This window comes from Kitasatospora sp. NPDC043949 (genome assembly GCF_056435365.1).
Genome location: NZ_JBWKEQ010000019.1, coordinates 1 through 57,671 on the forward strand (window position 1 = coordinate 1; position 57,671 = coordinate 57,671).

A 57,671-nucleotide genomic window follows, 5' to 3' on the forward strand; every position below is an offset into this window, starting at 1 on the left:
CCATCCGCATATCGCATGCGAGACGGTCTACGCCGACAGGTGACCGTCCGTCAGTAAAACGGCAGATCCATCACCCCAAAGAGCAAATGTCAGTAAGCCCGGAACACGGCACCGGCCAGGACGACCCACGGCCGAACACCGGATGCCGGATGCCGGATGCCGACGGAACACGCGGCCCGGGAACCCCAGGTTCCCGGGCCGCACCACCACCCGCGACGAACACCGGACCACGCCGCCACAGCCACCCCGCACCACCCCTGTCAGGGCGCAGCGGCTCCCGGAGCGGCCTGCTCCAGCACGTGGGCCACCGCCGCGGACAGTGCGCTACGCACGGCCTGGGGCGCGGTGAAACGGCTGCGGTTCGTCGCGCCGTGGTGCAGGATCATCAGCGTGGCGGCCCCGAGGTGCGTGTCGGGGTGGCCGGCGGTGGCCGGCAGGCTGCGCGACCTCTCAGCTTCAACGCCCAGGGGATCAAGGCCGAATGGAGCAGTTCGGCGGGCAGCTGTGTCTGGCCGAGTCCTAGCGTGAGACTCCAGGAAGCATGCACAGAGATGGAGATCACTATGGGATCGCTGAAGACTGCCACCGGTTTGATGGCTGGCGCCCTCGCTTTCGCGGGACTCTGCGCTCCCACGGCTCAGGCCGCGGCCGCGACCCCGTTCCCGGTCACCATCGATATCTTTCCCCTCGTCACTTATGTGGGGAACGCTGCCGGCGTGGGGTTCACCTACAACTGCTCGGTGTCGGTGGGGAAGCTGCGCATCGTGGCCTCGTTGACGCAGCCGAGCGGCGCAACTGGTTCCAACTTCGCCACCAAGTACACCTGCACCGGTCAGCCGAAGACGGTGGTCATCTCCGTGAACCCGAACGGGGGCACCGGTAGCTGGGTGGTCGGGGCGGGAACCGCCTCAGTCAAGATCCAGGGAGCCGGTTACACCCCCACCACGGTCACCAGCCCTGTTGAGCTCCTCTGACGAGACCGGCTCGATCACGCGTCGTCAGCAGGGGTCTTTCGACCGCACGACCCGGGAACGGCACTGCCGCGGCCAGGGCACCGTGCACGCACAACCCGCGTCAAGCCGTAGTGGCCTCGCAGGTCACGCTGCCGACGGACGTGGATACCACCCCCGTGAGTGTCGTCCCGTACCGCTCGCCACCAGGGTGTCCCAGAGCGGGTCGGGCTGGCCGGGCACCGTCCTGTCCATCGCCCGCCACGCGGCGGCCAGCTCCGCGTAGATCGGTTCGCAGGACGGGGCCAGGGCCGTTTCGGCCGCAGGCTGTGCGCCGGCGGTGATCGACTTCCCGGTCGCGTCGTACCGGCCGGGTGCCGGCGCGGGGCGGTGACGGCCCGCTGGCGGCAGTGCTGTGCTCACCTGCGTTTCAACGAGCCGGCCGGGGCGCGGGTACGCGCCCCCGGCCATACAGGGGACGCGGGTCATGGGGTTTGGGCCGTTGGTGGCACGAGCGGATGCCTGCCGTCCCGGTGCGCCTGCCCCCACGCTCTGCGGCGTGGCCGAGTTCGTGAGTGAGCGACAGCGCGGGCTGGCGGACGCGTCCTCGGGAGCGGGTTGTGCGCGAAAGGTTCCGTGTGCGGGCCGAGGGTTGCTGAATTGAAAGACATCTCCCGCCCGGGGGCCTGGTGCGCGGGTGGGGGGGGGGGGGGGGGGGGGGGGGGGGGGGGGGGGGGAGGGGGGGGGTGGGGGGGGGGGGGGGGATCCCCGCAGCTTTGTGGGTGGTGGTCCTGCGGCGGCCCCCCCCCCCCCCCCCCCCCCCCCCCCCCCCCCCCCACCCCGGGGTGCCGGAACCGGGTCCGCATCGCGGCGCGATCGTCGCGGTGCGGGACCGGTGGGCCTGTCGCGGTCCTAGCTCAGGATCGCGGTGATCCTGACGAAGCCGTTGCCGCCCGCCGCGCCTGCCACGCCCGCACCGGCGGCCGCGGCGGCGCCACCCTTTGTGGGGTCGATGCCGGAGGTTCCACCGGCACCTGCTGATCCACCGGTGGTGCCGGTCCCGCCGGTGCCGCCGTTACCGCCGATACCGACTCCCGGTACCGGAGCGGCGGGGCCGGTCGGCACCCCGCCGGCCGTGCTGCCCGGCCCGCCCGCGCCGGTTGTCACCCTGTTGTTTCCGCCCGTGCCGTCCGTGCCGCCGCCACCGGCGGTGCCGCCGAAGAACGTCGTCGCGGAACCCTCGGGGCACACTGCTCCCGGCCGGGTGGCGGGTGCTCCGCCCGTCCCGCCCGTCCCACCGTTGCCGTTGGCGCCGCTCGCGCCGGGTGTGCCGTTCGAACTGGTCAGGATGCTGCCTCCACCGCCGCCGCCGCCCGCGCCGCCGGGCCGCCCTCCGGTGCCCTGGTGGCCGCCGCCGCCAGGGCCGGCGAACGCCAGTTCCAGGGTGTGAGGCGGAACACCTCCCCGGAAGAACACGCGTGACTCGCCGCCGTCCCCGCCGAAGACGCCTTGCGTGCCGCCGGCGCCGGTAGTGCCGTTGCCGCCGTTGACGCCGAGGTTGTTGGTTCCCTCTGTCCCCCCGGTGCCTCCCGTCCCACCGGGGCCGCCGGCGCCGTCACGTGCGGCGACCCGCCCGGATCCGACGTGCACCGTCACGGTGAGGGGCTGGGTCTCGTCCAGCGGGAACACGCACTTGGTGTAGGCGCCGCCCCCGCCGGCCCCACCCCCGCCGCCGCCCCCGGCATTGCCGCCGCGGCCCCCGTCGCCGCCGTCGGTGCGGGTGGTGATGGACAGGCCGGTACCACCCCCGCCTCCTCCTCCGCCGCCACCGGCCCCGCCGCCGCCGCCCGCGCCGCCGCCACCCGCGCCCCATGCCTCGATCTGCAGGGAGGTGACGTTCGGCGTGATCACGTACGAGCTGTCACCCGGCGTCGAGAAGTCGGTGACCTGCTGGTTCTGCCGGGGTGTCGCCTGGGCGGGCGTCGGCGCGATCGCCCCGGCGGTCAGCACGCCGCCCAGCGACAGCGCGGCACCGACCCGCACCCACCCCCGCTGTCCGTTCTTCGACAGCCCGCCTGCGGGGCAGACGGCGGGTGCCTGCGGCAGCGCGATCATGCCACCGGTCCGTTCCTTGCGCTTCCTGATCATCTGTGGCCAGCACTCCGTTCATGGTTCTTCGAACCGCTGCCACCCGGCAGCGCAGACCATCCCTACCTCCAGGGAGCCCGCGCCGCGGCACACCGAGATCCGAACACCGCCCGCCGTCCACCCGGATGACGCAGCGGCATCGACCGAACGCCCATTCCCCTGCTGCGTCCGGGTCTTCGGGCGGCCGTCCAACCGTGAGGCCGACGTGCCTGGGCCGGTGAGGGACGGGTGTTGGCAGGTGAGCGGTGACAGGGGCCGGGCGAAGCGGAAGGGGGTCGCGGCCGAATCGCTGGAGGTCGTCGCGGAGCCTGCCGGGGTAGGTGATGTCCTCGATCGCTTTCCAGTGGACGCTCATCGGCGACACGTTGAAGACGGTGAACCTCCGGGCCGCCACGTCCTTCCCCGCGACATCGACGCTGACGAAGATCAGATAACCCTCTGCTGCGCAGGACAGCGCGGTCGGCGAATTCCCGGGAGGGGACCTTGTCGGAGGGGGCGCTGTCGAAGGGAGCGTTTCCGGAAGAACCACCCAGCGCAGGGAATCGACGGCGTCACCGGGTGATCGGGGTGGGACGACAAGCGTGTGACACTCGCGGACAGCGGGCTGGTTTGAAGATCGGCAACATCGGCGACATCGGCGACATTGGCAACATCGGCGGCAACCCGGCCCGGCCTGGCGATGCACCGGCCCGGCGGCCAGGGGCTTGTATTCGACGTCGACGCGGTGGGGACCATCCACCAGCAGGTTCCCGGAACCCGTGGTCTCGCGTGAACAAGTATGGTTCGCAGCAGCAGAGTTGAATCGATCGCCGAGAGCGGGACCGCCTCCCTCGGCTCTTACCCTGCGGAGGGGGCAAAAATGATCGAAAATCCCGGTACGGACGCGCCACCGCCGACCGCCCAGGCCCAGGTGGGCTGGCTTGTGGACGCCTCGGCCCGGGTGCCGATGACGGACACCGAGATCCACGACCACATAGCTGCGCCACTCCTGGCTGCCAGCGGCGGTCCGAACGCTTTCAACGCAGTGCTGCACCAACTGGGTCCGCTCACCCTGAACAAGATCGTCGAGTCGGGTCGGGATCACGTGCAGGCGGCGGTCAGCGGCCGTGACGGCGACTACCTTCTACGGGTGTGTGTGGCTCCCTCGGGCCTGGTGAATGATGTGAGCCTCACTCCCGACGAGGCGCCGCTCTCGTCGTGGACCCAAGTCGACGACATGCTGGCCGAGTTGGGAGCCCGCGTGTCGTTCGCCGCATCGCGGATCGGCCCGGATGGGCGCTGCGAGCTGGTGCACGGTGTACGCGCCGACACCCAGCGGCCGATCGGCTCGGCGTTCAAACTGTATGTGCTGGGCGCGCTCGCGCAGGCCGTCAGCGAACAGCGAGCGTCCTGGGACGAATCGCTGGTCATCCGCGATGACCACAAGAGCCTGCCCTCGGGCCGACTGCAGGACTACCCGGCCGGCACCGCGGTCACGATGGCCGAGTCCGCCGACTGCATGATCTCCCTCAGCGACAACACCGCGACCGACCACCTCATCCACCGGCTCGGCCATGACGCGGTGGCGCACCAAATGGACCTGTTCGGCCACCAGCAGCCCCGAGCGAACATTCCGTGCCTGACCACCAAGGCGTTCTTCCAACTCAAGGCCAACCAGTACCCGGCCCGCGCGGACGAGTACCTGGCACTGCCCGAACACCACCGCTCCGCCGCGCTGCGGGAGCTTGAACGACTCCCCCTGCCCGACGTTCGCGAGACCTGGCCCCAGCCGAGGAAGATCGACCAGATCGAATGGTTCGCCTCACCGATCGACATCTGCAACGCCTACGCGGCGCTGTGGCGGTTCGACCAGCCCGAGATCGAGCACGCACTCACCCTTAACGACGACGGACTGAATCTGGCCCCGTCCCGATTCCCGACCGTCTGGTACAAAGGCGGCAGCGAACCCGGCGTCATCACGCTGAACTACCTGGCACACACGAGCGACGACCGCACTCTGGTCACCAGCCTGATGGTCTCGGACGCCGGTACAGCCCCTGACAAGGTCGCCATGGCGCTGAAAGGCCAGGCCATCATCCGAGGCGCATTCGACTTGCTGACCTCACAGGATTGAACCCTGTCTGTCCCGGGCCTTGATGCCTTGTGTGAGCCACGGTCGCTGCGGCACCGCCGAACCGCCACCCGGCTCCTGCTGAGGGCCTCACTTGGGGCACGCCTGCCGACCTGGACATCCGCCGTACCGCCGCGTACGGGACTGTGGGGCGCCACGCTCGAACCGCCGTATCCACTGCCGTTGGAGATTGACGATTGCTCTGTCGACTTCACCGCGGGCCGGACCTCGCCCAGGACCTCACGGCTCAGCGATGGGTCGATCCGCATGCGGCAGCGGACGAGTCACAGGTCGTCGGACCATGAAGAGGCCGGTCGAGCCGACATGACGTCGGATCGACCGGCCTCTTCGCTGTCCGGAGGCCCCGGGGGGCCTCCTCGTGGTTTCGAGGGGCCCTCGGGGATGGCGCTGCCCCGGCGGGGCCGGCTCCCGGCGGCTGAGGGTCAGCCCTTGGTTCCTCCCCGCAGGCCGTCCAGCACAATGTCCGTCAAGCGCTCCGGCAGATCCGGCTCGATCGGGCGGTGGCCGAGCAGGCAGCGGGTCTGGAGCGGGGCGCAGAGCAGTTCCAGTGCCAGGGCCGTGTCGGTGTCCGTCGGGAGTTCCCCGCGTTCGACGGCTCGGCTGACGATGACGCCGGCCTGGTCGAGGCGGGACTGCCAGAAGGTCTGCCAGGCCTCGGCGAGGTCGGGGTCGTCGGAGCTGAGTGCGGCCGCCCGGGCGACGGACCGGCCGGTCGGGGTGGCGAGGTATCCGGCCAGCGCGCGGGCGAAGGCGGCCAGGTCGGTGCGGACGGTTCCGGTGTCGGGGACGGGGATGCCTTCGTTGCTGCCGGTGAGCAGGGCGTCCAGCACGAGCTTCTCCCGACTGCCCCAACGCCGGTACACCGTGGTCTCGTTGACCCCTGCGCGGGCCGCGACCCCGGCGATGCTGAGCCGGTCGATGCCCTCCTCGGCCAGCACCTCCGTGGCGGCGGCCAGGACGGCCTGGCGGACGCGCGCGGCACGGCCGCCCGGGCGTCGGCGGATCGTATCCGGCGTCGGCTCCGGCTCCGACGTCGGCTCCGGCCCTTCTTCGGTCATGTGTTGATCACCTCGGCCACCACATTAACGCAAGAGTGCTTGCATTAGGTGCCGCCCGGGCGCATAGTCGTTAATGCAAGCGTCCCGGCTTTAAGCGCAGCAGGAGGCACCACTATGTCCTTCACCTGGCCCCTGGACCCGCAGGACCTTTTCGTCGAGCGCTACCCGCAGATGACCCTCGGCCTCCCCGCCGACGAGGTGGACGCGGTCCGCGCCGCCGTCACCGAGATGTGGCCCGACCGGCCCGGCGGCTGGGTGTACGAGTGGTCCGCCCTCGCCGCCCGGCACGCCGAGGCCGGGCGCCACCGCCTGGCCGCGCAGGCGTACGGCTGGGCCAAGTTCCCCTCGCTCGCCGACGAGCCGAAGCGCACCGCGCTCGCCCGCCAGGTCGAGCAGTACGTCCTCGCCGCCCCCGGCTTCCCGGTGGAGTTCGAGCGCCGCACGCTCACCGTCCCGTACCGCGGCGGCGACGCCACCCTGCCGATCCACCTGATGGCCGCCCCCGGCCTGCCCGCCGACGCGCCGGTCGTGCTGGCCAGCGGCGGCGTGGACTCCTGGAAGACCGACCTGCACGGCATGTGGGAGCAGCTCGCGTTCACCCTGCCGGCGCGGCTGCTGCTGTTCGACCTCCCCGGCACCGGCGAGACCGCCCACCTGCCGATGACCCCGGACGGCGGGGCCGAGGTGATCGCCGGACTGGTCTCCTTCGCCCGCACGGCCGGCAACGGGAAGGTCGGCCACTTCGGCATCTCGATGGGCGGCTACTACTCCGCCCGGACCGGACTGACGGGATCGGTGGACGCCTCCGTGGTGCTCGGCGGCCCGGTGGAGCGCTCCTTCGCTCCCGGTCGCGGCTTCGCCTTCGGCATGGACGGCATCGTCGGCAACGCCCTGGGCTTCGACGCCGCGCCGAGCAGGGCCGAGCTCGACGCGGCCTTCGCGGCCTTCGACCTGCGCCCGCTGCTGGACCAGGACGCCAACGGGCCGATGCTGGTGGTCAACGGCAGCGAGGACGTCCACGTCCCCCTGGACGACACCCTGGTGTTCCAGGGCCGCCGGGACACCCGGGTCGAACTGATCCCGGACACCGGCCACTGCGCCATCTCGCGCTTCGGCGAGGCGATGGCCGTGATCGCCCCCTGGCTGAAGGACGCCCTGGGCGGCTGATCCGGCGCGGGGGTGGATCGCTGCTGGCCCAGGGCTCGGGTAGATCGCTGCTGGCCTGGCGCTCGGGTGGATCGCTGCTGGTCAAAGGATTGTGCCGATTCGCCGCACCAGAACGGTCGGTCGACTCGACAGCCGACCGGCCGTTCTGGTTCCACAGTGGCGACTGGGTGTCGATCGCGCCGACACCCGGAGCCGACCGCCGATCAGGCGGGGATGGGGCGGCAGTTCTGGCCGTTCACCCACAGGGAGCCCTCGGCCCAGCCGGTCTGACACTGGTACGCCGCGCGCGTCGTCCGGTCCATGACGACGAAGTCGCTCAGCGGGCCCCAGGTGGTGCTGTCGCAGGAGCGGCCGAACACGTTCGGCGGCTCGCTGCTCACCTCATCGCACCGGATCACTCCACCGACCCGCTTGCCCGGGGCGCCGTGCACGCCCCCGTCGGCCCCGTCGGCCGCGCCGGCGGCGCCGACACCGGTCAGGCTCAGGACGGCGGTGGCCATGCCGGCGGCGAGGAGCAGTCGTTTCATGAGGGGACCTCCTGGGTGGGGGGCGGGACTCCGCAGACAGTTCCCGTGCGGTCCACCTGCGTATCGGCCCATTCGCATGAACACGTCATGCTGTCGCCGCCCCGGTGACGACGGGAGCGAACCGAGGAGGCCGGTCGACCCGACATCACGTCGGGTCGACCGGCCTCGTTGCGTGTCCGGAAGGGTCAGTCGATTTTCACGCTCGCGCCGAATTCGAACGTCCCGCTCTCGCCCGGCGGTACTACGGCGATGACGGACCCCGCGCAGCCCGGCTGGTCGTAGACCTGGGCGGGCTTGTCGGTGCGGTTCTCGACGATGAGGGGCCAGATGTCGCTGCCGTAGCAACCCGAGGGGTTGTTGTAGGACTTGAAGCCGACCCGGAGCTGACCGGTGGCCGCCTGGGCCGAGCCGGGCACCGCCACTGCCACCATCGCGGCCAGGGCCACCGCGCCGAGCGCCTTGCTGATCCGTCGCATGTCGTCACTCCAGAGTGTCCGGGAAGCCGCCGCGGATGGCGGCTGCGCCGGAGGACTGCCCCGATTCGCCGCAGGTCACGGCCCTGCGGCGGCCGAATCACCTGATCGGGTGCCCCGGCCCGCTGCGCGGTTTGCGGCCCACCCGCCACCCGCCACCCGCCATTTGCCACCCGCCATTTGCCACTCGCTAATCGCCACTTGCTACTTGGCGAAGCGAACCTCCGGGAAGGCCGTCGAGGGCCCGTCCAGCAGTCGGCTCGGGCGGTTGAGCAGGTGCCGGTCGAAGAACGCGCCGAGGTACGCCCGGGTGGCGGCGAGCGCGCGGTCGCCCTTGATGGTGCCGTACTGCTCCGGGGTGGTGTCGGGCGGCAGCTGGTCACGGACGCCGAGGGAGTCCACCAGCCAGTGCATGTCGCAGAACGACAGGTGGCCGGCCTCCGGCAGGTCCAGCCAGCGCTTCCAGCCGGTCAGGCGCTGCCAGGTCTCGTCCCAGTTGGCCGTCGCGGGCCTGCCGGCGTGCCGCTGGGCGCCGAGCAGCAGCACCGGGCGGGCGAGGCCGTCGGCCGGCAGCGGCGCGAAGAAGTCGCCGTCCAGGTTGGCGGCGGCGCGGATCCGCCGGTCCTCGCTCATCGCCTCGATGGCGCTCGCGCCGCCGATCGAATGGCCGGCCGCGCCGATCCGGGAGCGGTCGACCTGCAACCCGCGGACCAGCCCCGGCCCGGGCGCGGTCAGCTGGTCGATCAGGAAACTGATGTCCTTCGCCCGACTGCGGGTGACCTCGGCCGCCCGCTGGTCGTCCACCTGATCGCAGATCAGGCAGGTCTCCACCCGCCCGTCGGGGAACTGCACGACCGTCTCGTACGTGTGGTCCAGCGCGGCCACCACGTAGCCCCGGGCCGCGAGGTCCTCGGCGAGGGCGGTGAGCGAGGTGCGGCTGTAGCCGTAACCGGGGGAGAGCACCACCACGGGGTGCCGCCCGGGCGCGGGCACCGTACGGGCCTTCACCCCCGTACCGACCTCGCTGAGAGCCGGGGTGCCGAACAGACCGGTCGACACCTCTGGCGAGATGTACGGCAGTTGCTCCCCGTGCTCCCCGCGCGCGGACTGCGCCGGGTACCAGAGGGTGGCCATCAGCTCGCGGCTGGCGGCGTCCGCCCGCCAGGGGTCGTGCCGGGCCTTGTCCACCAAGTGGACGGACGTGGCACCGATCGCCCGTCGCGTCGTCGGCGCGGGCACCTGCGGTACCTCCGCAGCCGCACTCAACGAGAGCGTTCCGGCCGTCGGGGAAGCCGCCAGCGCGGCCTGCGGACCGGCCAGCGAAAGCAGGACGGCAATGGGCACGGCGAGCAGCACAGCAGTCCGCCACCGAGAAGTTGTCGACATACCGCCACGCTAGGCCCGCCCCCACCCCCACCGCGTCCTGCCCGCGACGTAACCCCCTCCACCCCAGGTCGCATCCGCCACACCGCCCACGCCCCCCACCCGGACGACCCCACCTCCACCTGCCCGCCCTTGCGTAAATCGCCCATCTTTGCGCAGAGTTGGACGCCCCACCGGCCCCACCCGTCCTGCGGCGCATCGGAGCTCGCATCGGCCGCGCCTCCGACCCCGGGCGCCTGCTGGCGGTCCCCTCGACGCTGTAGACACACGAACCCTGAACCTCGCCCGGGCTCAGCGACCCTCGGGTTTCGATGGCGGCTACCGCACTTCCTGGATCGCCTTACGTTGGCGCTGTCTACCCGGGTAACGGTTCCAGCGCGGCCAGGGCGGCTCATTCCCGTGTTGGTAGGGAGGGCGTGGTCAATCCGCCACCTTGTGCGGCATTCGTCTGCTGACGTTGCCGTTTGCTCCAAGGATTGTCCCGGCGCGGGCGCTCTGCGACGGTTGGGGCTGCGCGTAGCGGGGGTTGTGTGTGTGGGGGGGTGAAACTCCGTTGTCCGGGGGTGGGGCTCGCGGCGATGATTTCGGGTGTGGCTGACACCAGGTTCGAAGGCTCCGCGTTGCGGCCGTACCCCAAGATCTCGGCGAGGGGGCGGCTCTCCGCGTCCGGGAACCGGGAGTGGGTTGCCGTGGAGAAGGTGCACGGGGCGCACTTCGCGGTGGTCTGTGAGGGGGGTGCGGTTCGTCCGGCCAAGCGGCGGGAGCTCCTGGGGGAGGACGCGCTGGACGGCTTCTTCGGCGTCAGCCGGGTCTGGCCGGCGCTGGCGGTGGCGGCCGCCCGGTTCGCCTCGGCGGTGCGCGAGGCGGCGGGCGGGGGCGCGGGCGGGGGCGCAGGTGGGGGCGCTGTGGTGACTGTTTACGGTGAACTGGCCGGCGGGTGCTACCCGCACCCCGATGTGCCCGCCGTCGCCGGAGTCGAGCCCGTACAGACCGGCGTCTGGTACGCGCCGGGGTTGGAGTGGCTGCTCTTCGACGCCACCGTCGACACCGCCGAGGGTCGGTCCTGGATCTCCGACCGTGCTCTGCGTGACGCCGCGGGCACCGCCGGCCTCGCCTGCGCCCCCTCGATCGGGCGCGGTGCGCTCACCGTGCTCCAGGAACTGCCGGCCGCCTTTCCCACCCTGGTCCCCGCGCTCCTCGGGCTCCCCGAACTCGCCGACAACCTCGCCGAGGGCTACGTCCTCAAACCCGCCGGCACCTGGCGGGAGACGGGTCCCGAGGGGGCCGGCGCGCGTCCGGTGGTGAAGGTGAAGCAGCAGGCCTTCGCCGAGGACGAGCGCTACGACGGTGCCCGCCCGTACCTGCCGCCGCCGCAGGGCGCGGCCGGGGTCCCCGCCTGGCTCCTGGTCCAGGCCGCGGCACTCCTCACCCCCGCCCGCGCCGCCGCCGCCGTCAGCAAGCTCGGTCCGCGTGCGCCCGAGGACGTCGTGGCGGCGGAGCTGACCCGGGACGTGGCGGAGGAACTCGCCGAGGCGGTGGGGGGATTGGACGGTGACGTCCTGCGCGCGCTGGAAGCCGCCCTCGGGCCCGGAGCGCGCTCCCTGGCGGCGTTCGACGCCGAGGACCGGCGCTCGCCGACGAGCCGGGCCGGGCTGACGGGCTGACGGGCTGAGGGGCTGAGGGGCCGAGGGGCTGACAGGCTGAGCGGTCGGGCTGGTCAGGCCGGTCGGGCGCGGAAGGATTCCTGAAGAACGTCGCCCGCCCATGCGGAGGGCCCGTCGCCGGCTCCGACCGAAGGGTGACAGCGCAAGGGTGGGTGGGGCGTGGAAGTGGGAGGGGTGTTCGGGAAGAATATGTCGGTCGGTCTACTGATTCCTTGCCGCCGCCCGGGTGGTGCGCGCAGGAAGTCGGCCTGGTCGACTTCCTGCGCGGATGGAGGCGGTGGAAGTAACGGCGATGGAGAAACTGTAGACCGGTCTACATATTTCTTGCCGGAGAGGGCGTCGGTGGTCGAGGGTGGGTGAAGGGGGCGTCGAGAGGGGCTTCCGCCCGGGGTGGGCCGGGCCCATCATGGGCTCCCGGCCCCAGCCCCCGGTCGAGGGCTCCGGGTGAGGCTCCAGGAGGCAAGCAGAGATGGCGATTCCCTTCCCTGTCCGGATCCAGTCCGCCGTCGTCCGGGGCGCGTACGCGCTGCCGGAGGGGCTGCGGCGGGCGATCGCGGGCGCGCCGGTGGTGCGGGACGGTCAAGTGCTCTCGCTGGACGCGCAGTTGATCCTCAAGTTGCAGCGCCTGTCGAAGGCCGCCCTGGTGCTGCCCGCCGGGGTCGGGCCGTCGCGGGAGGCGATGGAGCACGCGCGGTACCTGGTGGGCGGGGCGACGATCCAGCCGGTAGCCGTCCGGAACGTCGGAATCCCGCAGGAGTACGGCGAGTTGGCGGCCACGCTGTACACGCCGGGCAGGCTGGCGGCGGGTTCCGGGCTGCTGGTGTACCTGCACGGCGGGGGCTGGGTGGTCGGCAGTCGGGCCAGCCACGACCACGTGGTGCGGTTCCTGGCGCAGCGGGCGCAGGTGCGGGTGCTGTCGGTGGAGTACCGGCGCGCGCCCGAGCACGCGTTCCCGGCGGCTGCGGACGACGCGCTGGCCGCGTTCGACTTCGCGTACGCCAAGGCGGCGGACCTGGGCGCGGATCCGGAGCGGATCGCGATCGGCGGCGACAGCGCGGGCGGGAACCTGGCGGCCGTCACCACACAGGCGGCGGTGCGGCGGGGCGGTCCGGCGCCGGTGTTCCAGTTGCTGCTGTACCCGGCGGTCGACGCCTCCGTCCGGCGGCCCTCGCGCGACCTGTTCACCGACGGGTTCTTCCTGACCAGCGCGGACATGGACTGGTTCCTGGACCGCTACGCGCCCGCGCCGGCCGACCGGACGGACCCGCGCCTGTCGCCCCTGCTCGCCGCCGACCTGTCCGGGCTTCCGCCCACGTACGTCGGCACCGCGGGCTTCGACCCGCTGCGGGACGAGGGCGAGGCCTACGCCGAGGCGCTGAAAGCGGCCGGGGTGACGGTGCGCCTGAGCCGCCAGCCGGACCTCATCCACGGTTACGCCAGCTACCTCGGCATCGGCCGCCGCTTCCGGGAGGCGACGGCGGAGGCGGCCGAGGCGCTGCGGCAGGCGCTGGGCGCCGCGTAGCGCGCAACCAGGGGCGGTACGGCTCGGCGCAGCACCGGGCGGGGGCCCGTTCGGAGGAATCAACGGCCCCTGCCCGGCTGCTCGTTCAGGCCGGGATCCGCCGTGCCTCGGCGAGCTCCGACGCCTGCGCGCCGTGCGCGAGGAGGTACTCCGCCACCGATCCGTGGTGACTCCGGATCGACAGCAGCGCGCGCCGCAGATGCACTTCGCGTACGGGCAGGGCGTTGTGCGCGGCCCCGGCCGGCGGCGGTTTGGCCAGGCCCAGTTCGTCGTTCGAGCGCAGGAAGTCCTGGAGGACCTCCGCCTCGGAGGCGCCCAGCAGCGTCTGCAGGACGGCGACGACGACTCCCGTGCGGTCCTTGCCCGAGGCGCAGTGGACCAGGACCGGCGCGGCCTCGCCCCCGCCGACGAGCAGTCGGCGCAGGACGGCCACTGCCGCCGCGCCGGCGCGCTCGGCCATCAGCGGGTACAGCCCCAACTGGTCGGCAGGCCAGCGTCGTTCGGTGAAGACCGGTGCGTGCAGGTACCGGGCGTCGACGAGGTCGACGGCATCCGGGCGCTCCGCCACCTCCGGGTCGCTGCGCAGGTCGACGACCGTCCGCAGGCCGAGGCGCCGCAGCGTGTCCGCGCCCTCCGCCGCGAGGCCGTGCAAGCTGTGCAGGGCTGCGGAGCGGTACAGCACGCCGCGCGGCAGGGAGCCGACGCCGCCGGCGTCGCGGAAGTTCCGTACGCCGGTGGGGGCGACGCGCTCCGGACCCGCCTCGGGCTGGTTGGCGATCACGTCTCACTGTATCCGGGGGACGGAGAGGGGCGGAGGGGGCGGCTGGGGGAGGCCACGGACGGGAAGGGGCGCGGGAGTTGTGGTCGTGCGCCGTCCGGTGCTGCGCAAGGGGTTCTCGGCGGCGGGCTCTTATTGTACTGTCCGTCTAATAAGCGGGTGAGCGGGCACCCGTAGGGGCAGGCATCTGGAGGCATCCATGGCTCTCACCAACGCGGCGGCAGGGCGGGCGGTGGGTGCGCACGGCCACACCGCGGCCGACGACGACGTCTCGAAGCGGCTGCTGGAGTCCGCCGCGACCCTCTCCTACGACCCCTCGACCGAGATCGACTGGGACGCACCGCTTCCAGCCGACCACTACGGCCTCAACCCGGAGTGGAGCACCCTCTACGGCACCCGGCTGTGGGACGAGATGACCGAGCACCAGCGGGTCACCCTCACCCGGCACGAGGTCTGCTCGATCATGAACACCGGGATATGGTTCGAGATGATCCTCCAGCAGATGGTGCTGCGCGATCAGTACCTGAAGAACCCCGCCAACGCCGAGTTCCAGTTCGCGCTCACCGAGATCGCCGACGAGTGCCGCCACTCGATCATGTTCGCCCGCGCCTGCGAGAAGATGGGCGTCCCCGCGTACCGGCCGAACAAGGTCATCGCCCAGGCCGGGCGCGCGTTCAAGGCCCTGGCGAAGGGTGAACTCGCCTACGGCGGCATCCTGGTGGCCGAAGAGGTGCTCGACGTCATGCAGCGTGACTGGATGCGCGGCGAGAACGTCCTGGACATCGTCCGCGGCACCTCCCGGATCCACGTCGTCGAGGAGTCGCGGCACATGAAGTTCGCCCGGCAGGAGATCCGCGAACGGGTGCGCCACGCCGGCCCCGCCCGCCGCCGCACCTCGGCCACCGGCATCGCCGTCGGCGCGTACGTCATCGTCTCCAGCATGGTGCACCCCGGGGTCTACCGGGCCGCCGGGCTCGACACCCAGCGGGCGATCGCCGAAGTGCGGGCCAACGAGCACCGCAAGGCGATGATGCGCACCAGTTCCCGGCACCTGATCGCGTTCCTCGCCGAGACCGGATTGCTCACCAGCCGCTCGGCCGCCATCTACCGGCGCATCCACATGCTCTGACGACACGTCAAAGGCGGACACGTCAAAGCGACACGTCAAACGCGACACGTCAACAAAGGCTCCGACTCCCGCACTTCACCACCTGTAGCGAGGGACCCCACCCCGGCCATGGCCTACGCGATCACCCGGACCTGCTGCAACGACGCCTCGTGCGTGTCCGTCTGCCCGGTCAACTGCATCCACCCGACCCCGGACGAACCGGAGTTCGGCACCACCGACATGCTGTACATCGACCCGGCCGCCTGCATCGACTGCGGCGCCTGCGCCGATGCCTGCCCCGTGGACGCGGTGTTCCCCGTCGACCGGCTGCGCGGGCCCGACACCGTGTTCGGCGACCTCAACCGTGACTGGTACCGCGACCACCCCAACGACCACGCCTGGCGCGCGCCCACCTTCCCGCGCAGCCTGCCCGACGGGATCGGCACGCTGCGCGTCGCCATCGTCGGCACCGGCCCGTCCGCCGGGTACACCGCGCAGGAACTGCTGCGCAGCACCGGCGCCGAGATCACCATGATCGACCGGCTGCCCGTCACCGGCGGCCTGCTGCGGCACGGGGTCGCGCCCGACCACCAGTCCACCAAGCGCATCGCGGACAGCTTCGCCGGCGTCTTCCACGACCCCAGGCTGCGGATGCACCTCAACGTGGACATCGGTACCGACCTCACCCACGAGGAACTCGCCGCCCACCACCACGCCGTCGTGTACGCCGTCGGCGCGGCCGCCGACCGGCGGCTCGGCATCCCCGGCGAGGACCTTCCGGGCAGCCTTCCCGCGACCACCTTCGTCGGCTGGTACAACGCCCAACCGACCGTGCCCGCCGACGCGGTGGAGCTGTCCGGGCCCGGCGCCGAACGGGTGGTCGTCATCGGCAACGGCAACGTCGCCGTCGACATCGCGCGCATCCTGCTCACCGACCCCGACCGGCTCGCCACCACCGACATCGCCGACCACGCCCTCGCCGCACTGCGCCGCAGCCGGGTGCGGGAAGTCGTGCTGCTCGCCCGGCGCGGGCCCGCCCAAGCGGCCTGGACCAAGGCGGAGTTCCTGGCGCTGCGGCAACTGCCGGGCGTCGAGGTGGTGGTCGAGGACCACCCGGAGGTGCGGGCGGCGATCGAGGCGGCCACCAGGACGATCGCCGCGCCGGACGACGGGACGGCCGACGGGACCACCGCTGCGCCGACCGCCGGAACGGCCGCTGGGCCGACCGCGTCGGACGCGAGGGCTGCACTGCTCGCCGGGCTGCCGCTGGTGCCGTTCGACGGGGGTGCCGGGCCGGCGCCGGGCCGGCGGATCGTGCTGCGCTTCCTGTCCGCGCCGACCGCGCTCACCGCGTTCACCCCGCCCGGTGAACCCGGTGAACCCGGTGAACCCGGCGGGCCCGGCGCGTCCACCGGGGGCGGGCGGGTGACGGGCCTGACCGTCGCCCGGACCACCCTCGTGGGTGGCCGGGCAGCCGAGCCGACCGGGGAGACGGACACGCTGCTGGCCGGCCTGGTGGTGCGTTCCATAGGGCACCGGGGCGTACCGGTGCCCGGGCTGCCCTTCGACGAGCGGACGGCGACGGTCGCGCACCGGGGTGGGCGAGTCGTGGACCCGGCGACGGGGCGGCCGCTGCCCGGTACGTACGTGGTGGGATGGGCCAAGCGCGGGCCGTCCGGCGGGATCGGCGCCAACCGGGCGTGCGCCCGCGAGACCGTGGACGCGCTCCTGGACGACGCGGCGGCCCACGCGCTGGCCGCCCCGGCGGCGAGCCGTACGGACTTCGACCGCCTCATCCGCCACCGTCGCCCGGACGCCGTCGGGCTCAAGGGACTGCGTGCTGTGGAGCGGGCGGAGCGCGCCCGGGGCGAGGCCGAGGGCCGCCCCCGCGTCAAGCTCGCCACCGTCCCCGCCCTGCTGGCGGCTGCCCGTCGGCGGTAGGCGGACAGTCGGCGGGGCGTGAGGGCGGAGCGGAAGAATATGACGGTCGGTCTACTTAATCTGAACGGGTTGCGCACAGGAAGTCGGACAGGCCGACTTCCTGTGCGCGGGTTCCATCGAGCAGCCAAATGTAGACCGGTCTACATATTTTCCCGGGAGCAAAATGACCCCCGCCGACGGCGTGCATCGTGGAACGGAGGTTGAGTCACCTCGCCCGCCGGGACGCCGAACCGGCGCAGTTCGGCTTGATCGAAACTCTCCCGCACGGGGGCGCCCTGCGCCGCAACCTGGTCGCCGCTACGACGTTGAACCGGCCATGGACAACAATGCCGCACCGTTCGGTGCTTGGCGAGGACTCTCGTTGGCGGCAGAGACCGGCTGGGTTCCCGACCGCCACATCCTCAGGGCGCTTCATGCCGCGACGTTCGGCAACCGGTGGTTCACCCAGATCAGCGCGACCGAGCTGGCGGGCCTGGCCGCCATGCCCGATGCGGCCGTCGTGCTCGGAAGCCGACGCGGCTACTTGGCGGACAGTCCGGGGAACCAGGCCCTCGCGGCCCTGCTACGCGAACGGCCGGAGGAGTTCGGGCTGGTCGGTCCCGTCATCCTCGGTGCGCAGAGCCTGCACTGGGAACCGGACCGGGTGGCCGGGACGGGGCGGCTCGGGTTGGCGGGGGTGCAGTGCTTCGACGGGTTCCAGCGACTCGTCACGATCGCCCACATCTCCCGCGAACTGCCGCCCGCAGACCTGGCCAAGGCCGTCCTGTCGGTCATCGTCGTGACCGGCGACGGCCGCCACCGGGTCCGCGAGTTCTGCGACCAGACCGACCGCTACGTCAACTCCGCCGTGCCGCAGGACAATCTCGCCCGCTGTCCGCACCTGCTTGCGGTGCAGGCCGAGTTCCAGGCGGAAGGGAGCTACTTCGACCCCCGGCGAGGCATCGTGGCCGGGCCGCACCCGGTGGGATTCACGCCCGCGGACGTGTTCCGTTCGCTCGCGGCGCTCTCGGCTGCGCCGCGCCCTTATCTGAGCCATCAACTCCACACCCCTGAAGGCCTGGACGCGCTCTGGTCGGACATCACCGGTGCCTCCTACCGGAGCATCGTGCACGAGAACCTGCGGGCGACCAGCGTCCAGGTCGCGGTGGAGGCCAGGCGCGAGACGCAGAAGGCCATCGCCCGGATCCGAAGGCGCCACAACACGGGCTGCTACAAGCTGCTGGAGTACGCGCCCGAACTGGTGACCTGGACGGCCTGCCGGGCCCTTCCGCTGGAGAAGCTCTACGACGGCGGCAGGAACGCGCCGCGCTGGACCGACCTGATCCACGGTGTCCTACCGGCCGAGACCGAGCGGGTCGCCCACCAACTGGTCGCCTCCTACGAGCGGCTGCGCGGCTCGAAGCACATCTTCAAGCTCGCGGCGCCTGAACTCGACCTGTGGCTGGAGCTCGTGGACGACGTCCTCGGCCGGGCGTAGCCGGCCGGTCCTCGTAGCCGGCCGGTCCTCGTTGGCGGCCGACTCCGGTGGATCCGGGTCGGCCGCCGGGCGCGTCACCCCCGCCACGTGCGCTTGAGCTCCTCCCAGCGGGTGGCCTGGGCGGGGGTGAGGCCGCCTCGGAGTTCGGCCAGCTTCAGCAGTTGTGCTTCGGCGTCGGCGCCGAGGGGCTGGGCTTCGGCGCGGTAGTGGTCGGTGAGGAGGGCGTCGAGTTCGGGGCGGGTGAGGGCCGGGTCGAGGCGCTGGGCGAGTTTGGCCATGTTGCGGTAGGAGCCCTGGAGGAGGAACGGGGGTTCGGTGCGGGTGCGGTCGTCCTGGGCGGCGGAGGCCAGGTAGGCCCGGTTGACGGCGAGGACGGTGCCGCGCAGGTGGAGCAGTCCGGCGAGGACGGCGGTCATCCGTTCGGCCTCGGCGGCGGGCCAGGCGCCCGCGAGGGTGCCGCCCGGGGTGCCAGTGGCGCGGGCCAGCAGGGTGTCCAGGTCGGCGCGGTCGGCGGTGGCGAGCGGGGCCAGGTGCGGGTTGGCGGGCAGCGTGTTCTCGACGAAGCTGAGCGCGAAGAGGTCCTCGCGCCCGGCGATGACGTCGCCGAGGTTCCAGACGTCGGCGCGGTTGGCGAGCATGTCGGGCAGTCGGAAGAGGCGGCCGGACTCGGTGTACGGGTTGGCGGCCATGACGACGGCGAAGCGCTTGCCGCGCAGGTCCCACTCGCGGGCCTCGCCGTCCCACACCCCGTCGATCCGGCGCTGGGCGTCGCAGAGCGGGATGAAGCGCTGGAGGAGCTCGGGCGAGGTGTGCTGGACGTCGTCGAGGTAGAGCAGCACGTTGTCGCCCGCGTGCAGGGCGAAGTTGAGCTTCTCGATCTCGCGGCGGGAGGTGGCGTCGGGGGCCTCGGCGGGGTCGAGGGAGGTGACCCGGTGGCCGAGCGCGGGGCCGCTGACGGTGACCAGCAGCAGGCCGAGCCGTTCGGCCAGGTACTCGACGAGGGTGGTCTTGCCGTAGCCGGGCGGGGAGACCAGGAGCAGCAGGCCGCTGCGGTCGACCGGTCCGCCGGCGTCGGCGGTGCCGAGCTGTTTGGCGAGGTTGTCGCCGACCAGCGGCAGGTAGACCTGGTCGATGAGCTGGTTGCGGACGAAGCCGTTGAGCGGGGCCGGCCGGTACTGGTCGAGTCGTAGCCGGGTGTGCTCGGCGGCCAGCAGGTCGGCGCGCAGCCGCTGGTAGGCGCGGTGTCCGGGGGCCTCGGTGGCGGCGAACTCGGCGACGCGGGTCAGGAGTTCGTCGAGGCGAAGGTCGAGTGCGCCGCCCGGGAGCCGGGGGTGGTCGCCGAGCAGTCCGGTGAGGCGGGTGGTGGCGGCGCCTTCGGCGGGTCGGCGTGGCAGGGACGGGCAGAGGAGCGCGGCGGCGGCCTCGGCGAGGTCTCCGGGGTTGGCGTCGACGGCGCTCGACTCCAGCCAGGCCTGGGCGAGTTGACGCCGGGCGGGCAGCAGGGCGGGTTCGGCGGGCAGTGCGGCCAGCGCTTCGGTGAGGCCGACGGATTCGGGTGCGGCGTGGAACTTGTCGAGCAGCGCGGCGGCCCCCGGCGCGTACGCGAACGTGGGTGTGGCGGCGGCGAGTTCGGCCACCAGGTACGGGCCGGCGGGCTGCGGGCACGAGGTGAACTCCGTGACGGCGGAGCTCAGTTCGTCGGACAGGACGGAAAGCGCGGCCAGGGCCGCGGGTGCGGCCGGGTCCGGCGCGGTGGGGTCCGGCGCGGTCGGGTCCGATGCTGTCGGGTCCGATGCTGTCGGGTCCGGCGCGGTCGGGTCCGGTGCGGTCGGCTTCGGTGCGGCGACGAAGGCCTGTCGGGCGAGGGTGAGAGCGAGGGCGAGCGAGCGGGCCCGGGTGTGCCAGACCAGTCGCTGCCGCTCGTCGGCGCCGTGCGCCCAGTACAGCTGCGCGGCCGCCCGGGCGGCCGCCGGGTGGCGCAACAGGCCTGCCTCGGCATGGAGTTCGAGCAGGGCGCGGAGCAGTAGCGCCGCGTCGTGGTCGTGGACGCCGCGCTGGTAGCCCTCGTCCGGGCGCTGTTCGGCGGCGCGGCGGACGAACTCCAGCAGGTCGTCCTCGGTGCGCAGGGTGTCGCGCAGGGCGTCCAGCCCGTCCGGTTCGGCGGCCAGCAGCAGGCTGGCGGCGAGGTATTCGGACCGGTAGAGCGCGGGGGTCTCGGAGGGCAGCGGTCGGCCCCAGTAGCGCTCGGTGGCGGCGAACGCCGGGTCGGTGACGGGGGAGCGGTAGTCGGTGCCGGTGAGGGTGAAGGCGGGGCGGCCGTGCCAGGGGACGAGGGTGAGTTCGGGTCGCTGGGTGGTGGCGGCGAACAGGTGGCGGCCCAGCCGCAGGGTGCCGGGGCCGTCGCCGGCGAGTTCGGCGCGGTCGCGCCGGGCCCGGTGGGCGCGGCTGCGGGCGGCGCGCAGCCGTCCGGTCAGCTCCTCGGCCCGGACCCGGTCGCCGAGTGAGGTCAACTGGGCGGCGAGGTCGCGGAGTTTGACGGCGGTCGGGTCGGCGGCGAGGGCGGCGTCGATCTCGGCCGCGGTGTCGAGGGCGGTGAGCCGCCGGTGCAGGGTGTCGAGGATGCGTGCGGCGGAGGCGGCGATCCGGTCGGCGCGGCGGGCCCGTTCCTCCAGCAGGTGCTGGCGGCGGGCGGTGAGGGCGTCGTGGATTCCGGTGCGCCGGTCGGCGAGTTGTTCGCCCAGCGCCGGGTCGGCGTCGGCGAAGCGGGTCTCCAACTGTTCGATCCGCAGCAGGAGTCGGCCGAGCTGGTCGTCGCAGGCCTCGGGGGTGTCGGCGGCGGCGAGCGCGGCGGTGGTGGCCTGGGCGAGCAGGGCGGTTTCGGCGGCGAACTCGGCGGCGGCCTCGCGGGTGCGCAGGTCGCGGCGGCGGACGGTGAGGGCGGCGCGGGCGCGGTTGAGCAGCCCGAGGACGTCGGCGAGCCGGTCGAGGATGGCGGTGCGGGTGGTGGCGTCGGCCAGGTCGAGGGTGCCGACGAGCTCCGAGACGGTCTGCAACGCCTCACTCTGCTCGGAGATCTGGAGACCCAGCGGCTCGGCTTCGGCGGCGGTGGCGAGGGCGGCGCAGCGGTCGGCGAGTTCGCCTGCGCGCCGGCGGTGCGGGGCGAAGGCCTCGGGTTCGGCGAGGTGTCCGACGGCGCGGGCGGCGGCCTCGGTCAGGCCCTCGGCGAGGTGGGCGGCGAGCGCGTCGATCCGGGCGGGGTCGGCGCGCGGCAGGTCGCGCAGCGCCTCGATCCGGCCCTGGGCGCGGCGCAGCCCGGCGAGCCGGTCGACCCATTCGGCGGCGTCGGCGAGGGTCTCGCCGCGGGCGGTGCGCAGCAGGCCTTCGACGTGCTCGGTGGCCTGTTCGGTCTGCCGGGCGGCGTGCGCGGTGAGTTCGGCGACGGCCTCGTACTCGGCGATGACCTGCCGGGCGGTGTCGCGGATCTCGGCGAGCGGGGCGGCGAGGTCGCCGAGGCCGGGCTGGCCCAGCCAGTGGTGCCGGTCGGCGGTGCGGGTGCAGGCGGCGAGGACGGCCTGGTGGCCGGCCGGGGTGTCGGCGCCGGCGGCGGCGAGCCGGGCCAGGGAGAGGCAGTCGGCGAGGCCGCGGACGAGGTCGGCGTTGCCGATCCGGGCGAGCGGGCCGGTGCCGGGCGGCTGCGCGGCCGCGTGGCGCTCGCTGGTGAACGGGGTCTGCCACAGCTGGACGGGGTGCAGCCGGGTGGGCCCGTCCTCGGCCGGGCGGAGGGCGATCAGGGTGCCGTCGGCGAGCAGCGCGTAGCCCTGGCAGGGCAGCGGGGCGGCGGCCTCCTGGCGGACGCTGTTGTACGGCTGGAGCAGGGCGCGGCCGTCGGCGGGGGAGCGGAACTCGTACAGCACGTCCTCGCCGTTGGGCGAGACGAGGGTGCGCTCGTAGGCCAGGCCGTCCACCGGCTGGTCGTAGCTGCGCACGGTGCCGTCGGCGAGGTGGCAGCCGCCGGGGAAGGCCACGCCCTGGTCGGCGGGCAGCCGCAGGCAGGCCTGGCCGAGTGCGTCGATCCGGGTGACCCGGCCGGTGGGCAGGTGGCAGACCAGGTGCCGGACGGTCTCCTCCTGGTACGGGCGCACGCGCACCAGCAGCAGGGTGCCGAGCCGGGCGTGGGCGATCTGGGCGTCGGCGAGGGTCTGCAGGGCCTCGGCGAGGGGTTCGTGGTGCAGCTCGCGGCCGTCGGGGGCGGTGACGGTCAGCCGGCCGCCGTCGATGCCGAGCCGGAGTTCGCCGCCGAGGTCGGCGCGCGGTGGGCTACCGGGGGCGGCGGGCAGCTGGTCGTCCCGGGTGAGGGCGGTCCAGGCGAGCTGCTGGCCGTCGGCGGCGGTGTGGTCGCGTTCGCCGCGCCCGTCCTGGTAGGCGGGGTGCCCGTCGTCGGCGAGGTCGTCGACGGGGCGCCAGCGCAGCACCCGGACGTCGGCGGCGGCGGGGCCGGTGCGGAAGACGGCGAGCAGGCGGCCGCCGACGGGGCGCAGCCGTTCCAGCCGGGCGTCGCGGAAGTAGCGGTGCAGGTCGGCGAGGTCCTGGCGCAGGCGCGGGTCGTCCAGCAGCGTGCCCTCGGTGGGGGCGGGGGTGAGGTCGGGGTGGTGGACGCTCAGGACCTCGCCGAGCGGCCCGGCGCCCGGGGATCCCTCGGACGGGGCGCCGGCGGAAACGGAGGCGGAAACGGAGCCGGAGGCGGAGATGGTGGCGGAGACGGTGGAAGCGGAGACGGCGGTGTCGGGCGCGCTGCCCGGGCGGGTGCCGAGCAGCAGCAGCCCACCGGCGGCGGTGAGGTCCTGCGGGAGGCAGGCCCGGCCGGTGGTGAGCCGGCCGGTGCCGACCAGCCGCAGCTCCCCGCCGCCGAACTCCTCGACCCGGCGGGCGTTCAACGCCTGCGCGCGGTCGGCGAGTTCGGCGGCGGACCGGGCGAGTCGGCCGCGCAGGACCTCATAGGTGCCGGCGTCGAGCCGGGCGTCGAGGGCGTCCACCACGTCAGTTCCTCAACTACTCGGTTTCTCAACTGCTCAGGAGATCGGGTATTCAGGCGACTCGGCGCTCACTTGGAGCCGTTGACCGACGCCAGCGCCCCGATCGACGTCTCGGCGATCCCCAACTTCTGGGCTGAGGTGAGCAGTTGCCGCAACTGCCCGGCCTGCTCGCCGCCTCCGGCGCCGATCATCCGCATCAGCAGCGCGGACACCGTCAGGTTCTGCACGTCCGCGGTGGACACCGAGGACAGCACCCGGGTGAGGTCCTCGGTGAAGCTGGCGCTGCCGTCGAGCCAGGGCCCGGCCAGGGCCTGGGCGGTCTGCGAGTGCCCGACGAAGGCGTCGACGCTCTTGGCGGCCGTCACCGACTGCACCAGGCGGTCGAAGAACACCCCGTCCCCGCCGACGATGTCGATCTTCGCCTTCTCCAGCCCGGCCGCGACCAGCGCGGACTGCGCCTCGGCGATCTGCCGCTGGGTGTCCAGCCCGGCCAGCCGGACGTCCTTCTCGGCGGCCAGCCGCAGCCGGTACTCCTCGTGCCCGCGCGAGGCCTCGTCCAGCTTCGCCATCGCCGCGGCCTTCTCGGTGAGGCCCTCGGCCTCGGCCTTCAGCTTGGCGCCGATCTCCAGCGCGGCGGCCTTCGCCTTCTCGGCCTGGACGGCGGCCTCGGCGCGGCCGACCTTCTCCACCGCCGCGGCCTCCTGCTCGCGCACCTGCACCTGGGCCAGCCCCTCGGCGGCGGCCTCCGCCCGGATGCCCTCGGCCATCCGGATCTTGGCGGTGGCGTCCAGTTCGGCGGCCTGCTGGCGGGCCTCGGCCAGCACCAGCGACTCGCGGGCCTTGTGCGAGGCGGCCTGCTCCGCGGCCTCGGCGGCCTTGATGTCCTTGACGAGCTTCTCCTGCGCCTGCGCCTCGGCCTGGATGATCACCGCGCGGCGGGTGCGCTCGGCGTCCTCGGTGGCGCGCAGCGTCTTGACGGCCTCCTCCTGCTCGGCGACGGTCCGCTCCACCGCCACCCGCTCGCGGACCACGTCGGCGACCTCCCGCCGGCGGGACTCGACCTCCTTCTGCTTGGCCATGGTGGCGAGTTCGGTCTCCCGGTCGCGGCCGATGACCTCCAGCAGGCGGTCCTTCTCGATCCGCTCGTTCTCCACCGCGATCACGCGCTCGCGGTTCTTCTGCGCCACCGCGACCTCGCGGGCCTGGTTCTCGCGCTGCACGCCGAGCAGTTCCTCGGTCCGGAGGAAGGCGGTCTGGGCGTTCAGCCGCTCCTCCTCCTGGACCCGGGCGATCACCGCGTCCTCCGTGGCCCGCAGGGTCTCGATCTCGCGGCGCTGGCGGATCTCGGCGTCGGCCTGGCGGCGCTGGAGTTCGAGGACGGCCTCCCGGGCGTCCACGTTCTGCCGGGTGATCTCCTTCTCCTCGGTGCGCTGGTACTCGTTGGTGCGCACGTGCTCGATCGCCGTCAGCTCGGTGATCTTGCGGATGCCCTGGGCGTCGAGGATGTTGTCGGAGTCCAGCTGGTTCATCGGGGTCTGTTCGAGGTGGTCGATGGCCGCGTCCTCAAGGGTGTAGCCGTTGAGGTCGGTGCCGATGACCGCGATGATCTGGTCCCGGAACTCGTGCCGGTGCGTGTAGAGGTCGGTGAAGTCGAGCTGCTTGCCGACGGTCTTCAGCGCCTCGGCGAACTTGGCCGCGAAGAACTCCTGGATCGCGGACGGGTCGCTGGCGCGGGCGGTGCCGATGGCCTGCGCGACCTTGATGACGTCCTCGACGGTCTTGTTCACCCGCACGAAGAAGGAGATCCGGATGTCCGCCCGGATGTTGTCCCGGCAGATCAGCCCGTCCCGGCCGGCGCGGTGGATCTCCACCGTCTTCACCGAGATGTCCATCAACTCGGCCTTGTGCAGCACCGGGAGGACGATCGCGCCGGTGAAGGTGACGTCCACCTTCTTGGTGCGGGAGACGATCAGCGCCTTGCCCTGCTCGACCTTCTGGAACAAGCGGCCCACGAACAGCAGCATGGCGAGCACGATGAGCAGTACGACGGCGACGAGAATGCCGAAACCCACGGCGATGGTGTCCATCACGGAGTCCTTTGACGAGATGACGAGATGGTGCGAAGTCGAGCGGACGAAAGCGGAACGATCGAGACAAAGGGGGTGAAAGGGGGTAAGGGGACGCCCGGGGGAGTCAGCCGCCCGGTAGCGCCGGGTCGAACGGCGCCACCAGGAAGTGCTCGCCGTCGGCGTCGTAGTCGAAGATCAGGGCGGTGCGGCCGGCCGCCAGCCCGGGCTCCTCGGTGAGCGTGCGGACCTGGACGGTCGCGGTGGAGCCGTCCTCGGCGGTGACCTCCGCCTGCCCGAAGTCGGCCGTCACCCGGCCGGTGCGGATCACGCAGACGCGGCCGACGAAGTCCCCCCGGGTCGCCGGACGGTCCTCGGGGAACAGCCGGGACAGCGGCCGGACCAGCAGCCGGGTGCCCGCCCAGGAGGCGACCAGCGCGACGGCGAACACGCCGCCGCGCGCCGGTGCCCCCGAGGTGAGGACGGTGCCGGCCAGGCTGACGAACCAGGCGAGCGCGACCAGCAGCGACACCGCCACCGTCACGGGCACCCCGCCCAGCCCCAGCGCGCCCAGCACGCCTCCGTGGTGGTGGGCGCCCCCGCCGTCGGCGCCGTGCCCGTCCTGGGCCCCGTGTCCCCCGTGCCCCCCGTGGGTCGCGTGCCCCCCGGCACCGTGGCCCAGGTCGCCCGCGTGACCGGCATGGCCGACGTGACCGGCATGCCCGACGCCGTGTCCCCCGTGCAGGGCGTCGAACCCCAGGCCGCCGACCAGCATCAGCAGCCAGTACCCGACCACCACCACCAGCGCGAAGCTGAACAGCGCCGTCGGAAAAGCCAGCGCGGCCGCGACGAATCCCCCCATCCCGGCCACGCTCCCCCGCTGTTCCCACGGCACCGCACCTCGGCGCCATGGAGATCGTGACAGCGGAGGGGTCGTTCGCACATTGCCAGGATCCGGCAATCTTTACGGCCCTTTGACACCCTGGAACGCACCGCCCGGGGGCGTTTGGCCGCCGCCTACAGCGGCTGCTCCGGCCAGTTCAGCAACCGGGCCCCCATCGCCGCCGTCTCCAGGGTGAACCGCTGCAGGGCGTCCGACGGGTCGTAGCCGGTCAGCGCCTTGATCCGCTCCAGCCGGTAGCCGAGCGTGCGGACGCTCAGCCCCAGCCGCCGGGCCGCCTCCGCGTTCACGTACGCGGCCTCCGCCTGCACCGCGATGGTGTCCAGCAGGGGGCGGGCGCCGCCGCGCGCCTCGGTCAGCGGGCCCAGCACGCTGCGCACCAGGTCGGCCATCGCCGCCCGGTCGCGCATCAGCACGGGGAAGACCAGCAGTTCCTCGGCCTTCAGCTGCCGCGCCGGCAGGTCCAGCCGGTCCGCGTAGTCCAGCGCGCCCAGCGCCTCCTCGTAGCTGCGCAGCACCCCGCTGGCCCCCGAGTGCCGGCGCCCGGTGGCCACCCGCAGCACCGGGCGGTAGCCGGGGCCGGGACGCAGCGCCAGGTCGGCGAAGGCCTCCAGGAGGGCGCGTTCGGTGTCCGGGGCGATGCACACCAGCCGGCCGTCCTTGCCGGCGAGCAGGACGTCCCGCTCGCCGAACCGCCCGACCAGCTCCCGTTCCACCCGGTGCACCAGCGGGTGGACGTCCGCGTACGGCGTGTCGCCGACGGCCACCGCCACCGCGTACGCGCCCGCCAGCCGCAGCCCGAACCGCTCGGCGCGCTCCGCCAGCAGGCCCAGGTCGCTGCGGCCGTACAGCAGGTCGTCGATGAACTCGCGCCGCGCGGACTCCTGTTGGCGCACGGCCATGCGCTGCGCGCGCTCGTGTCCCTCGCCGAGCGCCGCCAGTGCGGCCTCGGTCGCCGCGAGCACGGCGTCGCCGATCCGGCGCAGTTCCCCGACGCCGCCCGCCGCCGTGATGCCCGGCAGCACCTGCCAGGCCCGCCGGGTGGCCGCCAGGCAGTGCGCGACGACGTCGCGCAGCCCGTACCCGGCCTCGGCGCAGTGCTCGCCCAGCGTGCGCAGGCACTCCAGTTCGTCCCGGCGCAGCAGCCTCCCGGTGCGGGAGGCGTCGGCGAGCAGCCCGAGGTAGACCTCGGCGAGTTCGGTGGGTATGTCGTGCTCGGTCCCCTCGGACACCGCGGTACTCCGCCCCCCGTGACGCGTGATGATCCGGCGCGGAACTTTAGCAGGATCGATACGACGCCGAACGGTGCGGGGTGGGCGGCTGACCTGGCGCTATCGCGGGCCGGGCGGAGGTCCGGGCGGCAGGTAGGCCGCAGGGTCGGCAGGCGGCTCCGGCCGGGGCTCGCGGAAGTTCAGGACGAAGCGCGCGCTGCTGCCGTCGATCCGCCGCCGGACGTACAGCGCCGGGGCGCCGTCCGGGGTGCAGCTGACCCCCTCGCGGACCAGCAGCGGGGTGCCCGGCGGGACGCCCAGCAGCTCGGCGTCGGCCAGATCCGCGCCGATCGCGCCGAACGCCCGCCAGTCGTACTCCAGCTCCACCCCGGCCGCGCGGGCCAGGTCCAGCACCAGGTTCCCGGGCCGGCCGGGCCGCACCAGGGCGTCCGGCAGCGGGCCGAACGGCACCCAGTAGCTGCACGCGGCCCGGGCCCGCCCGCCGAGCCGGATCACCGTGTCCACCCGGGACAGCTCGGTCGGCGCCCGGCCCAGTTGCCGGGCCGCCTCCTCGTCCTCCGCCGACCCGGCCACCGGCGGGGTGCCCAGCACGAACTCGCCGTCGCCGGTGTCGGGGAGCGCGGCGTGCACGCTGCCCAGGTCGAAGCGCTGGCTGCGCGGGTCCACCGCGATCGAGACGCGGACGGCCGGCGGGCGGACGAACGTGCCCACGCCCCGCCGGATCTCCACCACGGCGGCCCGCTCCAGCTCCGCCACCGCCTGCCGGACGGTCAGCCGGTTCACCCCGAACTCGGCGCTCAGCTCGGGCTCGCTCGGCAGCCGGGCGCCCGCCGGGTACGCGCCGGCGTCGATCCGTTCCTGGAGCCGCCGGGCCAGCCGTCGGTAGAGCGGGGTGTTGGGAGGGTTCGTCGCCACATGCCCGATCCTACGAACCCCGAGCCCGCCGCCGCCCGCAGCCTGCTCAAGGCAGGGGCGCAGCCCGCCCACGGCCGGGCCCGCCGCCCGCCCGCCCCGTCCCCTCCCTCCGGTCGACGGGACCGGTCGGCGGGGGTGGGATGGAGGGGTGCGGGCGACCGTGGTTTGCCCCGCACCCCGGGGAGGGACTAGACATCTAGATGTCTTGATGCACGTCTGGATGTCCGGCCCCTCCCCACGGCCCCACCGAAAGGCCCCGCGCATGTCCCTGGTCAACTTCCGCGACTCCGCCGTCCTCGGCGACCCCGAGGGCCGGCGGATCCGCCCCGGCGTGCTGTACCGCTCCGCCCAGCCGTTCCCGGCCGCCGACGAGGCCACCGTCGCCCAGCTGCGCGCCTGCGACATCCGCACCATCGTCGACCTGCGCGACACCCGTGAGACCGACCCCGCCGACTGGGCCGCCGCCGAGGCCGCCGGAATAGCCGTCGTCGCCGCCCCGGTGAACCCCACCGGCGACGGCCTCGCCGCCCGGATGCGCACCATGGCCACCGCCGCCGACCTCGGCGACTACTACGTGCTGCTGGCCGAGTCCGCGCCCGAGGCCGTCACCGCCGCCGTCGAGGCCGCCGCCCGCCCGGGCGCCGTCCTCCTGCACTGCGCCGCCGGCAAGGACCGCACCGGCCTGCTGACCGCCCTGCTGCTGGACCTCCTCGGCGTGCCCGCCGAGCGGATCGTCGCCGACTACGCCCGCACCGCCGACGCCCTGCCGCAGATCTTCGCCGGCCTCTCCGAGCGCCACCGCACCGCGCTCAACGCCCGCGGCGCCCGGGTCACCGACTCCGAGGGCCGCGAACTCACCATCCCCGCCCCGCTCCTCGACGCCCCGGCGGAGGCCATGGCCGTCTTCCTCGACCGCGTCCGCACCCGCCACGGCGGCGCCGAGGCCTTCCTCCCGGCCTGCGGCGTCCCCGCCGCCACCCTCGGCGCCTTCCGCGCCAAGGCGGCCGCCGCGGCGGCCTCGGCCGTCTGACACCCGGCTTCCGTCCGGCTCAGACGTCCCGCCGCCGCATCAGGACCACCGTCGCCGCCAGCGCGACGGCCGCCCAGGCGCCCAGGGTGATCCAGGAGTCGAGCACGCTCGGCGCGTACTTGCCCATCGTCGTCGAGGAGTTGGGGTTGATCGTCAGCCTCCCCTCGGCGGCGAGCGGCAGGTGGTTGCCGATCTCCTTCAGCCAGCGGTAGCGGTCGCCGCCGAACAGCATCGGCACGATGAACAGCAGCATGACCAGCGAGACGATCGAAGCGGTGGCGTGCCGCAGCAGGGCGCCGAGGGCCATCCCGATCAGCGCGCAGACGGGCACGATCGCCGCGTAGCCGAGGACGGCCCGCAGGCAACCCTCGTCGGTGATGGAGAGCCCGACGTGCCGGGAGGCCAGCATGGCGTTGCTGCCGAAGAAGGACACCGCGGACACCACCGCCCCGGCGAGCGAGGTGAGGCCGGCGACCAGCACCACCTTGGCCACGGCCACGCCCCGCCGGTCGGGCACCGCGGCGAAGGTGGTGCGGATCATGCCGGTGGTGTACTCGCCGAACACGGTGATCGCGCCGAGGCTGCCGGCCGCGACGGCCATCAGGGCGCCGGAGATGCTGCTGAGGCCGTGGAAGAGCGGGTCGTACCGGTACGGCGGGAAGCCGGGCACCGGCGGGCGGGGGTGGTCGATGTAGGTGAGGTCGGTGTGGACGGCGTTCAGGTTGACCACGATCGCGGCCAGCGAGGCGAGCGCCAGCACCCAGTACGTGGACCGCAGCGAGCGCAGTTTGATCCACTCGGCGGCGAGCAGGTCGCCGAACCGGGGCCGCGGTTCGGCCGGGCGGGTGCGGGGGCGGGCGGGGGCGAGGGTGGCGGTACTCATCGGGCATCTCCTGCCGGGTATTCGACGCTGTCGGCGGTCAGGGACATGAACGCCGACTCCAGGGACGAGGTGCGGGTGGCGAGCTCGTGCAGCACCAGGCCGTGCCGCAGGGCGAGTTCGCCGATCCGGGCCGCGGGCAGCCCGGTCACCACCGCGCCGTCCGGCTCCTGCGCCTGCCGTACGGCCGCCCCTTCGGTCCGCAACACCTTGGCGAGCGAAGGCAGTTCGGGCGTCCGGACGGCCACGCTGGTGACGGCGTTGCGGGCGGAGAACTCCGCCAGGCTCTCGTCCGCGATCAGCCGGCCCCGGCCGATCACCACCAGCCGGTCGGCGGTGTGCTCCATCTCGGCCATCATGTGGCTGGAGACGAAGACCGTCCGCCCCTCCTCGGCGAGGCGGCGGAACAGGCCGCGCACCCACAGCACGCCCTCCGGGTCGAGGCCGTTGAGCGGCTCGTCGAACAGCAGCACCGGCGGGTCGCCGAGCAGCGCGCCGGCGATGCCGAGCCGCTGCTTCATGCCCAGCGAGTAGCCGCCGATCCGGCGCCCGGCGGCCTTGCCGAGGCCTACCTCGGCGAGCACCTCGTCCACCCGCCGGAGCGGGATGCGGTTGCCGCGGGCGAGCGCCGACAGGTGGGCCCGGGCGCTGCGCCCGCCGTGCACGTCCTGGGCGTCCAGCAGGGCGCCGACGTGGCGCAGTCCGCGCGGCCGGTCCGCGAAGGGCGCGCCGTCCACGGTGACGGACCCCTCGGTCGGGGTGTGCAGCCCCAGGATCATCCGCAGCGTGGTGGACTTGCCGGCGCCGTTGGGGCCGAGGAAGCCGGTGACGGTGCCCGGCCGGACGGTGAAGGTCAACTGGTCGACGGCCGTGGTGGCGCCGTACCGCTTGGTCAGTCGCTCGATCTCGATCACGGGGACAACGGTGCCGTCCGAGGCCCCGGCTGGGCATCGGGCCGCGGGCCACAACGCCGGCCGCCGCACTGGCCCGGGGGATTACGCCCTCGGGCCGATGTGCCGCCGCACGGGCCGCCGCTACCATCGGGCGATGATCACCAACCCTCGTCCGCCCCTGCTCAGGCGCCTGCCGCCGGGCGTCTGGGTGGCGGCGTTCTGGGTGGCCGTCATCACGTTCCGAGGCTTCCAGCGGAGCGACGAGCTGGCCCACCTGTTCCGCTACAACGGCAACTTCGAGGACATGCCGTTGCTGGTCACCGCGGTGGTCACGGTCCTGATGGCGTCGCTGCTGGTCCGGCTGCCGCTGCTGGCGGTGGCGATCCCGCTGGCGGCGTGCGTCTTCACGATCGGCATGCGGATCCAGGAGACGGCCGTGGTGCAACTGCTGCTCGCCGAGGTGGCGATCGGCTACTGCACGGCCACCCGCTCCCGGGCCGTGTCGCTGTGCGCCGCCGCGATGCCGGTCGCCATGGTGGCCGTCCTGGCGGTCTGGCGGGTGGCGAACGACTACCACACCGACTTCGTCGCCCAGGCCGCGTTCGCCTCGACCGCCGCGATCGCCTGGCTGGTCGGCAACACCGTCCGGCAGAACCGCGTGCACGCCGAGGCCCTGCGCAGCCGCGCCACCGAGCAGGCGATCACCGCCGAACGGCTGCGGATCGCCCGCGAGTTGCACGACATGGTCGCCCACAGCATCGGCATCATCGCGATCCAGGCCGGGATGGGCAGCCGGGTCATGGACACCCAGCCCGCCGAGACCCGCAACGCGCTGAACGCCATCGAGGCGACCAGCCGGGAGACCCTGGCCGGGCTGCGCCGGATGCTCGGCGCGCTGCGCCAGGGCGAACCGGAGTCCGCGCCGATGGAGGTCGCCCCGGGGCTGGGCGAGCTGGACCGGCTGGTCGAGCAGACGGCCGGCGCGGGCGTGCGGGTCGCGCTCACCCGCCTCGGCGAGCCCCGCCCGCTGCCGCCCGAGGTGGACCTCGCCGCCTACCGCATTGTGCAGGAGGCGGTCACCAACGTGGTCAGGCACTCCGGCACCCGGGACTGCCGGGTCACCGTCGACTACGGCCCCGAGGAGGTCGCCGTCACCGTCGTCGACCTCGGCGCCGGAGTTGCCGGGCCGTCCGCCGGCTCCGGTTACGGCATCGCCGGCATGCGCGAGCGGGTCGGCCTGCTGCACGGCGAGTTCAGCGCCGGCCCGCGCCCCGCGGGCGGCTTCCAGGTCGCCGCCCGACTGCCGCTCCCCGTGGAGGTCTCCCCGTGATCCGTGTCGTCCTGGTCGACGACCAGCCGCTCATCCGCACCGGTCTGCGCGTGCTCATCGCCGACACCCCGGACCTGGAGGTCGTCGGCGAGGCCGGCAACGGCGCCGAGGCGGTGGAACTGGTCGGCCGGCTGCGCCCCGACGTCGCCGTGATGGACATCCGGATGCCCGGCATGGACGGCATCGAGGCCACCCGCCGGATCACCGCCGACCCCGGCCTGCCCACCCACGTCCTCGTCCTCACCACCTTCGACGACGACGACTACGTGTACGGCGCGCTGCGGGCCGGGGCGGCCGGCTTCCTGGTCAAGGACCTCGCCCTGGAGACCATCCTCGACGGCGTCCGGGTGGTCGCCGCCGGGGACGCCCTGATCGCGCCGAGCATCACCCGCCGGTTGATCGGCGAGTTCGCCGCCCGCCCGCAGCCCGCCGCCGCCCGGTCCGGCCGGGCGACGGTCGACGGGATCACCGACCGTGAGCGCGAGGTGCTGACGCTGGTCGGCCGCGGGCTGTCCAACGGCGAGATCGCCGAGGAGCTGACCATCAGCGTGGCCACCGCCAAGGCGCACGTGGCCCGGCTGTTCACCAAGCTGGACGCCCGGGACCGGGTCCACCTGGTCATCCAGGCTTACGAGTTCGGCCTCGTCGCCCCGTCCTGAACCGGTCCTGAACCGGTCCTGAACCGGTCCTGAACCGGTCCTGAACCGGTCCTGAACCGGTCCCGAGCCGGTCCCGAGCCGGTCCCGAGCCGGTCCCGAGCCGGTCCTGAGCCGATCTTGAGTCAGTTCCGAGCCGGTCCCGAGCCGATCCTGACCCGGTCCCGAGCCCAGCCGGTCCACGGCGGGATCACGGTTCGACCAGCTCCCCGATCCGCATGATCCGCCCGTGCGAGTCCAGCACCACGTCGTACACGTTGCCGTAGCACCCGTACGGCGCGTCGTCGGGTTCGTGCTCGGCCAGGCAGTCCTCCAGGTGCCCGAGCACGTCCTCCAGCCGGACGGTTCTGGTCGGGTCGCCGTTCGGGCGGTCGACGAGCGTGGCCTCGACCCCGGCGGTCGCGAAGCCGTAGCGGGCCGGCGTCCCCGTCCCCTCGTAGCGGGCCTCGTCGCAGGAGTAGCGGGCGGGCTGGGCGGTGACGTCGCCGTCCTCGGTGGCGAGGACCACGAGGACGGTGTGTCCGGGGCGTTCGGTCGGGGTCGGGGTGGCGCAGTCGGCGGTGGGGACGGGGGAGGTGTCCATGCTGGGCTCGGGGTCGGCGAGGTCGTCGTCCAGCAGGTCGTCCTCGTCGTCGTACGCCCCGTCGGCGGCGGCCGCGGCGGAGGCGGCGGCGACGGTGGGCGCGGAGTCGGCGGGAGTGCAGGCGGCGAGGGCGGCTGCGGCGGTGCAGCAGAGCAGCGCGGCGAGGAGGGTTCGGGGCACGGCCATGGCACTAGTCTCCCCGGACAGCGGCGGAACTCGTCACGCAGGTACACGACTGGTGCACGGGCTGTGGTTCCCGCCGCCGCCGGATGTGCGGATCCGGCGGCGGCGGGAGTCTTGAGGGGCGGCGTAACGGTCAGGCGGCGACGGGCCGTTGCGCCTCGTACGCCTCGCGCAGCCGGGCCTGGGCCTCGGGGCCCGCCCCGAGGTGGTCGAGTCCGAGCAGCGCCGCGCCCAGGACGGGCGGCGCGACGACGACCCGCGGTTCGGCGAGCGGCGCGGCCTCGGCCAGACGGGCGGTCAGGTTGTCGAGCAGCAGCGGCTGCCGGGAGGAGATCACGCCGCCGCCGAGCACCAGCGGGGTCCGCGTTTCGAGCAGTTCCAGCCGCCGCAGGGCGACGACGGCGAGCCGGACGATCTCGTCGGCCTGGCGGTCGATCAGCCCCAGGGCGACCTCGTCGCCCTGCTCCGCGACGGCGAACAGCACCCGGACGATCTCGTGCAGCCGGCTGGTCGGCAGGTGCCCGAGGTGGACGGCTTCGGCGACGGCGCCGGCGCTGGGCAGGCCGAAGTGCTCGGCGATGGCGCGGGAGAGCCCGGTGGGGCCGCCGCGGCCGTCCTCGTGGCGGACGGCGTGCCACATGCTGGTGACGGCCAGGCCCCCGCCGCCGCCCCAGTCGCCGGTGAGCTCGCCGAGGGCGGGGAAGCGGGCGGTGCGGCCGTCGGGCAGCAGGCCCACGCAGTTGATGCCGGCGCCGCAGACGACGGCGACGCCGCGCGGGCCGTCGGTGCCGGCCCGCAGCAGGCCGAAGGTGTCGTTGACGACGGTGTTGCTGGCGCCCCAGGGGTGGGATTCCAGCGCGGCGCGCAGGGCCTCCTCCTCGACGGGCAGGTCGGCGTTGGCCAGGCAGGCGCTGACGTGGCTGGTGAGGACGCCGCTCCAGGCGGGGTGGCCGGCCGCGGCGGCGGCCTGCTCGACGAGCGGGGCGAGGCCGGCGACGGCGGCGGCGCCGCCGATCTTCTGGGGTGCGAAGCCGCCGCCGCGGGCGGTGCCGTGGACGGTGCCGTCGGCGCCGATCAGGGCGACGTCGGTCTTGGAGTTGCCGGCGTCGATGGCGAGGACGCCGGGCAGGATCGGTTCGGGCTGGTGGGTCATCAGGTCCCCGCGGCTCGTACGTGGCCCGGCCGTGGCGTTGTCCCCGGCCGGGGGTGATCGGTCTCCTCGCAGTGCCCGGCCCGCGACACCCTCATATCGCGGGCCGGGCTGCTTTCCGGACGGGGCCCGGGTGCGAAGCCGGGCCCCGGGCCGTCAGGCCCAGGCGAGGTGCTCGCGGTTGTGGGCGAGCAGCCGATCGGTGAGCTGGTCGGCGAGTTCGAGCTGGCCGACCAGCGGGTGGGCGAGCAGGGCGTCGAAGACCCGGTCACGGCCGCCGTGCAGGGCGGCGTCGAGGGCGAGGTGCTCGTACGCGGTGACGGCGGCGATGAGGCCGGCGTACAGCGGCTCGACGGCCCGCTGGGGGAGCGGCCGGACGCCGTTCGCGTCGACCTCGGCCGGGACCTCGATGACGGCGTCGTCGGGCAGGAACGGCAGCACGCCGTTGTTCGGCGCGTTGACGACCTGCACGGACGTCCCGCCGCCGGTGCCGAGCAGCGCGGCGATCAGCTGGACCGCCGCCTCGGAGTAGAACGCGCCGCCGCGCTGGCCGAGGAGTTCCGGCTTGGTGTCGAGGGCCGGGTCGGCGTACATCTCCAGCAGCTGCCGCTCGATCTCGGCGACCTGGGCGGCCCGCGAGCCCTGCACCCTGAGTTCCTCGACGACGGCGTCGTGCTGGTAGAAGTAGCGCAGGTAGTAGGACGGCACGACGCCGAGCCGCTCGATGACGGGCTGCGGCAGGTGCAGGTCCTCGGCGATGGCCTTGCCGTGCGCGGCGAGCAGCTCCGGCAGCACCTCCCGGCCCGTCGCCGATCCCGGGGCGTCGAGCAGGGTGACGCCGCGCTCCCAGGTGAGGTGGTTGAGGCCGACGTGGTCGAGCCGGACCAGCTCCGGGTCGACACCGAGGTGGGTCGCGAACTTGCGCTGGAAGCCGATGGCGACGTTGCACAGGCCGACGGCCTTGTGGCCGGCGTTGCGCAGCGCGCGGGTGACGATGCCGACGGGGTTGGTGAAGTCGACGATCCAGGCGTCCGGGTTGGCGCGCCGGACCTTCTCGGCGATGTCGAGGACGACCGGGACGGTGCGCAGTGCCTTGGCGAGGCCGCCGGCGCCGGTGGTCTCCTGGCCGACGCAGCCGCACTCCAGCGGCCAGGTCTCGTCCCGGTTGCGGGCGGCCTGCCCGCCGACGCGCAGTTGCAGCAGCACGGCGTCGGCGTCGGCGACACCGGCCTCGACGTCGACGGTGGTGGTGACGACGGCACCGTGCCCCTGCTTGGCGAAGATCCGCCGGGCGAGCCCGCCGATCAGCTCCAGCCGGTCGGCGGCCGGGTCGATGAGCACCAGCTCACCGATCGGCAGGGTGTCGCGGAGCCGGGCGAAGCCGTCGATCAGCTCCGGGGTGTACGTCGAACCGCCGCCGACGATTGCCAACTTGAGTGCGGACATCAGCCCTTGACCCCTGTCAGTGTCACGCCTTCGATGAAGGCCTTCTGTGCGAAGAAGAAGAGGATGATCACCGGTGCCATCACGAGGAGGGTGGCGGCCATGGTGAGGTTCCAGTTGGTGTGGTGGGCGCCCTTGAACGATTCCAGGCCGTACGAGAGCGTCCAGGCCTCGTGGTTGTTGCTGGCGTAGATCTGCGGGCCGAAGTAGTCGTTCCAGCAGTAGAAGAACTGGAACAGGGCGACGGCGGCGATGGCCGGCTTGGCCATCGGCAGCACGACCTTCAGCAGGGTGCGCAGGTCGCCGCAGCCGTCGATCCGGGCGGCCTCGATGTACTCCTTGGGGATGGTCAGCAGGAACTGGCGCAGCAGGAAGATCGAGAACGCGTCGCCGAAGGCCATCGGGATGATGAGCGGCCAGAGCGAGCCGCCGAGGCCGAGCTGCTTGGCCCAGAACAGGTACATCGGGATGACGGTGACCTGCGGCGGGAGCATCATCATGGCGATGACGGCCATCAGCGCCAGGTTGCGGCCCCGGAAGCGGAACTTGGCGAGCGCGTAGGCGACCGGCAGGCTGGAGACGATGGTCAGCACGGTGCCGAGGCCCGCGTAGAGCAGGGTGTTGCGCCACCAGGTGAGGAAGCCGGGGGTGTCCCAGACCTTGCCGTAGTTGCCCCATTGCCAGGAGGTGGGCCAGTAGTCGGTGGTGAGCGCCTGCTGGTCGGTCATCACCGAGGTGAGGAAGGCGAAGACGAACGGCAGCAGGAAGAACAGGGCGGCGGCGATGGCCAGCGAGTGCACGGCCACCCAGTTGAGCATCGCGCGGCGGCGGGCCGCCCGGGCGGCCGGGCCGGAGGCGCGGGAGGTGCCGGCCGGGGCGGGCGCCTTGGTGGGTGTGGAGCTGAGAGTCATGATCGGGTCCTCATCGGTCCGCTGGGTCAGCAGCACACGGACTAGTCGTCGCTCGCCATGAAGCCGGACTTGCGGCGGAGCAGGAGCGAGGTGACGGCCATCGAGATGGCGAACAGCACCAGGGCGACGACGCACGCCGCGCCGTAGTTGAAGCGCTGGAAGCCGAGGTTGTAGACCATCTGCGGCAGGGTCCAGGTGGAGCCCTGCGGGAAGCCGGGCTCGAACTGCTGGCCGGAGTTGCCCGCGATGCCGCCGGCGACCTTCCCGGCGACGATCGCCTGGGTGTAGTACTGCATGGTCTGGATGACGCCGGTGACCACGGCGAACATGATGATCGGCGAGATGTTCGGCAGCGTGACGTACCGGAACCGCTGGAAGGGTCCGGCGCCGTCCAGTTCGGCGGCCTCGTACTGCTCCTTGGGGACGTCGAGCAGCGAGGCCATGAAGATGACCATCAGGTCGCCGATGCCCCACATGGCGAGCATGGTGAGCGCGGGCTTGGACCAGTCGGCGCTGGCGAACCAGCCGGGCTGCGGGAGGCCGATCTCACCGAGGAAGTGGTTGACCGGGCCCGTGCCGGGGTTGAGCAGGAAGGCGAAGGCGACGGTGGCGGCCACCGGCGGTGCCAGGTACGGCAGGTAGAACGCGGTGCGGAAGAAGCCGACGCCGGTCTTGACCTTGGTGATGAGCAGGCCGATGCCGAGGCCGAAGGCGACCCGCAGGCTCACCATGATGAAGACCAGCCACACGGTGTTGCGCAGGCCCTGCCAGAACGCCGGGAGGTCGTTGAAGACGTAGTCCCAGTTCTTCAGGCCGCTGAAGGAGGGGGCGCCGAAGCCGTTGTACTTGGTGAAGGAGAAGTAGACGGTGGAGATCAGCGGGTACAGGAAGAAGACGCCGAAGCCGATCAGCCAGGGGGAGAGGAAGGCGAGGTTGCGGGCCGCCTCCCGGCGGCGCTTCCGGCGCAGCAGGTGCTGCGTGGAGGGCGCCGCCGGGTCGGTCGATCCGGTGCCCCTGCGGGTGCCGAACGCGAGTGACATGGGAGCTCCGTGGACCGTTTCCGCTACTTCGCCTGGGCGATGGCGGCGTCGATCTCCTTGGCGGTGGCCGCGAGGCCGGCCGCGAGATCGGGCTGCTTGCCGGACTCGTAGTCGTAGCCGAGGTTCTGCAGGGAGGCGATGTAGCCGCTGCCGTTGACGGCCGCCGGGGTGGTGCCCGAGTGCTGGTTCTTGGCGACGTCGATGAAGGTCTTGAAGTTCGGGTCGTTCGTCAGCTTCGGCGAGTTGAGCGCGTCGAAGGTGCTGGGCACGTTGTGGATCGCGTTGGCGAAGCTGACCACCGCGTCGGTGTCGGTGGTCAGGTACTTGACCAGCTCCCAGGCCGCGGCCTGCTTCTTGCTGCTGCTGGCGATGCCGACGATGGTGCCGGTCTGGTAGCCGCGGCCGTAGGTGTCGGCCTGGTCGTCCGGGACGGGGAACGCGGCGGTGGCCCAGTCGAAGTCGGGCTTGTTCTCGGCGAGGGCGGCGGTGCGCCACTCGCCGTCGATGGCCATCGCGACCTGGCCGGTGAGGAAGGGGTTCTTGGCGCTGAACTCCTCGCCGAAGGTGGCGCGGTACTTCTCCAGCTTGGTGTAGCCGCCGAGCTGGTCGACCATGCCCTTCTGCCACTTGAGCATCGCGGCGACCTTCGGGTCGGTGGCGATGTTCGACTTGCCGTCGGCGCCGAAGTAGGTCGGGCCGTACTGGCCCAGGAAGTGCTCGGTGGTCGACTCGTAGCCGTGGTACAGCGGCATGAAGCCGAGCTGCTTGTAGCCGTCGCCGTCCGCGAGGGTCAGCCTCTTGGCGTCCTCGGCGAACTCGCTGAAGGTCTTCGGCGGGTTGGCGATGCCCGCGTCGGCGAAGGCCTTCTTGTTGTAGTAGAGGCCGTAGGCGTCGCCGAGCAGCGGCAGCGAGCACTGGTTGCCCTGGAACTGCGTGTAGTTGAGCATCGCGGCCGGGAAGGTCTTGACCGGGTCGATGCCGCTCTTCTGCAGCAGCGGCTTGAGGTCGGTGAACGCCTTGGTCGAACAGAACATGCCGACGTTGTTGGTGGTGAAGGAGGAGACCACGTCCGGCGCGTCGTCGCCGCCGGCCCGCAGGGCCTGGTTGACCTTGTCGTCCGCGATGTTGTCCACGGCCTTGACGTGGATGTTGGGGTGGGCCTTCTCGAAGGCGGCGATGTTGTCGTTGATCGCCTTCACCTCGTTGTCCTGGCTCCAGCCGTGCCAGAAGGTGATGGTGACGTCCTTGCCGCTGGCCGCGTCGTCGCTGCCGCTGCTCTCGCTGCTGCCGGTGCAGGCGGTGGCGAGCAGGGCCAGGACGGCGGTGCCGGTGACGGCGGCGATCGTGCGACGGCCTCTGCGGGAGGTGGTGGAGTGCACTTCGAGGTCCTCCTGGGGGTGCGCGGGCAGGCGTCATTGCCTCGGGGCCCGCGTTCGGGGGTTGGGAGAGGTGGGTGCAGGGTGCGTGCGGGGTGACGGGCGACCGGGGAGCGTCGGTGGGTGGGCGTCTGTGAGCGTCGGTGGGCGGCTGTCAGTGGGTGGCTGTCAGTGGGTGGAGAAGACCGCCTCGCGGGCGTCCGCCAGCGCGCGTTGCAGGGCGCCGAGCAGGACGGGCGAGCCGGGCAGGGCACTGCTGCGGACCTCGGGCCGGGCGATGGAGAGCCTGGCCAGTTCGTCCTCGACGAGGGCGCGCAGGCGTTCGCCGCCCGCGGTGGGCACCGCGCCGGAGAGGACCACCAGTTGGGGGTCGACGACGGCGACGATCGCGGCCAGTCCGACGGCGAGCCGGCCGGCCAGTTCGACGAGGAAGGCGTCGCCGGCGCCCGGGGTCTCCAGGGCCTTGGCGATCGACTCCTCGGCGGTGGGCGCGCCGAGCCCGTGTTCGCGGGCCAGGGTCCGGACGGCGGGTGTGCCGACCAGCTCCTGGAACCCGCCGAACTTGCGGCGGCGCACGTCCCGCGCGACCGGTGAGCCGGGCACCGGCATGTAGCCGACCTCCCCGGCGCCGCCGGTGAAGCCGCGGTGCAGCCGGCCGGCGATGACGATCGCGGCGCCGGTGCCCGCACCGGCCCAGAGCAGGACGAAGTCCTCGGAGCCCCGCGCCGCGCCGGAGGCCTGTTCGGCGACGGCGGCGAGGTTCACGTCGTTCTCGATCGACACGGGCGCGCCGATCGCCTCGGACAGCTCCTCGACCAGCCGCGGCGAGTGCCAGCCGGGCAGGTGGGAGGCGTAGCGCAGCTTGCCGGTGACCGGGTCGGGGGCGCCGCCGACGCCGATCGCGGCGGTGCGCAGGCTGCCCGCGGCCAGTCCCGCGGCACGGACGGTCTCGGCGACGGCGGCGGCGACCTTGGCGACGGTCTCGGCGGCCGGCACGCCCTTGGTCGGCACGGCGTGCTCGGCCAGCGTGGAGCCGGTGATGTCGGCGACGGCGACTCTGATCTCGCTGTTGGTGACGTCCAGCCCGGCGACGTGGCCGGCGGCCGGATTCACCTCGTACAGCTGCGCGTTGGGGCCGGGGCCGCCGGCGGTGGTGCCGACCGGCAGGACCAGTCCGGCCGCCTCCAGACGGGCCAGCAGCTGGGAGGCGGTGGGCTTGGAGAGGCCGGTCAGGGTGCCGATCTGGGTGCGGGAGAGCGGGCCGTTCTCCAGCAGCAGTTCGAGGGCGGCGCGGTCGTTGATGGCGCGCAGCAGGCTGGGGGTGCCGGCGAGGGGGGCCTTGGCGGTGGTCTTGGTCACGCGCGAAATCCTCCTCTTCCGGCTGGTGGGGGGAGCGACGAGGGTGAACCCGCCGGTTCGGGGAGCCGAACTGTTAGGAAAGTTTCCAGTCGCTTGGGAAGGACCGTACGGGCCCCGTCAGCGGGGTGTCAATGGTCCGTGGCCCGGAGGATGCCGAAGCGTTACCGGGCAGCACGAAGCCCCGTTCCCAAGGGTCTTGGGAACGGGGCTTCGTGCTGCCGGGCCTGGGGCCCTACGGCTTGGCGAGGTCGTCGGTCGGCCTCGGCGCCGGTATCGGCTCGGTCGCCCGGTACCGGGGCGAGGTCGGGTCGGACAGCGCGGACGGCGGTGCCGGCTCGGTCGCGGGGGAGATCACCACCCCGGTGGCGGGGGCCGCCGTCGCCGCGGCGGCCACCGGCGCGGCCTCCTCCTTGACCTTGATCCCGGCCTGGTCGAAGGCCGTCTTCAGGCGCTGGCGCAGCGCCCGGGACACCGCCGGCGCCTTGCCCGGCGCGGTCCGCGCCTCGATCCGCACCATCACCGAGTCCGCCGCGACCGACTCCACGCCCAGGACGGACACCGGCGCCCAGACCAGCTCGTCGTACGGCGACTCCTTGGACAGCGCCTCGGCCGTCTCCTGGATCAGGTCCTCGACCCGCAGCAGGTCCTCCTTGTACCCGACCTGCACGTCCACCGAGGCGGTCGACCAGCCCTGGCTCATGTTGGCGATCCGCTTCACCTCGCCGTTGCGGATGTACCAGATCTCGCCGTTGGCCCCGCGCAGCTTGGTCACCCGCAGGCCGACCTCCAGCACCGTGCCGGCGGCCACCCCGGTGTCGATCTCGTCGCCGACGCCGTACTGGTCCTCCATGATCATGAAGACCCCGGAGAGGAAGTCCGTCACCAGGTTGCGGGCGCCGAAACCGATCGCCACACCGGCCACACCGGCGCTGGCCAGCAGCGGCGCCAGGTTCACGCCCAGCGCGGACAGCACCATCAGCGCGGCCGTGCCCAGGATGGAGAACGACGCCACGCTGCGCAGCACCGAGCCGATCGCCTCCGACCGCTGCTGGCGCCGCTCCGGGTTCACCACCCCGGTGTTGGCCAGCAGCCCGCCGAGCCGGCTCTCCTCGTGGTGGTCGTGCGAGCGCGCCATCCGCGTGATCAGCTGGGTGATCAGCTTGCGCACCACGGCGCGCAGCACCAGTGCCAGCAGCACGATGAAGACGATCCGCACCCCGCCGGCCAGCCAGCCCTGCCAGTGCGTGTCGAACCAGCTGGCGGCCTGCTTGGTGGTGTCGCTGACCTCCTGCGCGCTGGTCGGGATTCTCAGGTCCAGCTGCGGCAGTTGCGGCGCGGTCGGGCTGGGCGCCGGTGTCGGAGTGGAGAGCGTCGAGGACGCGTCGGCGATACCGGTGGCGCCGGAGCGGAACACGTGCGGGCCTTCCTGCAAGGGGGCGTGGCGGGCCCGCGCCGCGGCACGCGGCCCGCGGACCGTCCGCCTCAGCCTAACCGGCGCCGAACACCCGACCGGACACGCCGAAGGGCGTACGGAGCAACACGAACGCCCCGTCAGCGCACCGGTGCGCTCCCCCGGACGACGGGGTCGACCGCTGCTCCGACCGGCCGAGCGCTCCCCCGGGAGGGCCACGGGCGGCACCCCGAGGGCACCCGGGTGCAACCCGACCTTCCCCAGGGCATACCGGCTATGACAGAGGCCACACCCGAAGTTCACACCAGGTCCGTTACACAGGAGTGGTGGCGCCGTACAAAGGCGTAAGGCGACACTGGGGGAGATCGCGCACCAGTTGTGCGATCCAACCGCTCGTCCCGGCGCGAGCCACGCGCCGCAGGCGTCCAAGGAGGCATCCGTGCCGCATGTCCTGGTCCTCAACGCGTCCTACGAGCCACTCGGCGTCGTATCGATGCGCCGCGCACTCATCCTGGTCCTCAACCACAAGGCGGTCAGCCTGGAGGACTCGGAAGTCACTCTGCACAGCGCCACCAGCGCCCTCCCGGCGCCGTCCGTCGTCCGCCTGACCCGCTTCGTCCGGGTCCCGTTCTGCGGGCCCGTCCCGCTCACCCGCCGGGCGCTGTTCGCCCGTGACCACGGCCGCTGCGTCTACTGCGGGGCCGCCGCCACCAGCGTCGACCACGTCATCCCGCGCAGCCGGGGCGGCCAGCACCGGTGGGACAACGTGGTGGCGGCCTGCCGCCGCTGCAACCACACCAAGGCCGACCGCCACCTCACCGAACTCGGCTGGCGGATGAAGCGGCCACCGGCCCCGCCCAGCGGCCTCGCCTGGCGGATCATCGGCACCGGCATCAAGGACCCGCGCTGGCGTCCCTACCTGGAGCCGTACGGCGGCTCCGACCAGCTGCGCGCCCCGCAGTGGGGCGAGTACGAGCACCACGACCATACCGAGCAGGGCCTCCCCGTCCCGCTCGGCCGGGCGCACTCGGCCCACTCCGCCCCCGTCCGCCGCGGTGAGCAGCCCGAACCGCTCTCCGCCTGACCCCGCTCCACAAGGGCCAGCCCGTCATACCGTCGGTACGCCTCATGGGCCGCCGCGCCCCCCACCGGGGAGCACGGCGGCCCGCCGCGTTGTCCGGTGGGGGAGGCGGCGGCTACTGCTTCGGCGGCGGTGTCCCGCCCGTCGTCCCGCCTGTCGTCCCGCCCGGAGTCCCGCTCGCCGGGGGCGTGGCCGGGGCGCTCGGAGCGGTCGGGGCCGTGGTCGGGGCCGTGGGCGCGGTGGTGGCGCCGCCGCCCGGCTGGGCCGGGGGGACGGCCGGCGGCTGCGACGGGGGCGGCGGGGTGACGGCGTACAGCTCGACGCCCCACAGCGAGTAGCCGTACTTGTTGGCCCGGGCCACGCCCTGCACCCGGAGGAACCGGGCGTCCGGAGCGTCGAAGCGCACGGTCTCGTCGCCGCCCTTGCCGTTGTCCACCGTCGCCGCGTCGGTCCAGGTGGTGCCGTCCGCCGAGACCTGGAGCCTGTAGGCGGCGGCGTACGCGGCCTGCCAGTGCAGCACCGCCGCGCCCAGGTGGGTCGCCTGCGGAAGTTCCAGCTGCACCCAGGCGTCGTCCTTGGCGGGGGAGGACCAGCGGGTCTTCGGGTCACCGTCGGTGACCGCCGAGGCGGGGAAGTTCGGCGTCTCGTCGCCCGAGGAGGTGGCCTTCGCGCCGAGTGCCAGGTCCGGACCGCTGGTCGGCGGCACCACACGCACCTGGAGCACCTGCTTCACGGTGGTGGCGCCGGCCGCGAACTGCACCGGTACCTGGTACGTCCCGAACGGCGTCCCGGGAGCGGCGCTGACCAGCAGCGGCACGCCGATGCGGCCGCCGCGCGGCACGGTCACCCCGGCCGCCGGGGTCACGGTCAGGCCCTTGGCCGCGGCCGGCACCTCGGTGTGCAGCTCGCCGCTGGTCCCCTCGGGGCGGCCGGCCTCGACGGTGGCCCGGGTCTGGGCGGGCGCGGCGGCGCCGGTCACCACGTCCAGGGTCGGGTCGGACAGGCTGAGCCGGGCCGCCGGGACGTCCGCGTACCAGGGGATCACCTGGTTGACCACCGGCGGGTCGCCGCCCGGCTTCCAGGCCAGCCGGAACGCGTCGGCGGCCTGCCCGCCGGCCGGCAGCTCGTTGTAGCCGGGCTGCACGGTGCCGATGTCCGTCCAGCCGCCGTCCGAGCGGCGCACCGAGACGGTGGCGGTGGCGTGCACGCCCGGGTCGGTGAGCACGGTGAGCCGGTCGAGCGGGCGGGCGGCGCCCAGTTCGACGGTGAGCGGCTCGTCCTGCGCGGTGGGCGGCTTGGCGGCCCGGTACGCGGTGTCCGGATTGCCGTCCAGCACCGCGGACGCCGAGGAGCCGGGCAGCGCGGCGGGGCCGCCGGTGACGCTGGCGGGGGCGTCGTCGGGCGCGGTGACGGTGAACTCGCGCACCGCGACGGCGGTCTTCTGGGCGGCGGTGGCCCGCAGCCGCACGGCCCGCACCACCGAGCCGGCCGGCAGCTTGGCGCTGACCGACTTCTGGTTCTTGACCACGGCGAGCTGCTTCCAGCCGCCCTCGCCGGTGCTGTACTCCAGCACGCCGTCGTGGAGGTAGTCGTCGACCGCGCTCCGGCCGTCCGGCCCGTTGCCCCAGGAGCCCATCAGCACGGTGACGGCGCCGACCGGGCGCCCGCCGCCGAGGTCGACGCCGACCGCGTCGCCGGGCTGCGGGGGAGCGGAGCTCCAGTAGAACGTGTCGGCCACGCCGTCGGTCATCAGCGCGGGCAGGTGGTCGTGCGCGGTGCCCATGGTGGTGGTCGGGGTGATCCCGCCGCCGGCCACCCCGGCCCAGTTGTCGGCGGCCCCGACGGCCCGCTCCAGGAACGGGTCGAGCACGCCCGCGCCGATCGTGGCCGGGCTCTGCGCGAGCTGCTCGCGCAGCCGGTTGAGCTCCACCCGGGCCTTCCAGGCGGCCGCGCCGTCGCCGCCGTGCTGGGCCAGCAGCATGTCCAGCGCGGACTGCCCGGCCAGCCCGTAGTCGTGCAGCGGGGCGAGCCAGGGCGCGGCCTCGGCGGCGAGCTGGGCGGTGGCCTGGGTGCCGGCGAGGGTCTGCTGGGCGGTGGCCATCGCGGCGAAGGCGTCCCGCAGGGGCGCGGCGGCCTCTATCAGCTTGGCGAGGTCCGACGCGGTGCCCGAGGTGGGCTCGGCGGCGGCCCAGAACCGGTCGAGCAGCGGCGTCAGGTAGCCGGACTCCTGCTGGGACAGCGGCGAGGAGGAGCTGTTGCCGGCCAGCGCGGTGACCGCGGACAGGGCGGTGCCGGCGGGCGTGCTGCCGGCACCGGTCGGGCCGGCGAGCGAGCGCACCGCGGCCTGCCAGGAGTCCTCCGGCCGGTAGCCGGCCGGGTTCCAGGCGAAGTCGCCAGCCGTGGCGAGGGCGATCCGGGAGGCCATCGGCTGCTGCATGGCACCGGTGAGCATCACCGCCGAGCGGGTGGCCACCTCCGGTTCGCGCCCGGTGTAGGCGCCGAGGAAGAGCCGGTCCGGGCTGGCATCGTTGACCGGGTAGTTGTCCATGGTGACCAGCGGGTGGCCGTACAGGTCGCCGGTCTCGGCGGCCTGGGCGCCGGTGATCTTCTCCGGGATCACCCCGCCCCCGCTCCAGGCCACCTGCACGCCGTCCGGCAGCGCCGCGGCCAGCGCCTTGCGGTACGGCGTGACGCCCTGCTTGTGGTACTCGGTGGGCACGACGGACAGCGGCGCCAGGCCCGGGTTGCGCGCGATCAGCCGGTCCCGCACCTTGGTCACCAGCGCGGCCTGCGCCTTGGCGGCCGCGGCCGGGCCGGTGCCGTAGGTGTCGCGGTCGTCGCCGCAGTGCCACTCGTCGTAGCTGACGTCCAGGAACTGGAGCTGGAAGGCGGTGAAGCCGAGCTTGCGCAGCCCGTCCAGCTTGGCCACCAGCGCGTTCACGTCCTTGCCGGAGCTGAAGCAGAGGGACTGCCCCGGGTCGATCGCGTAGCCGAGCGTGACGTGGTTGCGCCGGGCCGCGGCGCCCAGTTCGCGCAGCTCGTCGGCCTGGGCGGCGGGGTAGGCGTCGCGCCAGCGGGAGAGCCGGAACGGGTCGTCACCGGGGGCGTAGAGGTAGAAGTTCTGCTTGGAGCGGCCGAGGAAGTCCACCTGGTCGAGCCGCTGCTGCGCGGTCCACGGGCTGCCGTAGAACGCCTCCGCGGTGCCGCGCACCGGCGCGCCGCTCGGCCAGTCCCGCAGCGTGATCCCGGGCAGGCCCAGCCCGGCGGCGCCCGGCGCCTGCCCCTGCCCGGCCGGGACGGCGGCGAGCAGCTGGCGCAGGCTCTGCACGGCGTAGAAGGTGCCCGCCGCGTCCGCGCCCGCCAGCACCACCGCGCCGTACGTCCCGCCGCCCCGGGCCGGCAGCTGACCGACCGACAGCACGTACCCGCCGGCCGGCATGCCCGCGGTCGAGGGGGCGGCGCCGTCCTTGCCGCCGGCCGCGGCGGACAGCGCGCGCAGCGTCCGGTCCGTCCCGCCGTCGGCGGCCTCGGCCGGTCCGCCGACGTACACCACCAGCGACCCGGCGGCCGGCGCGTCGGCGTCCGGCTGCGGGGTCACGGTCGTCGCCCCGGCGATCTCCAGCACCTCCCGGACGGCGTCCAACGCCCCGAGGTCCGCGTCCGGCGCCGGCACCAGCGTCACCACGGCCGGCACCGCGACCGGCTTGCCGGCCACCGTCTGCTCCTGCGGACGCGGGAACACCTGCGGGTTCGTCATGCTCCCCAGCGGCGTCTGCGGTGCGCTGCTCACCACGTCCGGCCCCGCCGACGCCGCGTACGCCGCCGACGGCACCGGCCCGGCCAGCAACCCGCCGACCACCGCCGCCGCCGCGACCCCCGCCGCGATCTGCAGGGTCCGCCGCCCCGGCCGCCCCGCCGCCCGCCGGGCCCGCTCCGCCCGCCCCGACGCCAGCAGCGGTTCCGTCCCCTTGAGACCGGCGATCAGCCGGTCCGCCGTCCTGGGCGCCAGTTGACGGCACGTCCGCGCTGTGGCCCGCCGCGCCGCCAGCGCCGCCGGGTGGTACAGCACCTCCCGCAACGCCGCACTCCGCTCCAACCGCTGCCGCAGCCGCCGCCCGGCCACAACGGACACTCGGGCTTCCACAGGAGCCTCCTCGCCAGGCCTGGACCACATCGCCGCAACCCCACCAGCTACCCAACCCGGTGTCAACGCAACCGCCCGCTATGCCTGGTCTGCCCCGGTTCATCCCCTGATCGAACCACCCCGGAGACACCTCGGGCCCGCCTCGCCGATTGGCGAGGCGGGCCCTGGCGTGCACTCAGGACGTGGAGGTCAGGAGCGCGGGGGAGCGGGTAGCACGGCCGTCCGCAGGGTCGGGACGCTCCACTGCTGGGACTCCTTGAAGTGGCAGTCGTACAGCTGGAGCTGGTTGCCGTTCACGGCCTGCCACCCCGGGAGGTCCAGGCAGCGGCCCGAGAACGGGTGGTACAGCGCGTTGTTGGCCAGCGGAATCCACTTCTGCGGGTCCGTGCCGTCGCAGACGTGGTACTCCATCTTCGTGTAGTTGTCCTTGCCGGCGTTCACCGGCGCCATGCAGCCGCCCAGCACGCGGACGGTGCCGTCGTTGCCGAGCGAGAACTGCTGCGAGGTGTCACCGTGGCAGCCCCACAACTGGATCGCGGCGCCGTTGGCGGTACCGAAGCCGTTGTCGTCGATGCACATGTTGGCGTCGACGCCCGACCGGATGACACCACTGGTGCCCGGCGCGGTGGGGGCCACCGCGAAGGGGTAGACGGCGGTGCTGCTGATGCTGCCGTCGAAGGACGGGCTCGGCTGGTCGTTCTGCTTGTAGCGGCCCAGCACGAACGGGCCGGACGGTGCGGAGCTCTCGGCGGCCGAGTGGTAGCCCGTTCCGGCGAGAACCCCGTCCACGTACAGCGACATCAGCCCGGTTTTGCTGTTGTACGAGGCCGTGAGCTGGGTCCAGACGCCGACCCGGGAGTTCACGTTCGCGTTGGTGGTGCTCGTGTAGTGGAACGGCCATCCGCCGCCGTCGGCCCAGCTCAGCGCGAACCGCCAGGCCCCGGTGCCGCCGTCGTTGTAGAGCATGAAGTCGGCGGCGTGGTTTGCGGTCTGGGCGGCGACGACGCCGCCTGCCGAGCCGGACTTCACCCAGGTCGAGACGGTGAAGCTCTTACGGGTGTCGACCACCGGACCCTGCGTGGTGATGTTCGAGCCGTTGCCCGGGCTGAAGCCCGCGACCGTGGTGCCCTTCCCGCCCACGTTGTCCCAGCCCCAGCCGACACCGGAGGCGGCGCCGTTGGCCTTGCCCTGCCCGTCCTTGACGGTGTTGCCACCGTCGGGCGCGGCCAGCCAGTTGGCGATCGGGCGGTCGAGGTTGCCGAGGACGACCGGATCCTTCTCCAGACCGGTCACCGTGGGCCCGCTGTTGACGTCGGACGCCTTGGTGCCGATGCCAGCCCAGGCGACCAACTGGTTGTTGGTGTCGACGGCCCAGAGGTCCGGCACGCCGTCACCGGTGACATCGCCGTTGGAGCCGACCTTCGGGTACAGCCTGTGGTCGACCCCGTTGGCCAGCCATCCCTTGGTGGGGTCGGTGAACCCGGAGCTGTCGAAGGTGTCCGGAATGCTGCCCTTGGCCAACTGGTAGGCGTGGATGGTTCCGTCGTTCCTGGACCGGCTCCACAGCGTGGGTACGTTCGTGCCCTTGGTCGGGCCGGGCGTGATCAGGTCGTAGGAGTCCCAGGCCTGGCTCTGCGACAGCAGGACGGCTGGCCCATCGAGGGTCTTGGCGCTGGACGACATGGCGAGCCACAGCCGGCTGCCCTCGACGAAGAGCAGGGAGGAACGGGGTAGCCCGTACAGTCCCGTCCCCTTCTTGACGGCGGTGTCGCCGGTGGGCGACCCGAACGCCGCGATCTGGGTGACCCCGGCCCAGGTGTCCTTGTTGCCGTAGTCGGTGCAGGTGATCGACGTGCCGTCGGCCAGGTAACAGTCCCTGGACTTGGACAGCGCCACCGCGCTCTGTCCGTCCAGGTGGGCGGCGATGTAGTCGTTGGCGTACAGGTACAGCGAGTCGGCGCCGGGCGCGTGTGCGATCAGGTCGTCGACGTTCTGCTCGCTGAACGAACCCCGGTGCGTGGTCTGGACGGTGCTCCAGCCGGCGGTGCCGGGGGCGGAGACGGGCTTGGCGTTCGGGGCCGCGTACGGGTCGGCGTTCGCCCCGATCATGCGCAGGGCGCCGGTGCCGTCCGGCAGCAGGACGTCGGCCTTGTTGTCGGCGTCGATGTCACCCATGATCGGCGCGGGGCCGTCGGGGTTGCTCGGGACGTAGTAGGTGTAGGCGACCGGCTGCGACATGTTGCCGGCGTTGTCCTGGGTTTGCAGGTAGAGGAAGTTGGTCCCCCAGTGCCAGGGGGTGTACTCCAGCTGGAAGCTGCCGTCGCCGTTCATCTTGACGATGTTTCCGCCGTCGCCGCAGTTCCACCCGGTGGCCGCGGCCTGGACGGGGTCCGTGGTCCACCGGGCGCAGGCCAGGCCGGAGGAGCGGCCGCCGGTGGTCGGAGCAGGGTCGGTGCCGGTCAGGGTGAAGACACCCTTCTGGCCGACGAGCTTCGGGTGGCCGCCGAGCGTGCCGGACTCGGGGAAGTCCGTCGAGGTGACGCGGGCGGTCGGCGGGGTCCGGTCGATGCGCAGGAAGCACATCTGGCTGTTGTCGCTGGTGAGCGTCCCGTCAGTGGTGGCGGCGAACCAGCCGTACTGGTGACCATCGATCAGCGAGCCGACGTTCACGTTCTTGCGGCCCCACCCCGATGTCCAGCCGGTCTCGTAGAGCTTCGAGGAACCGTTGTCGTCGTCGTCCCAGATCTTGAACGTGGTCCAGAGTTGCTCGTCGGTCGGCGACCAGGTGTCCACGCTCAGGTTGATGTCGGTGTTGATGCCGAGCCAGCCCGGGTTGTCCCACGGGTGGGCGGTACCGGGAGTCTGGCACTGGTCGTAGGCCGCGTCCCGGGCGAATCCCGGGGTCGGGCTGATCACCGGGGTGCCGATGCGGGGCGTGAAGTCGTAGGTGACGACGATGTGTGGGTTGTTGGCGAACCGCTGGCGGTAGAACTTGTAGTCCTCGTTGTCGGGCGCGAACAGGAAGGTCCAGCCGCTCCAGTGCTCGCGCGCCGCCTGCGCCATCTGGCTGTAGACGTTGAACTCGATGCCGCCGGCCCCCTTCATCCAGGTCATGCCGACCTTGGAGCAGTTCGACAGCTCAGGGCAGGGCTGCGCCTCCCAACGAGTCCACTGGTTGATCGGGTTGCTGGTGCCCGACCCGGTCGAGTAGAGGCCCATCGGTGTGGAGGTGGAAGGGCTCGACGACTGCGCGACGGTGGCGTAGAGCGTGGCGCTCTGTACGGTCGAATCCCAGAACGCCGAGTTCAGACCGACCTGGAAGTAGGCCCGCTCGCGGCCCTCCTTCTCGCAGCGGTTGGCCGCGTCGATGTACCCGCAGTAGCCGGCTGCGGGCTTGTCCTGGCCGTACTGGGTGCCGTTGTACTCCGGGGTCCTGGGGTAGGCCTCCTGGACCTGCGCCCAGGCCTGGGCGCCGTTGTCGACGCTGGGGTTCCAACCCGGGTCGAGGTACCAGGGGCCGGTGCCCTGATCGAGCACCGAGGCATCCGGCACCAGGTCGATGCCGCTGCCACTCACGCTGGTGGCCATCGGCGCCGTCCTGGCGTTGACACCGGGCCCCTTGCTGCTGGACTCGACCGGTATCGGCGTGTTGTCTGCGGGGGCCGCTGCGGCGGCCTTGCCCTGGGCTCCGGTCTGGGGCGCCGCAGCGGGTGTGGGTGCGGTCGCTGGGGTGGAGTCCCACATCGCCGGTGCCGGAGCGGTGAAGCGAGGCTTGCCGGACACGTCCTCGGCCGTCAGGTTGCCGACGGCATCCGCCTTGACCGTCAACCCGTCGGCGACGATGTCCAGGTGCAGGTTCTTGATCTTCGGGTTGGTCGCGGCCTGGGCGGTGCGGACGATCAGGACCTGGCGCCAGCCGCCGGCGGTGGTGGCGCTCATCTCCAGATCGACGTCGGGCAGGACGGAGCGGTAGAGCGCGCTGTTCCCGTTGATCTCCGGCTTCGGCAGGTCGAACGGGGCCTTGAGTGACAGTTTCTTGCCGTCTGCTGTCGCCATGGTGGCCAGCGGTCCGCTGCCGCCGCCGGAGAGGGTCAGGGCGGAGGGGACGGCCGTCGGCGCGAGTGTGCCGTCCGGGTTGGTCCGGAGGGTCGCGTCCACGGCACGCCAGGTGCCGTCGGCGTTCTTGACCCGCTCCGCGACCGAGGTGGAGTCGCTGGTCAGTGTGCCGTCCGGGTTGGCGGAGGTCTGGCTGCTGCCCGTGGTCAGTGCGTCGACGATGACGGGCTTGCCGGTGCTCTTCGCCTTGACCTGGGCCGCTCGTATCGCCTCGGCCTGGGCCGACCGAGCGTCGGTCGGGCCGCCCTTGGCCGGAGGTGCCGGATGGGATGGCCAGGAGGTGTCGGCGGGGCCGTGGTTGCGGTCGGGAGGAGCCGCGAACGCGATGCTCGGCGCGGCCAGCAGGCCGGCACCGAGGGAGAGCGCGGCCGTGCAGGCGAGCGGGAGAAAGGCTGCGCCGAATGTCCGGCTTTTCATAGTTCGCTTGGAAGCTGAAAGGGATGGAGGTTGTGGCCTTGGCATGAAGAACCCGTCGTCTTTGGTGATGTGAGTAGAGGTCAGCCGCACGCTGCCTTCACGCTCGTTCGACTGTCAAAGCATTTTGTCGACAAGGTGTCCGAGTTGTCTGAGGTGGTGGCGCATTGCTCTCCGAGTGACATGGATCACATGAAGTAATTTTAAGCTTTCCATACTTTTGATTGGTCGTGTGCCCCTAAAGTGCCGGTGGCCTGGGCTGACGTGGTCGGCCTGCTTCAAGCTTTGGCAATGTGTGGGGGAGTCAATTGTCTCGTCACTTCAGCCTGTTCACCCGCTCGCGAAGTTCGCGGCTGGCCGCGATGGCCGCCCTGGCCGTCTGCATGTCGGTGGTGACGCTCCCCTCGGTCGAGGCGGTCGCCAGCACCGCCGACCCCCCGAAGGTCTGGGTGCCGCCGAACACACCAGTGCCGGAGACCCTCCCGGTGAAGGGTTCGGACGCCAAGGTCTCGGGCCGCACGCCCGACCCCGGAAAGAAGTGGTCGCCACCGGCCGACTCCAGCCCACCGTCCGGCAGAGCCATCGCCACGCTCGACGGCGTGAGTGCCAAGGCGACCGCGGCGTCGGCCTCCAATGACGCGCTGGCCCCGACAGCCGCTTCCACGGGCGCGGTCCAGGCCGGCTCGCTACCCGTCTGGATCACGCCGTCCGCCGGCGCGCAACAGGCCCCCCGGAACGCCCCGTCGAGCCCGTCCGCCAAGGGCGGAGCCCCGACCATCCAGGTCGACCTGGCCGACCAGGGTCTCGCCACGGCTGCCGGCGTGAACGGCGCCCTGGTCGCCCTCAGCGACACCGGCGACGGCGGCGGAGCCGGGCGGGTCCAGGTCGGGATCGATGTTCAGCCCTGGGCGAAGAACGCCGGCGCCAACTGGGCCTCGCGGGCCCGGATCGTCCAACTGCCCGGGTGTGCCCTGACGACCCCGGGCGCCCCCGGTTGCACCACGCGCACCCCCGTACCGTCCCACCAGGACGAGGCCACGGGCCGGTTGGTGGCCGAGGTCGACCTCCCACAGCCGACCACCGACGTGGCCTCCAAGTCCTTCGCCGCCGGTGCCTTCGGAAGCCCGGCGGCGAACACGTCCTCGGTGGCGCTCGCGGCCGAGGCGGCCCCCAGCGGCAGCGGCGGTGACTTCACCGCCTCGCCGATCACGCCGTCCGCGTCCTGGCAGGCCGGTGCCAACGCGGGCAACTTCACCTACGGCTACACCGTCGAGCTGCCCTCCGCACTGGCGGGCCCGGCTCCCGACGTCTCGCTCGGCTACGACTCCTCCGCCGTGGACGGCAAGACCGCTTCCACCAACGCCCAGCCGTCCTGGATCGGCGAGGGTTGGGAATGGCACCCGGGTTCCATCGTCCGCGGCTACAAGGGATGCAAGGACGCCGGGATCGACAAGTCGGGCGACCAGTGCTGGGGCGGCGACCTGCTCCAGCTCTCGCTCGCCGGCCACGCCGGCCAGTTGGTCAAGGACGACGACTCCTGTGAGTGGCATCTGCAGGGCGAGGACGGCACCAAGGTCGAGCGGCTGACCGGGCAGGCCAACGGTGCCTGGAACGGCGAAGCCTGGCGGATCACCACCGTCGACGGCACTCAGTACTACTTCGGCGCGAACCACCTGCCCGGCGGCGACGGCACCGACCAGGCCAGCAACTCGGTCTCCACCGTGCCGATCTACTGGCCGGGTGGCCAGGATCCGTGCCTGAAGGGCGGCTCGCCGGCCACCAACTCCTGGTCCCAGATGGGATGGCAGTGGTCGCTCGACTACGTCGTCGACCCTCACCAGAACCTGATCACCTACCGGTACGAGCAGGAGCAGAACTCCTACGTCCAGGGCGGCGGCCAGAACAACGGCAACGGCCCCCGGGCCAAGTACCAGCGCGCGAGTTACCCGGTCTGGGTGGGCTACGGCCAGCGGCTGCCCGACCAGATCGCCGCCAAGGGCAAGGCCAATCCGGCCGCCCAGGTGTGGTTCCGCACCGCCGAGCGCTGCCTGCCGAACGGCACGACCACCTGCGATCCGTCGCAGCGGACCAAGGCCAATGCCAAGTCCTGGCCGGACACACCGATCGACCAGACCTGCGACGCGACCGGCGACTGCACCGTCTACTCGCCCACGTTCTGGACGACCAAGCGTCTCACGACGATCGACACCGAGGTCTGGACCGGCAGCTCCTACCGCCCCGTCGACTCCTTCGCCCTCAAGCAGTCCTTCCAGGATCCGGGTGACGGCACCTCCCCGTCGCTGTGGCTGGACTCGGTCCAGCGCACCGGCAGCAACGGCCGTACGCCGCTCACCCTTCCGGCGGTCTCGTTCCAGCCGCTGCAGATCGCCAACCGCGTCAAGGGCCAGGTCGTCCGGCCGGACGGCACCTCGGCCTCGATCGAGTCGTACAACCGTCCGCGCATTCAGACGATCACCACCGAGACCGGTGGCCTGATCAACGTCGTCTACCGGACCGCCGAGTGCTCGCGCGAAGCGGGCGGGAAGATGCCGTCCTCCGAGGACGGCAACACGATGGCCTGCATGCCGGTCAAGTGGTACCTGCCCGGGCAGAGCGCGCCGGACCCGGTGAACGACTGGTTCAACAAGATCGTCGTGCAGTCCGTGACCCAGGAGGACTCGGTCGCCGGCGGCCAGCCCGCGGTCGTCACCGACTACGTCTACGGCGGCGGCGCGGCCTGGCACCGCAACGACTCCGAGATGGCCGACCCCAAGACCCGTACCTGGGACCAGTTCCGCGGGTACGCGACGGTCACGACCCTCACCGGTAGCGGCAGCGACGTCGAGTCGCCGCGCACCAAGACGGTCGCCACGTTCCTGCGCGGCATGGACGGTGACGTCCTCGCCAACGGAACCGCGCGCCAAGTGTCCGTGATCGACGTCCACGGCGGCACCATCAAGGACGAGAACGTCCTGGTCGGCTACATCCGCGACTCCACCAACTACAACGGGGAGAACGGAGAGGTCCTCTCCACCACGGTCTCCGACCCGTGGCTGGGTCCGGTCACGGCCACCCGCAAGCAGTCCAGTGGCATGCCGCCGATCACCGCCCGGGCCGTCAACGCGGCCAAGGTGACCAACCGGGAGAAGCTGGCCAACGGCTGGCGTACGAGCGAGCGCTCCACCACGTACGACTCGACACCCGTCGCCCGCCCGTTGACCGTCAACGACAACGGCGACCTGGCTCACCCCGAGCAACTGCTCTGTACCTCCTTCACCTACGCCGGTGGTCCGAACGGCGCGGTGACGCAGCTAGCCTCGCGCACTCTGGTCCTCAAGGGCGCCTGCGGTCGGACCGCGACGAAGGACAACACCGTCGCCGACACCCGGGCGTACTTCGACGGCCTGCCCCTCGGCAAGTCCGGCACCAAGTCCGAGCAGACCGCCACCGAGGTCCTGGAGCGTTACGACACCGCCGGTCAGCCGGTCTACCGGGCCACCGCGCGGGCGAGCTTCGACGCCTACGGCCGGGTGATCAGCACGGTCGACCCGAGTCGCACCGACGCTGCTCACCCGACCGGCGCCGAGACCAAGACCGCGTACTCCCCGGCCACCGGTCAGCTGCCGACCCAGGTCACCCACACCAATCCGATGGGCTGGCAGACCGTCAGCACTTTGGATGTGGGCCGCGGTTCGCCGCTCAAGATCCAGGACGAGAACGGCCGCATCAGCGAGCAGGACTTCGACTCCCTCGGCCGCGCGACCGCCGGCTGGAGCCCGGGCAACGACCGAAGTAGCTTTCCGGACCGCCCGAACCGGAGGTTCTCCTACTCGGTCAACGGCACGAACGCTCCCTCGCAGGTGCTCACCCAGGCGCTGATGGGCGACCTGAAGACCTACACCTCCAGCTTCACCATCTACGACGGCCTCGGTCGCGTCCGCCAGACCCAGGCCAGCACCCCGTCGGGCGCCACCGGCCGCATGATCACCGATGCGCTGTTCGACTCCAAGGGTCGGCAGACCAAGACCAGCGCCGCCTATTACAACGACCAGGCGCAGCCCAGCGGCCAGCTCTTCCTGCCCAACGGCGGTGTGAACCCCGACAGCAAGATCCCCTCCCAGACAGTTCAACAGTTCGACGGCGCAGGCCGGGTCACCGACTCGGTCTTCCAGTCCTACGGCGTCGAGCAGTGGCGTACCCACACCGACTTCCTGGGCGCAGACGAGGTCCGCGTCACCCCGCCCGCTGGAGGCTATGCGTCCGCGACCGTCAAGGATGCCCGCGGCAACACGCTCGCGCTGCGCCAGTACAAGGCCAACACCCCGACCGGCGCGTACGACGAGACCACCTACGGCTACACGCCGGAAGGCAGGGAAGCCTGGCGCAAGGACGCGGCCGGGAACCTCTGGTCGTACGAGTACGACCAGCTGGGCCGCCCGGTGAAGTCCACCGACCCTGACTCGGGCACCGGCACCACCAGCTACGACGACGCCAAGAACCTCGTCACCGCGACGGACTCCCGGGGCAAGAGCGCCACCACCGTCACCGACCTGCTCGGCCGCACCGTCGCGGCGTACGAGGGCGCGGCGACCGACCCCGCCAAGCAGGTCGCCGCCTGGACCTACGACACCCTCGCCAAGGGCAAGCCGAGCTCCTCGACCCGCTACGTCGGCGGAGCGGGCGGAACCGCGTACAAGTCGGAGATCACCGGCTACGACATCGGATACCGCGAACTCGGCGCCAAGACCACCATCCCGGCAGCCGAGGGCGGCCTCGCCGGCACCTACCAGACCGACAACACCTACGACACGGCCGGTCGGCTGACCAACACCCTGATGCCGGCGGTCGCCGGCATGGGCCGGGAGAAGCTGACCTTCGTCACGGACGTGATGGGCCAGTTCGCGGCCCTGTCCAGCGCCTTCGGGTTGGCCCCGTCGACGACCTACGTGGCCGACGTCCGCTACGACCCGTACGGCCGGCCGTACCGGACCACCGTGGGCGGCGCCGGCGCGCAGGTCGTCTCCACCATGATCATTGACAACGCCACCGGCCGGGTCACCCGTTCACTGCTCGACAAGCAGAACGCCCCTCTCTCACACGTCGACGCGATCGACTACACCTACAACCCGATGGGTCAGGTCACCTCGGCCCGCAACGCGCAGGACGGCCTGGTCGCCGACCTGCAATGCTTCACCCA

Annotated in this window: 36 protein-coding genes (1 of these 36 running past the window's edge); 13 read left to right on the forward strand and 23 right to left on the reverse strand. The window is 72.6% G+C overall.

What is annotated here, in order from left to right:
• Positions 1–551: 551 nt before the first annotated feature.
• Complete coding sequence (locus AC07AL_RS17640; RefSeq protein WP_400807360.1) at positions 552–974, forward strand: hypothetical protein; 423 nt, start codon at positions 552–554, stop codon at positions 972–974.
• A gap of 888 nt (positions 975–1,862) precedes the next feature.
• Here AC07AL_RS17640 and AC07AL_RS17645 read toward each other — a convergent pair.
• Complete coding sequence (locus tag AC07AL_RS17645) at positions 1,863–3,098, reverse strand: hypothetical protein (RefSeq protein ID WP_363589152.1); 1,236 nt, start codon at positions 3,096–3,098, stop codon at positions 1,863–1,865.
• An 859-nt stretch (positions 3,099–3,957) separates the two neighbouring features.
• On the opposite strand from AC07AL_RS17645, the gene AC07AL_RS17650 reads away from it, so the two are divergent.
• Positions 3,958–5,211, forward strand: a complete 1,254-nt coding sequence (locus AC07AL_RS17650; protein WP_400807364.1) for a serine hydrolase — start codon at positions 3,958–3,960, stop codon at positions 5,209–5,211.
• A gap of 440 nt (positions 5,212–5,651) precedes the next feature.
• Here the strand turns inward: AC07AL_RS17650 and AC07AL_RS17655 are convergent, their stop codons facing one another.
• Positions 5,652–6,287 (reverse strand): TetR/AcrR family transcriptional regulator, encoded by a 636-nt coding sequence (locus AC07AL_RS17655; protein WP_400807367.1) that lies wholly within the window; start codon positions 6,285–6,287, stop codon positions 5,652–5,654.
• Between the two features lie 114 nt (positions 6,288–6,401).
• On the opposite strand from AC07AL_RS17655, the gene AC07AL_RS17660 reads away from it, so the two are divergent.
• Positions 6,402–7,454, forward strand: a complete 1,053-nt coding sequence (locus AC07AL_RS17660; protein ID WP_400807369.1) for an alpha/beta hydrolase — start codon at positions 6,402–6,404, stop codon at positions 7,452–7,454.
• A gap of 203 nt (positions 7,455–7,657) precedes the next feature.
• Here AC07AL_RS17660 and AC07AL_RS17665 read toward each other — a convergent pair whose 3' ends face one another.
• The 3 genes from AC07AL_RS17665 to AC07AL_RS17675 form a co-directional block, all read right to left on the reverse strand.
• The gene (locus AC07AL_RS17665) at positions 7,658–7,981 is read right to left on the reverse strand and encodes a hypothetical protein (protein WP_363589160.1); all 324 of its coding nucleotides are present in this window, start codon (positions 7,979–7,981) and stop codon (positions 7,658–7,660) included.
• Positions 7,982–8,166: 185 nt separating this feature from the next.
• Positions 8,167–8,457 carry a hypothetical protein gene (locus AC07AL_RS17670; RefSeq protein WP_478317768.1) on the reverse strand — a complete coding sequence of 97 codons (291 nt, stop codon included), beginning with the start codon at positions 8,455–8,457 and terminating at the stop codon, positions 8,167–8,169.
• Between the two features lie 201 nt (positions 8,458–8,658).
• A complete protein-coding gene (locus tag AC07AL_RS17675; protein WP_478317769.1) occupies positions 8,659–9,840 on the reverse strand; it encodes an alpha/beta hydrolase family protein in 1,182 nt (393 codons plus the stop codon).
• Positions 9,841–10,427: 587 nt separating this feature from the next.
• Here AC07AL_RS17675 and AC07AL_RS17680 point away from each other — a divergent pair.
• Both AC07AL_RS17680 and AC07AL_RS17685 read left to right on the forward strand, forming a co-directional pair.
• Entirely contained in the window at positions 10,428–11,501 is a 1,074-nt protein-coding gene (locus tag AC07AL_RS17680) for an RNA ligase family protein (RefSeq protein WP_478317770.1), read from the forward strand.
• 469 nt (positions 11,502–11,970) lie between these two features.
• Positions 11,971–13,023, forward strand: coding sequence for an alpha/beta hydrolase (locus AC07AL_RS17685; RefSeq protein WP_363580318.1), 1,053 nt, complete (start codon positions 11,971–11,973; stop codon positions 13,021–13,023).
• An 85-nt stretch (positions 13,024–13,108) separates the two neighbouring features.
• On the opposite strand, the gene AC07AL_RS17690 is transcribed toward AC07AL_RS17685, so the two are convergent.
• The gene (locus AC07AL_RS17690) at positions 13,109–13,804 is read right to left on the reverse strand and encodes a tyrosine-protein phosphatase (RefSeq protein WP_478317771.1); all 696 of its coding nucleotides are present in this window, start codon (positions 13,802–13,804) and stop codon (positions 13,109–13,111) included.
• A 196-nt stretch (positions 13,805–14,000) separates the two neighbouring features.
• On the opposite strand from AC07AL_RS17690, the gene AC07AL_RS17695 reads away from it, so the two are divergent.
• The 3 genes from AC07AL_RS17695 to AC07AL_RS17705 all read left to right on the forward strand — a co-directional run bounded on the left by AC07AL_RS17695 (position 14,001) and on the right by AC07AL_RS17705 (position 18,327).
• Positions 14,001–14,930, forward strand: coding sequence for an AurF N-oxygenase family protein (locus AC07AL_RS17695; RefSeq protein WP_363618774.1), 930 nt, complete (start codon positions 14,001–14,003; stop codon positions 14,928–14,930).
• A 108-nt stretch (positions 14,931–15,038) separates the two neighbouring features.
• A complete protein-coding gene (locus tag AC07AL_RS17700; protein ID WP_478317772.1) occupies positions 15,039–16,850 on the forward strand; it encodes an FAD-dependent oxidoreductase in 1,812 nt (603 codons plus the stop codon).
• Positions 16,851–17,211: 361 nt separating this feature from the next.
• The gene (locus AC07AL_RS17705) at positions 17,212–18,327 is read left to right on the forward strand and encodes a hypothetical protein (RefSeq protein WP_400807385.1); all 1,116 of its coding nucleotides are present in this window, start codon (positions 17,212–17,214) and stop codon (positions 18,325–18,327) included.
• A 74-nt stretch (positions 18,328–18,401) separates the two neighbouring features.
• On the opposite strand, the gene AC07AL_RS17710 is transcribed toward AC07AL_RS17705, so the two are convergent.
• The 5 genes from AC07AL_RS17710 to AC07AL_RS17730 form a co-directional block, all read right to left on the reverse strand.
• Positions 18,402–23,363, reverse strand: a complete 4,962-nt coding sequence (locus AC07AL_RS17710) for a DNA repair ATPase (protein ID WP_478317773.1) — start codon at positions 23,361–23,363, stop codon at positions 18,402–18,404.
• Between the two features lie 65 nt (positions 23,364–23,428).
• Positions 23,429–25,447, reverse strand: a complete 2,019-nt coding sequence (locus tag AC07AL_RS17715; protein WP_478317774.1) for a flotillin family protein — start codon at positions 25,445–25,447, stop codon at positions 23,429–23,431.
• Between the two features lie 106 nt (positions 25,448–25,553).
• The gene (locus tag AC07AL_RS17720) at positions 25,554–26,288 is read right to left on the reverse strand and encodes a hypothetical protein (RefSeq protein ID WP_363580332.1); all 735 of its coding nucleotides are present in this window, start codon (positions 26,286–26,288) and stop codon (positions 25,554–25,556) included.
• Between the two features lie 155 nt (positions 26,289–26,443).
• Complete coding sequence (locus AC07AL_RS17725; RefSeq protein WP_400807389.1) at positions 26,444–27,559, reverse strand: PucR family transcriptional regulator; 1,116 nt, start codon at positions 27,557–27,559, stop codon at positions 26,444–26,446.
• Positions 27,560–27,658: 99 nt separating this feature from the next.
• Positions 27,659–28,474, reverse strand: a complete 816-nt coding sequence (locus tag AC07AL_RS17730) for a GntR family transcriptional regulator (RefSeq protein ID WP_478317775.1) — start codon at positions 28,472–28,474, stop codon at positions 27,659–27,661.
• A gap of 262 nt (positions 28,475–28,736) precedes the next feature.
• On the opposite strand from AC07AL_RS17730, the gene AC07AL_RS17735 reads away from it, so the two are divergent.
• The gene (locus AC07AL_RS17735; RefSeq protein ID WP_363580338.1) at positions 28,737–29,504 is read left to right on the forward strand and encodes a tyrosine-protein phosphatase; all 768 of its coding nucleotides are present in this window, start codon (positions 28,737–28,739) and stop codon (positions 29,502–29,504) included.
• A gap of 19 nt (positions 29,505–29,523) precedes the next feature.
• On the opposite strand, the gene AC07AL_RS17740 is transcribed toward AC07AL_RS17735, so the two are convergent.
• Together AC07AL_RS17740 and AC07AL_RS17745 are read right to left on the reverse strand one after the other, a co-directional pair.
• Complete coding sequence (locus AC07AL_RS17740) at positions 29,524–30,387, reverse strand: ABC transporter permease (protein WP_363580340.1); 864 nt, start codon at positions 30,385–30,387, stop codon at positions 29,524–29,526.
• On the reverse strand, positions 30,384–31,298 hold the full coding sequence (locus AC07AL_RS17745; protein WP_478317776.1) for an ABC transporter ATP-binding protein: 915 nt from the start codon (positions 31,296–31,298) through the stop codon (positions 30,384–30,386). The genes AC07AL_RS17740 and AC07AL_RS17745 overlap by 4 nt, the downstream gene beginning before the upstream one ends.
• Positions 31,299–31,431: 133 nt before the next feature.
• Here AC07AL_RS17745 and AC07AL_RS17750 point away from each other — a divergent pair, with 133 nt between their 5' ends.
• Positions 31,432–32,607, forward strand: a complete 1,176-nt coding sequence (locus tag AC07AL_RS17750) for a sensor histidine kinase (RefSeq protein WP_363627970.1) — start codon at positions 31,432–31,434, stop codon at positions 32,605–32,607.
• Entirely contained in the window at positions 32,604–33,266 is a 663-nt protein-coding gene (locus AC07AL_RS17755; protein WP_063349448.1) for a response regulator, read from the forward strand. Before AC07AL_RS17750 ends, AC07AL_RS17755 begins: the two co-directional genes overlap by 4 nt.
• A gap of 187 nt (positions 33,267–33,453) precedes the next feature.
• Here the strand turns inward: AC07AL_RS17755 and AC07AL_RS17760 are convergent, their stop codons facing one another.
• From AC07AL_RS17760 to AC07AL_RS17795, 8 genes are all read right to left on the reverse strand, one after another.
• On the reverse strand, positions 33,454–34,032 hold the full coding sequence (locus tag AC07AL_RS17760) for a hypothetical protein (protein ID WP_478317777.1): 579 nt from the start codon (positions 34,030–34,032) through the stop codon (positions 33,454–33,456).
• A gap of 130 nt (positions 34,033–34,162) precedes the next feature.
• The gene (locus AC07AL_RS17765) at positions 34,163–35,182 is read right to left on the reverse strand and encodes an N-acetylglucosamine kinase (protein ID WP_363580350.1); all 1,020 of its coding nucleotides are present in this window, start codon (positions 35,180–35,182) and stop codon (positions 34,163–34,165) included.
• Positions 35,183–35,335: 153 nt separating this feature from the next.
• A complete protein-coding gene (locus AC07AL_RS17770; RefSeq protein WP_363580352.1) occupies positions 35,336–36,625 on the reverse strand; it encodes a 6-phospho-beta-glucosidase in 1,290 nt (429 codons plus the stop codon).
• Complete coding sequence (locus AC07AL_RS17775) at positions 36,625–37,533, reverse strand: carbohydrate ABC transporter permease (RefSeq protein ID WP_478317778.1); 909 nt, start codon at positions 37,531–37,533, stop codon at positions 36,625–36,627. Before AC07AL_RS17775 ends, AC07AL_RS17770 begins: the two co-directional genes overlap by 1 nt.
• Before the next feature lie 41 nt (positions 37,534–37,574).
• Positions 37,575–38,573 (reverse strand): carbohydrate ABC transporter permease, encoded by a 999-nt coding sequence (locus tag AC07AL_RS17780; protein WP_363580356.1) that lies wholly within the window; start codon positions 38,571–38,573, stop codon positions 37,575–37,577.
• Positions 38,574–38,596: 23 nt separating this feature from the next.
• The gene (locus AC07AL_RS17785) at positions 38,597–39,952 is read right to left on the reverse strand and encodes an ABC transporter substrate-binding protein (protein WP_363580358.1); all 1,356 of its coding nucleotides are present in this window, start codon (positions 39,950–39,952) and stop codon (positions 38,597–38,599) included.
• Between the two features lie 165 nt (positions 39,953–40,117).
• A complete protein-coding gene (locus tag AC07AL_RS17790) occupies positions 40,118–41,308 on the reverse strand; it encodes an ROK family transcriptional regulator (protein ID WP_363580360.1) in 1,191 nt (396 codons plus the stop codon).
• A gap of 232 nt (positions 41,309–41,540) precedes the next feature.
• Positions 41,541–42,722 carry a mechanosensitive ion channel family protein gene (locus AC07AL_RS17795; protein ID WP_363580362.1) on the reverse strand — a complete coding sequence of 394 codons (1,182 nt, stop codon included), beginning with the start codon at positions 42,720–42,722 and terminating at the stop codon, positions 41,541–41,543.
• A gap of 436 nt (positions 42,723–43,158) precedes the next feature.
• On the opposite strand from AC07AL_RS17795, the gene AC07AL_RS17800 reads away from it, so the two are divergent.
• A complete protein-coding gene (locus AC07AL_RS17800) occupies positions 43,159–43,803 on the forward strand; it encodes an HNH endonuclease (RefSeq protein ID WP_363580364.1) in 645 nt (214 codons plus the stop codon).
• A gap of 112 nt (positions 43,804–43,915) precedes the next feature.
• Here the strand turns inward: AC07AL_RS17800 and AC07AL_RS17805 are convergent, their stop codons facing one another.
• The gene (locus tag AC07AL_RS17805; RefSeq protein ID WP_478317779.1) at positions 43,916–47,944 is read right to left on the reverse strand and encodes a beta-N-acetylglucosaminidase domain-containing protein; all 4,029 of its coding nucleotides are present in this window, start codon (positions 47,942–47,944) and stop codon (positions 43,916–43,918) included.
• A gap of 189 nt (positions 47,945–48,133) precedes the next feature.
• Positions 48,134–52,477 (reverse strand): ricin-type beta-trefoil lectin domain protein, encoded by a 4,344-nt coding sequence (locus AC07AL_RS17810; protein ID WP_478317780.1) that lies wholly within the window; start codon positions 52,475–52,477, stop codon positions 48,134–48,136.
• Between the two features lie 305 nt (positions 52,478–52,782).
• Between AC07AL_RS17810 and AC07AL_RS17815 the strand changes: the two genes are divergently transcribed.
• A protein-coding gene (locus AC07AL_RS17815) for an RHS repeat-associated core domain-containing protein (protein ID WP_478317781.1) crosses the window boundary here: on the forward strand, positions 52,783–57,671 show its 5' portion. Its footprint extends 2,422 nt past the window's final position; the window shows 4,889 of its 7,311 coding nt (coding positions 1–4,889); its start codon is at positions 52,783–52,785; its stop codon lies beyond the right edge, outside the window.

Excerpts from the sequence above, each read along its gene's own strand:
- AC07AL_RS17645 (WP_363589152.1), bottom strand. The coding sequence starts at position 3,098 with ATGATCAGGAAGCGCAAGGAACGGACCGGTGGCATGATCGCGCTGCCG.
- AC07AL_RS17720 (WP_363580332.1), bottom strand. The coding sequence starts at position 26,288 with ATGGGGGGATTCGTCGCGGCCGCGCTGGCTTTTCCGACGGCGCTGTTC.
- AC07AL_RS17780 (WP_363580356.1), bottom strand. The coding sequence starts at position 38,573 with ATGTCACTCGCGTTCGGCACCCGCAGGGGCACCGGATCGACCGACCCG.
- AC07AL_RS17775 (WP_478317778.1), bottom strand. The coding sequence starts at position 37,533 with ATGACTCTCAGCTCCACACCCACCAAGGCGCCCGCCCCGGCCGGCACC.
- AC07AL_RS17700 (WP_478317772.1), top strand. The coding sequence starts at position 15,039 with ATGGCCTACGCGATCACCCGGACCTGCTGCAACGACGCCTCGTGCGTG.
- AC07AL_RS17650 (WP_400807364.1), top strand. The coding sequence starts at position 3,958 with ATGATCGAAAATCCCGGTACGGACGCGCCACCGCCGACCGCCCAGGCC.
- AC07AL_RS17695 (WP_363618774.1), top strand. The coding sequence starts at position 14,001 with ATGGCTCTCACCAACGCGGCGGCAGGGCGGGCGGTGGGTGCGCACGGC.
- AC07AL_RS17750 (WP_363627970.1), top strand. The coding sequence starts at position 31,432 with ATGATCACCAACCCTCGTCCGCCCCTGCTCAGGCGCCTGCCGCCGGGC.
- AC07AL_RS17735 (WP_363580338.1), top strand. The coding sequence starts at position 28,737 with ATGTCCCTGGTCAACTTCCGCGACTCCGCCGTCCTCGGCGACCCCGAG.
- AC07AL_RS17760 (WP_478317777.1), bottom strand. The coding sequence starts at position 34,032 with ATGGCCGTGCCCCGAACCCTCCTCGCCGCGCTGCTCTGCTGCACCGCC.
- AC07AL_RS17655 (WP_400807367.1), bottom strand. The coding sequence starts at position 6,287 with ATGACCGAAGAAGGGCCGGAGCCGACGTCGGAGCCGGAGCCGACGCCG.
- AC07AL_RS17660 (WP_400807369.1), top strand. The coding sequence starts at position 6,402 with ATGTCCTTCACCTGGCCCCTGGACCCGCAGGACCTTTTCGTCGAGCGC.
- AC07AL_RS17715 (WP_478317774.1), bottom strand. The coding sequence starts at position 25,447 with ATGGACACCATCGCCGTGGGTTTCGGCATTCTCGTCGCCGTCGTACTG.
- AC07AL_RS17665 (WP_363589160.1), bottom strand. The coding sequence starts at position 7,981 with ATGAAACGACTGCTCCTCGCCGCCGGCATGGCCACCGCCGTCCTGAGC.
- AC07AL_RS17675 (WP_478317769.1), bottom strand. The coding sequence starts at position 9,840 with ATGTCGACAACTTCTCGGTGGCGGACTGCTGTGCTGCTCGCCGTGCCC.
- AC07AL_RS17640 (WP_400807360.1), top strand. The coding sequence starts at position 552 with ATGGAGATCACTATGGGATCGCTGAAGACTGCCACCGGTTTGATGGCT.
- AC07AL_RS17685 (WP_363580318.1), top strand. The coding sequence starts at position 11,971 with ATGGCGATTCCCTTCCCTGTCCGGATCCAGTCCGCCGTCGTCCGGGGC.
- AC07AL_RS17670 (WP_478317768.1), bottom strand. The coding sequence starts at position 8,457 with ATGCGACGGATCAGCAAGGCGCTCGGCGCGGTGGCCCTGGCCGCGATG.
- AC07AL_RS17770 (WP_363580352.1), bottom strand. The coding sequence starts at position 36,625 with ATGTCCGCACTCAAGTTGGCAATCGTCGGCGGCGGTTCGACGTACACC.
- AC07AL_RS17810 (WP_478317780.1), bottom strand. The coding sequence starts at position 52,477 with ATGAAAAGCCGGACATTCGGCGCAGCCTTTCTCCCGCTCGCCTGCACG.
- AC07AL_RS17765 (WP_363580350.1), bottom strand. The coding sequence starts at position 35,182 with ATGACCCACCAGCCCGAACCGATCCTGCCCGGCGTCCTCGCCATCGAC.
- AC07AL_RS17740 (WP_363580340.1), bottom strand. The coding sequence starts at position 30,387 with ATGAGTACCGCCACCCTCGCCCCCGCCCGCCCCCGCACCCGCCCGGCC.